At 56.0% G+C, this 56,283-nt stretch carries 56 protein-coding genes and 2 pseudogenes (2 of these 58 cut by a window edge); 21 read left to right on the forward strand and 37 right to left on the reverse strand.

Features of this window, described 5'->3' with window-relative positions:
* From ACR0M2_RS02815 to ACR0M2_RS02850, 8 genes are all read left to right on the forward strand, one after another.
* On the forward strand, positions 1 to 1,618 hold the 3' portion of the coding sequence (locus ACR0M2_RS02815) for an ABC transporter substrate-binding protein (RefSeq protein ID WP_170348231.1). The gene continues 122 nt to the left of window position 1, outside the view; only the last 1,618 of its 1,740 coding nucleotides appear in the window; its start codon lies beyond the left edge, outside the window; it ends in the stop codon at positions 1,616 to 1,618.
* Positions 1,619 to 1,702: 84 nt separating this feature from the next.
* A complete protein-coding gene (locus ACR0M2_RS02820; protein WP_170357763.1) occupies positions 1,703 to 2,752 on the forward strand; it encodes an ABC transporter ATP-binding protein in 1,050 nt (349 codons plus the stop codon).
* A gap of 1 nt (position 2,753) precedes the next feature.
* Positions 2,754 to 3,830 carry an ABC transporter ATP-binding protein gene (locus ACR0M2_RS02825; protein WP_480703984.1) on the forward strand — a complete coding sequence of 359 codons (1,077 nt, stop codon included), beginning with the start codon at positions 2,754 to 2,756 and terminating at the stop codon, positions 3,828 to 3,830.
* Positions 3,827 to 4,690, forward strand: a complete 864-nt coding sequence (locus tag ACR0M2_RS02830; RefSeq protein ID WP_170348228.1) for a carbohydrate ABC transporter permease — start codon at positions 3,827 to 3,829, stop codon at positions 4,688 to 4,690. The genes ACR0M2_RS02825 and ACR0M2_RS02830 overlap by 4 nt, the downstream gene beginning before the upstream one ends.
* A complete protein-coding gene (locus ACR0M2_RS02835; RefSeq protein ID WP_155139158.1) occupies positions 4,687 to 5,484 on the forward strand; it encodes a carbohydrate ABC transporter permease in 798 nt (265 codons plus the stop codon). Before ACR0M2_RS02830 ends, ACR0M2_RS02835 begins: the two co-directional genes overlap by 4 nt.
* Positions 5,485 to 5,492: 8 nt before the next feature.
* Positions 5,493 to 5,897: a DUF2160 domain-containing protein gene (locus tag ACR0M2_RS02840; protein WP_170348227.1), complete on the forward strand. Its 405-nt coding sequence runs from the start codon at positions 5,493 to 5,495 to the stop codon at positions 5,895 to 5,897.
* Positions 5,898 to 5,963: 66 nt separating this feature from the next.
* Positions 5,964 to 6,359 carry a BlaI/MecI/CopY family transcriptional regulator gene (locus ACR0M2_RS02845; protein WP_170348226.1) on the forward strand — a complete coding sequence of 132 codons (396 nt, stop codon included), beginning with the start codon at positions 5,964 to 5,966 and terminating at the stop codon, positions 6,357 to 6,359.
* Complete coding sequence (locus tag ACR0M2_RS02850) at positions 6,346 to 7,443, forward strand: M56 family metallopeptidase (RefSeq protein WP_226688631.1); 1,098 nt, start codon at positions 6,346 to 6,348, stop codon at positions 7,441 to 7,443. The genes ACR0M2_RS02845 and ACR0M2_RS02850 overlap by 14 nt, the downstream gene beginning before the upstream one ends.
* 5 nt (positions 7,444 to 7,448) lie before the next feature.
* Here ACR0M2_RS02850 and ACR0M2_RS02855 read toward each other — a convergent pair whose 3' ends face one another.
* A complete protein-coding gene (locus ACR0M2_RS02855) occupies positions 7,449 to 8,852 on the reverse strand; it encodes an MATE family efflux transporter (protein WP_480703985.1) in 1,404 nt (467 codons plus the stop codon).
* Positions 8,853 to 9,163: 311 nt separating this feature from the next.
* Here ACR0M2_RS02855 and ACR0M2_RS02860 point away from each other — a divergent pair, with 311 nt between their 5' ends.
* Complete coding sequence (locus tag ACR0M2_RS02860) at positions 9,164 to 9,628, forward strand: putative molybdenum carrier protein (protein ID WP_170409275.1); 465 nt, start codon at positions 9,164 to 9,166, stop codon at positions 9,626 to 9,628.
* A 29-nt stretch (positions 9,629 to 9,657) separates the two neighbouring features.
* On the opposite strand, the gene ACR0M2_RS02865 is transcribed toward ACR0M2_RS02860, so the two are convergent.
* Entirely contained in the window at positions 9,658 to 11,193 is a 1,536-nt protein-coding gene (locus ACR0M2_RS02865) for a trimethylamine methyltransferase family protein (RefSeq protein ID WP_480703986.1), read from the reverse strand.
* Positions 11,190 to 12,542 (reverse strand): MmgE/PrpD family protein, encoded by a 1,353-nt coding sequence (locus ACR0M2_RS02870; protein ID WP_170348222.1) that lies wholly within the window; start codon positions 12,540 to 12,542, stop codon positions 11,190 to 11,192. Before ACR0M2_RS02870 ends, ACR0M2_RS02865 begins: the two co-directional genes overlap by 4 nt.
* Positions 12,543 to 12,789: 247 nt before the next feature.
* On the opposite strand from ACR0M2_RS02870, the gene ACR0M2_RS02875 reads away from it, so the two are divergent.
* A complete protein-coding gene (locus ACR0M2_RS02875; protein ID WP_480703987.1) occupies positions 12,790 to 13,668 on the forward strand; it encodes a LysR substrate-binding domain-containing protein in 879 nt (292 codons plus the stop codon).
* 13 nt (positions 13,669 to 13,681) lie between these two features.
* Here the strand turns inward: ACR0M2_RS02875 and ACR0M2_RS02880 are convergent, their stop codons facing one another.
* From ACR0M2_RS02880 to ACR0M2_RS02905, 6 genes are all read right to left on the reverse strand, one after another.
* Positions 13,682 to 14,698, reverse strand: a complete 1,017-nt coding sequence (locus ACR0M2_RS02880; RefSeq protein ID WP_480703988.1) for a D-cysteine desulfhydrase family protein — start codon at positions 14,696 to 14,698, stop codon at positions 13,682 to 13,684.
* A gap of 10 nt (positions 14,699 to 14,708) precedes the next feature.
* Positions 14,709 to 15,443 (reverse strand): TSUP family transporter, encoded by a 735-nt coding sequence (locus ACR0M2_RS02885; RefSeq protein WP_170409264.1) that lies wholly within the window; start codon positions 15,441 to 15,443, stop codon positions 14,709 to 14,711.
* Positions 15,444 to 15,554: 111 nt separating this feature from the next.
* On the reverse strand, positions 15,555 to 16,295 hold the full coding sequence (locus ACR0M2_RS02890; protein ID WP_480703989.1) for an aspartate/glutamate racemase family protein: 741 nt from the start codon (positions 16,293 to 16,295) through the stop codon (positions 15,555 to 15,557).
* 37 nt (positions 16,296 to 16,332) lie between these two features.
* Positions 16,333 to 17,571: an NAD(P)/FAD-dependent oxidoreductase gene (locus ACR0M2_RS02895; protein WP_480703990.1), complete on the reverse strand. Its 1,239-nt coding sequence runs from the start codon at positions 17,569 to 17,571 to the stop codon at positions 16,333 to 16,335.
* Positions 17,572 to 17,575: 4 nt separating this feature from the next.
* A complete protein-coding gene (locus ACR0M2_RS02900; protein WP_480703991.1) occupies positions 17,576 to 19,789 on the reverse strand; it encodes a TRAP transporter permease in 2,214 nt (737 codons plus the stop codon).
* An 81-nt stretch (positions 19,790 to 19,870) separates the two neighbouring features.
* Complete coding sequence (locus ACR0M2_RS02905; protein ID WP_170348216.1) at positions 19,871 to 20,878, reverse strand: TAXI family TRAP transporter solute-binding subunit; 1,008 nt, start codon at positions 20,876 to 20,878, stop codon at positions 19,871 to 19,873.
* Between the two features lie 127 nt (positions 20,879 to 21,005).
* Between ACR0M2_RS02905 and ACR0M2_RS02910 the strand changes: the two genes are divergently transcribed.
* On the forward strand, positions 21,006 to 21,974 hold the full coding sequence (locus ACR0M2_RS02910) for a LysR family transcriptional regulator (RefSeq protein ID WP_170357743.1): 969 nt from the start codon (positions 21,006 to 21,008) through the stop codon (positions 21,972 to 21,974).
* A 110-nt stretch (positions 21,975 to 22,084) separates the two neighbouring features.
* Here the strand turns inward: ACR0M2_RS02910 and ACR0M2_RS02915 are convergent, their stop codons facing one another.
* The 10 genes from ACR0M2_RS02915 to ACR0M2_RS02960 all read right to left on the reverse strand — a co-directional run bounded on the left by ACR0M2_RS02915 (position 22,085) and on the right by ACR0M2_RS02960 (position 31,435).
* The gene (locus tag ACR0M2_RS02915) at positions 22,085 to 22,840 is read right to left on the reverse strand and encodes an ABC transporter ATP-binding protein (protein ID WP_170348214.1); all 756 of its coding nucleotides are present in this window, start codon (positions 22,838 to 22,840) and stop codon (positions 22,085 to 22,087) included.
* Between the two features lie 9 nt (positions 22,841 to 22,849).
* Positions 22,850 to 23,605 carry an ABC transporter ATP-binding protein gene (locus ACR0M2_RS02920; protein WP_170409253.1) on the reverse strand — a complete coding sequence of 252 codons (756 nt, stop codon included), beginning with the start codon at positions 23,603 to 23,605 and terminating at the stop codon, positions 22,850 to 22,852.
* Positions 23,606 to 23,615: 10 nt separating this feature from the next.
* Positions 23,616 to 24,821: a branched-chain amino acid ABC transporter permease gene (locus ACR0M2_RS02925; protein ID WP_170348212.1), complete on the reverse strand. Its 1,206-nt coding sequence runs from the start codon at positions 24,819 to 24,821 to the stop codon at positions 23,616 to 23,618.
* Between the two features lie 4 nt (positions 24,822 to 24,825).
* A complete protein-coding gene (locus tag ACR0M2_RS02930; RefSeq protein ID WP_425080889.1) occupies positions 24,826 to 25,857 on the reverse strand; it encodes a branched-chain amino acid ABC transporter permease in 1,032 nt (343 codons plus the stop codon).
* Between the two features lie 112 nt (positions 25,858 to 25,969).
* Complete coding sequence (locus ACR0M2_RS02935) at positions 25,970 to 27,316, reverse strand: substrate-binding protein (protein WP_170348210.1); 1,347 nt, start codon at positions 27,314 to 27,316, stop codon at positions 25,970 to 25,972.
* A gap of 512 nt (positions 27,317 to 27,828) precedes the next feature.
* The gene (locus ACR0M2_RS02940) at positions 27,829 to 28,203 is read right to left on the reverse strand and encodes a nuclear transport factor 2 family protein (protein ID WP_170532824.1); all 375 of its coding nucleotides are present in this window, start codon (positions 28,201 to 28,203) and stop codon (positions 27,829 to 27,831) included.
* Complete coding sequence (locus ACR0M2_RS02945) at positions 28,200 to 29,096, reverse strand: alpha/beta hydrolase (protein WP_170532822.1); 897 nt, start codon at positions 29,094 to 29,096, stop codon at positions 28,200 to 28,202. The genes ACR0M2_RS02940 and ACR0M2_RS02945 overlap by 4 nt, the downstream gene beginning before the upstream one ends.
* Positions 29,093 to 29,578, reverse strand: coding sequence for a flavin reductase family protein (locus ACR0M2_RS02950; RefSeq protein ID WP_170532819.1), 486 nt, complete (start codon positions 29,576 to 29,578; stop codon positions 29,093 to 29,095). The genes ACR0M2_RS02945 and ACR0M2_RS02950 overlap by 4 nt, the downstream gene beginning before the upstream one ends.
* Positions 29,575 to 30,252: a glutathione S-transferase family protein gene (locus ACR0M2_RS02955; RefSeq protein WP_170532815.1), complete on the reverse strand. Its 678-nt coding sequence runs from the start codon at positions 30,250 to 30,252 to the stop codon at positions 29,575 to 29,577. Before ACR0M2_RS02955 ends, ACR0M2_RS02950 begins: the two co-directional genes overlap by 4 nt.
* Positions 30,245 to 31,435 (reverse strand): LLM class flavin-dependent oxidoreductase, encoded by a 1,191-nt coding sequence (locus ACR0M2_RS02960; protein WP_480703992.1) that lies wholly within the window; start codon positions 31,433 to 31,435, stop codon positions 30,245 to 30,247. The genes ACR0M2_RS02955 and ACR0M2_RS02960 overlap by 8 nt, the downstream gene beginning before the upstream one ends.
* A gap of 114 nt (positions 31,436 to 31,549) precedes the next feature.
* On the opposite strand from ACR0M2_RS02960, the gene ACR0M2_RS02965 reads away from it, so the two are divergent.
* A complete protein-coding gene (locus tag ACR0M2_RS02965) occupies positions 31,550 to 32,155 on the forward strand; it encodes a helix-turn-helix domain-containing protein (protein WP_170393444.1) in 606 nt (201 codons plus the stop codon).
* Between the two features lie 166 nt (positions 32,156 to 32,321).
* Here the strand turns inward: ACR0M2_RS02965 and ACR0M2_RS02970 are convergent.
* Together ACR0M2_RS02970 and ACR0M2_RS02975 are read right to left on the reverse strand one after the other, a co-directional pair.
* Positions 32,322 to 33,029: pseudogene (locus ACR0M2_RS02970) on the reverse strand (IS6 family transposase).
* Positions 33,030 to 33,292: 263 nt separating this feature from the next.
* Entirely contained in the window at positions 33,293 to 33,880 is a 588-nt protein-coding gene (locus ACR0M2_RS02975) for a TetR/AcrR family transcriptional regulator (RefSeq protein WP_480703993.1), read from the reverse strand.
* An 87-nt stretch (positions 33,881 to 33,967) separates the two neighbouring features.
* Here ACR0M2_RS02975 and ACR0M2_RS02980 point away from each other — a divergent pair, with 87 nt between their 5' ends.
* Genes ACR0M2_RS02980 through ACR0M2_RS02990 form a run of 3 tightly spaced genes read left to right on the forward strand, consistent with a single transcriptional unit; the run spans position 33,968 to position 36,238 of the window.
* Positions 33,968 to 35,074: an NmrA family NAD(P)-binding protein gene (locus ACR0M2_RS02980; protein ID WP_480703994.1), complete on the forward strand. Its 1,107-nt coding sequence runs from the start codon at positions 33,968 to 33,970 to the stop codon at positions 35,072 to 35,074.
* Between the two features lie 47 nt (positions 35,075 to 35,121).
* The gene (locus tag ACR0M2_RS02985) at positions 35,122 to 35,694 is read left to right on the forward strand and encodes a carbonic anhydrase (RefSeq protein ID WP_480703995.1); all 573 of its coding nucleotides are present in this window, start codon (positions 35,122 to 35,124) and stop codon (positions 35,692 to 35,694) included.
* A gap of 55 nt (positions 35,695 to 35,749) precedes the next feature.
* Positions 35,750 to 36,238, forward strand: coding sequence for a hypothetical protein (locus tag ACR0M2_RS02990; RefSeq protein ID WP_170348200.1), 489 nt, complete (start codon positions 35,750 to 35,752; stop codon positions 36,236 to 36,238).
* Between the two features lie 248 nt (positions 36,239 to 36,486).
* On the opposite strand, the gene ACR0M2_RS02995 is transcribed toward ACR0M2_RS02990, so the two are convergent.
* From ACR0M2_RS02995 to ACR0M2_RS03005, 3 genes and pseudogenes are all read right to left on the reverse strand, one after another.
* Entirely contained in the window at positions 36,487 to 38,223 is a 1,737-nt protein-coding gene (locus ACR0M2_RS02995; protein ID WP_480703996.1) for a GMC family oxidoreductase, read from the reverse strand.
* A 101-nt stretch (positions 38,224 to 38,324) separates the two neighbouring features.
* Positions 38,325 to 38,969: pseudogene (locus tag ACR0M2_RS03000) on the reverse strand (IS6 family transposase).
* A gap of 135 nt (positions 38,970 to 39,104) precedes the next feature.
* Positions 39,105 to 39,776, reverse strand: coding sequence for a GntR family transcriptional regulator (locus ACR0M2_RS03005; RefSeq protein ID WP_480703997.1), 672 nt, complete (start codon positions 39,774 to 39,776; stop codon positions 39,105 to 39,107).
* A 117-nt stretch (positions 39,777 to 39,893) separates the two neighbouring features.
* On the opposite strand from ACR0M2_RS03005, the gene ACR0M2_RS03010 reads away from it, so the two are divergent.
* The 4 genes from ACR0M2_RS03010 to ACR0M2_RS03025 all read left to right on the forward strand — a co-directional run bounded on the left by ACR0M2_RS03010 (position 39,894) and on the right by ACR0M2_RS03025 (position 43,942).
* Complete coding sequence (locus ACR0M2_RS03010) at positions 39,894 to 40,892, forward strand: TRAP transporter substrate-binding protein (protein WP_480703998.1); 999 nt, start codon at positions 39,894 to 39,896, stop codon at positions 40,890 to 40,892.
* Positions 40,893 to 40,969: 77 nt separating this feature from the next.
* Entirely contained in the window at positions 40,970 to 41,455 is a 486-nt protein-coding gene (locus ACR0M2_RS03015; protein WP_170351622.1) for a TRAP transporter small permease, read from the forward strand.
* A 10-nt stretch (positions 41,456 to 41,465) separates the two neighbouring features.
* Positions 41,466 to 42,749, forward strand: a complete 1,284-nt coding sequence (locus ACR0M2_RS03020; protein WP_170357711.1) for a TRAP transporter large permease — start codon at positions 41,466 to 41,468, stop codon at positions 42,747 to 42,749.
* Positions 42,750 to 42,796: 47 nt separating this feature from the next.
* Positions 42,797 to 43,942, forward strand: coding sequence for an alpha-hydroxy acid oxidase (locus tag ACR0M2_RS03025; RefSeq protein WP_480703999.1), 1,146 nt, complete (start codon positions 42,797 to 42,799; stop codon positions 43,940 to 43,942).
* A gap of 24 nt (positions 43,943 to 43,966) precedes the next feature.
* Here ACR0M2_RS03025 and ACR0M2_RS03030 read toward each other — a convergent pair whose 3' ends face one another.
* The 13 genes from ACR0M2_RS03030 to ACR0M2_RS03090 form a co-directional block, all read right to left on the reverse strand.
* Positions 43,967 to 44,380: a methylglyoxal synthase gene (locus ACR0M2_RS03030; RefSeq protein WP_480704000.1), complete on the reverse strand. Its 414-nt coding sequence runs from the start codon at positions 44,378 to 44,380 to the stop codon at positions 43,967 to 43,969.
* Positions 44,361 to 44,879 (reverse strand): 2,4'-dihydroxyacetophenone dioxygenase family protein, encoded by a 519-nt coding sequence (locus ACR0M2_RS03035; RefSeq protein ID WP_170357704.1) that lies wholly within the window; start codon positions 44,877 to 44,879, stop codon positions 44,361 to 44,363. Before ACR0M2_RS03035 ends, ACR0M2_RS03030 begins: the two co-directional genes overlap by 20 nt.
* Positions 44,880 to 44,888: 9 nt before the next feature.
* Entirely contained in the window at positions 44,889 to 45,590 is a 702-nt protein-coding gene (locus ACR0M2_RS03040; protein ID WP_480704001.1) for an SDR family NAD(P)-dependent oxidoreductase, read from the reverse strand.
* Positions 45,587 to 46,213, reverse strand: coding sequence for a 2-dehydro-3-deoxy-6-phosphogalactonate aldolase (locus ACR0M2_RS03045; RefSeq protein ID WP_480704002.1), 627 nt, complete (start codon positions 46,211 to 46,213; stop codon positions 45,587 to 45,589). Before ACR0M2_RS03045 ends, ACR0M2_RS03040 begins: the two co-directional genes overlap by 4 nt.
* Complete coding sequence (locus ACR0M2_RS03050) at positions 46,210 to 47,130, reverse strand: 2-dehydro-3-deoxygalactonokinase (protein WP_480704003.1); 921 nt, start codon at positions 47,128 to 47,130, stop codon at positions 46,210 to 46,212. The genes ACR0M2_RS03045 and ACR0M2_RS03050 overlap by 4 nt, the downstream gene beginning before the upstream one ends.
* Positions 47,111 to 47,800, reverse strand: coding sequence for an RraA family protein (locus ACR0M2_RS03055; RefSeq protein ID WP_108861947.1), 690 nt, complete (start codon positions 47,798 to 47,800; stop codon positions 47,111 to 47,113). Before ACR0M2_RS03055 ends, ACR0M2_RS03050 begins: the two co-directional genes overlap by 20 nt.
* 12 nt (positions 47,801 to 47,812) lie before the next feature.
* On the reverse strand, positions 47,813 to 48,844 hold the full coding sequence (locus ACR0M2_RS03060) for a C-terminal binding protein (RefSeq protein ID WP_480704004.1): 1,032 nt from the start codon (positions 48,842 to 48,844) through the stop codon (positions 47,813 to 47,815).
* Positions 48,837 to 49,331 carry a lactoylglutathione lyase family protein gene (locus tag ACR0M2_RS03065; protein ID WP_108861949.1) on the reverse strand — a complete coding sequence of 165 codons (495 nt, stop codon included), beginning with the start codon at positions 49,329 to 49,331 and terminating at the stop codon, positions 48,837 to 48,839. Before ACR0M2_RS03065 ends, ACR0M2_RS03060 begins: the two co-directional genes overlap by 8 nt.
* Before the next feature lie 22 nt (positions 49,332 to 49,353).
* Complete coding sequence (locus tag ACR0M2_RS03070; protein WP_480704005.1) at positions 49,354 to 50,142, reverse strand: SDR family NAD(P)-dependent oxidoreductase; 789 nt, start codon at positions 50,140 to 50,142, stop codon at positions 49,354 to 49,356.
* Position 50,143: 1 nt separating this feature from the next.
* Positions 50,144 to 51,145, reverse strand: coding sequence for an ABC transporter permease (locus ACR0M2_RS03075; RefSeq protein ID WP_480704006.1), 1,002 nt, complete (start codon positions 51,143 to 51,145; stop codon positions 50,144 to 50,146).
* The gene (locus ACR0M2_RS03080; RefSeq protein ID WP_480704007.1) at positions 51,142 to 52,665 is read right to left on the reverse strand and encodes a sugar ABC transporter ATP-binding protein; all 1,524 of its coding nucleotides are present in this window, start codon (positions 52,663 to 52,665) and stop codon (positions 51,142 to 51,144) included. Before ACR0M2_RS03080 ends, ACR0M2_RS03075 begins: the two co-directional genes overlap by 4 nt.
* A gap of 84 nt (positions 52,666 to 52,749) precedes the next feature.
* Complete coding sequence (locus ACR0M2_RS03085; RefSeq protein WP_170351639.1) at positions 52,750 to 53,784, reverse strand: sugar ABC transporter substrate-binding protein; 1,035 nt, start codon at positions 53,782 to 53,784, stop codon at positions 52,750 to 52,752.
* Positions 53,785 to 53,810: 26 nt separating this feature from the next.
* On the reverse strand, positions 53,811 to 54,680 hold the full coding sequence (locus ACR0M2_RS03090; protein ID WP_480690269.1) for an SMP-30/gluconolactonase/LRE family protein: 870 nt from the start codon (positions 54,678 to 54,680) through the stop codon (positions 53,811 to 53,813).
* A 104-nt stretch (positions 54,681 to 54,784) separates the two neighbouring features.
* Here ACR0M2_RS03090 and ACR0M2_RS03095 point away from each other — a divergent pair, with 104 nt between their 5' ends.
* Both ACR0M2_RS03095 and ACR0M2_RS03100 read left to right on the forward strand, forming a co-directional pair.
* Positions 54,785 to 55,456, forward strand: coding sequence for a GntR family transcriptional regulator (locus ACR0M2_RS03095; RefSeq protein ID WP_010437239.1), 672 nt, complete (start codon positions 54,785 to 54,787; stop codon positions 55,454 to 55,456).
* 147 nt (positions 55,457 to 55,603) lie between these two features.
* On the forward strand, positions 55,604 to 56,283 hold the 5' portion of the coding sequence (locus tag ACR0M2_RS03100; protein ID WP_480704008.1) for a sugar ABC transporter ATP-binding protein. Its footprint extends 874 nt past the window's final position; only the first 680 of its 1,554 coding nucleotides appear in the window; its start codon is at positions 55,604 to 55,606; its stop codon lies beyond the right edge, outside the window.

Raw genomic sequence — 56,283 nt, forward strand, 5'->3', positions numbered from 1 at the left:
GTCGAAAGACGAACAGATGTCGGAAATGCAGTGGTTCATCGAAGCTGCACAGCCTTACGCTGGCATGGAAATCAACGTCCTGTCCGAAGGCATCCCGACACATTCTTACGAATCCGAGGTCCTGACCAAGGCGTTCGAGGAAATCACTGGCATCAAGGTCAACCACCAGATTCTCGGTGAAGGCGAAGTGGTTCAGGCGGTTCAAACCCAGCTGCAGACCGGCCGGAATCTGTATGACGGCTATGTCAACGACAGTGACCTGATCGGCACCCACTCGCGCCTGCAACTGGCCTATCCGCTGACCGATATGATGGCTGGCGATTGGGCGGCGACAACTTCGCCGACGCTGGATCTGGATGACTTCATGGGCATTCAGTTCACCACCGGTCCGGACGGCAAGCTGTACCAGCTGCCTGACCAGCAGTTCGCGAACCTTTACTGGTTCCGCAAGGACTGGTTCGACGACGAAGCCAACAAAGCCGCGTTCAAAGAAAAGTACGGCTATGACCTGGGTGTTCCGGTCAACTGGTCTGCTTACGAAGACATCGCCGAATTTTTCACCAATGACGTGAAGGAAGTCGACGGAGTGGCGATCTATGGCCACATGGACTACGGCAAACGCGCACCTGACCTTGGTTGGCGTATGACCGATGCGTGGCTGTCAATGGCCGGTGCCGGTGACGTGGGCGAGCCCAACGGCATTCCGGTTGATGAGTGGGGCATCCGCATGGAAGCGGGCACTTGTAACCCCGTTGGTGCGTCGGTATCACGCGGTGGAGCTGCAAACGGCCCGGCTGCGGTCTATGCGATCCGCAAATGGGATGAGTGGCTGCGGGCATATGCGCCTCCGGGTGCGGCGTCCTATGACTTCTACCAGTCGCTACCAGCGCTTAGCCAAGGCAACGTCGCCCAGCAGATCTTCTGGTACACCGCCTTTACTGCCGACATGGTGAAGCCGAAATCCGAAGGTAACAACACCGTGGATGACGAGGGTACGCCGCTGTGGCGGATGGCACCCAGCCCGCACGGCCCCTATTGGGAAGAAGGCCAGAAGGTTGGTTATCAGGACGTGGGGTCTTGGACCTTCCTGAAATCGACCCCTGCGGATCGTGCTCAGGCGGCTTGGCTCTATGCCCAGTTCGTGACCTCCAAGACTGTCGATGTGAAGAAGTCCCACGTGGGTCTGACCTTCATCCGCGACAGCTCGGTCAATCACGAGTCCTTCACCGAGCGCGCACCCAAGCTGGGTGGTCTGGTCGAGTTCTATCGCTCGCCTGACCGTGTGGCATGGTCGCCCACCGGCATCAACGTGCCGGACTATCCGAAGCTGGCCCAGATCTGGTGGCAGCAGATCGGTGACGTGAACTCGGGTGCGTTTACCCCGCAAGAGGCGATGGATCGTCTGGCTGAAGAGATGGACATCACCATGGCCCGTATGCAGGCCGCGGACGAAAGCGCCGGTGTCTACGGTGGTTGTGGTCCACGCCTGAACGACCCGCAGGATCCTGCCTTCTGGCTGGAAAAAGAGGGTTCGCCAAAGGCCAAGCTTGAGAACGAAAAACCGCAAGGCCAGACCGTCAACTATGACGAACTGGTTCAGCGCTGGCAGGCTCAATAGACCATTGAAACCCCGGGGGTGCCGGTTCAGGCATCCCCACCCCAAAGACCAGTGCGATGCACTGAAGGACCGGAACTCACGGACATGATCGAATTACAAGATGCCACCAAACGGGTTGGCAACGTCATCCATATCAAACCCACCAACCTGACGCTGCAAACGGGCCATTTCAACGTGCTGTTGGGCGCGACGGGCTCGGGCAAGACCTCTCTGATCAAGATGATGGCCGGGCTGGACCCGATCGCCTCGGGCAAGGTTCTGATGGATGGGCAGGATGTGACACGGCTGAACACGCAAAAGCGTCAGATCAGCTTGGTACACCAGTTCTTCGTGAACTACCCGCATATGAGTGTTTTCGACAATATCGCCTCGCCCCTGCGCGTGGCTGGTATGGCGCAATCCGAGATCGAGGGCCGCGTGGAAGAGGCCGCCGATCTGCTGCAATTGCGCCCGATGCTTAACCGTCGCCCGCATGAGCTGTCGGGCGGGCAACAACAACGTACCGCGCTGGCCCGTGCCATCGCGAAAGAAAGCCGCGCCGTGTTCCTGGATGAACCGTTGGCGAACCTTGACTACAAATTGCGCGAAGAGCTGCGCGAACAATTACCAGACCTGTTTGCAGGTCGAGGTGCCGTCGTGGTTTATGCCACCTCGGAACCAGAAGAGGCCTTGCTGTTAGGTGGGTACACCGCTCTGATGGAAGACGGCCACGTTACTCAGTTCGGCCCAACCGCTGATATCTATCGCAATCCCGAAAACATCGCCGCTGCGCGGGTGTTCTCGGACCCGCCAATCAATGTGGCTCGAGTCTCGGTCACTGGCGCTCAGGCGCAACTGGCGGGCGGGGGCGGCTGGACCGTTACGGATATGGCTGATGGAGAATACATGGTTGCTGTGCGTCCGCACCGAGTAACCCCGGTCCGCACCTCGGACGCAGATGTGGAACTGACCGGTCGTGTGATCGTCACTGAACTGTCCGGTTCCGATTCCAGCGCGCATTTCCAACATGGGGATGAAGCGTGGGTCTCGCTGGCTGCCGGTGTGCATCCCTATCAGGTCGGTGAGGATCACAGCTTTTACATGAACCCGGCGCATTGCCGGTATTTCGGCCAAGACGGCAAAAGGGTGGCCTGACATGGCACAGATCAAGCTTTCAAACCTGCGACACAGCTATATGCCAACGCCAAAAGGCCCGGAAGATTACGCGCTGAAGGAAATCGATGTGACCTGGCGCGATGGTGGGGCCTACGCGCTGCTCGGCCCGTCGGGCTGCGGCAAGTCCACTCTGCTGAACATCATCTCGGGTCTGTTGACGCCGTCCGAGGGGCAGATTCTGTTCGATGACCGCGACGTCACCTCCCTGCCCCCCGATCAACGCAACATTGCGCAGGTGTTCCAGTTCCCGGTGATCTACGACACGATGACGGTGGGTGAAAATCTTGCCTTCCCGCTGAAAAACCGCGGCGTGGACCCAGCGACAATCAAACGTCGCGTGGATGAGATTGCCGAAATGCTGGACGTCACGGATATGCTCAACACCCGCGCATCGGGCCTGAGCCCTGACAACAAACAGAAAATCTCGATGGGGCGCGGTCTTGTGCGCGATGATGTAAACGCGGTGATGTTTGACGAACCGCTGACGGTGATCGACCCGCATCTGAAATGGAAACTTCGGTCAAAGCTGAAAGAACTGCACCAGCGCGTGCAGGCCACGATGATCTATGTGACCCACGACCAGACCGAGGCGCTTACTTTCGCGGACGAAGTCGTCGTAATGCAGGAAGGCGAAGTGGTTCAGATCGGCACTCCAGTCGAACTGTTTGAACGCCCCCAGCACACATTTGTCGGACACTTTATAGGTTCACCCGGTATGAATGTCCTGCCCTGCGAGGCCAAAGGCGACCGCGCCGTGTTCGAAGGCCACGAGGTGATGCTGGAAGGTCCCACCCTTGGTGACGGAGGCCGTACACACCTGGGAATCCGCCCTGAGTATGTGGGTTTTGGGGACACCGGCATCCCGGCGCATGTGACCAAAGTGGCCGATATCGGCCGCCACTTTGTTGTCAGTGCGATGGTCGGGAACACGGCCCTTAAGGCTGTGACCGAACACAACGTGCCCGAGGCCGGATCACAAGTCTTTCTGCAATTTAAACCTGAACAATCCCGCGTCTATCGCGACGGCTGGATCGCAACCGAGGAGCGGGTGCAATGAGAACCGAAAACCAAAAGGCATGGTTCTTTGTCTTGCCCGTTCTGGCGCTGGTCGCGTTCAACGCGCTGGTGCCGATGATGACCGTGGTCAACTACTCGGTGCAGGAAACCTTCGGCAACAACCAGTTCTTCTGGGAAGGTCTTGGTTGGTTTGAACAAATCCTGCGATCTGACCGATTCCAGGCCGCACTAGGGCGGCAGTTTCTGTTCACCTTCCTGATCCTGATCATCGAGGTCCCGCTGGGTATCATCGTGGCCCTGTCAATGCCACGCAAAGGGTTCTGGGTGCCGGTTTGTCTGGTGCTTATGGCGCTACCGATGCTGATCCCGTGGAATGTGGTCGGCTCGATGTGGAATATCTTCACCCTGCCCCAGATCGGCCTGCTGGGTTACTTTCTGAATGACGTTTTGGGCATCAATTATGACATGACCCAACAGCCAATCTCGGCTTGGATCACTGTCGTTGTCATGGATGTCTGGCACTGGACCTCGCTGGTGGTCTTGCTGTGCTATGCGGGGCTCGTGTCGATCCCTGATGCGTACTACCAAGCGGCCAAGATCGACGGTGCCACCCCGTGGTCGGTGTTCCGCTATATCCAGTTGCCCAAGATGAAAACGGTTCTGACCATCGCAGTCTTGTTGCGGTTCATGGATAGTTTCAACATCTACACCGAGCCATTCGTTCTGACCGGCGGCGGCCCCGGCAACTCGACCACCTTGCTTTCGATCGACCTTGTGAAGATCGCGCTGGGGCAGTTTGACCTTGGTCCTGCGGCCGCGATGAGCCTGATCTATTTCGCCATCACGCTGCTTGTGTCGTGGCTATTCTACACTCTGATGACAAAGGATGACGCAGAATGAAAAAGCGTTCCATCATCCCGATCCTCTATATCGCGTTCCTGATGCTACCGATCTATTGGCTGGTGGCGATGTCCTTCAAGACCACGAATGAGATCCTGTCGGGTTTTTCCCTGTTTCCCCAGACCTTTACGTTGGAAAATTACATCACCATCTTCACTGATCCAACATGGTATTGGGGCTACATCAACTCGATCACCTATGTGACTCTGAACACGGTTCTTTCTGTCTGCGTGGCATTGCCTGCAGCCTATGCGTTCTCGCGCTATCGGTTTCTGGGTGACAAACAGCTGTTCTTCTGGCTGCTGACCAACCGTATGGCCCCAGCGGCGGTCTTCGCCCTGCCGTTCTTCCAGCTTTATTCGTCGATCCACCTGTTCGACACGTATCTGGCCGTGGCGCTGGCCCACACCCTTTTCAATGTGCCGCTGGCGGTTTGGATTCTGGAAGGCTTCATGCGTGGCATCCCGAAGGAACTGGATGAGACGGCTTATGTCGATGGCTATTCCTTCCCGCGTTTCTTCGTGACCATCTTCCTGCCTAACATCAAAGCGGGCGTGGGCGTCGCAGCGTTCTTTTGCTTCATGTTCTCATGGGTTGAGATGCTGCTGGCCAAAACCCTGACCGCGGTCGAGGCCAAACCTATCGCAGCCGTGATGACCCGCACCGCGTCCAGCGCGGGGTATGAGTTGGGCCTGCTGGCCGCCGCCGGAACGCTCACCATCATCCCCGGCGCCATCGTCATCTGGTTTGTCCGCAACTACATCGCGCGTGGTTTCGCGATGGGTCGTGTATGAGGTTCGAAATGCGAAAATTGCTACTCATCCTTCCCTTCCTGCCCTCGACGGCTTTTGCACAGGCTCAGGCCGGATGGGGCAATGTCGGCCAGCAAGAGGAAAAAGGCTTTTCCTGGACCGCACCCCTGTGGCCCGATTTCTGGATGGCCTGGACCCCGGCCACATTGGCCGTATTCGTAGGCATCTTTTCGGCCATTGCTCTGATCGGCGTTCTCGAAGGTTTCAAGTACCGCGACGGCATCGAACGACGAGGTGTTTTAGGCCTGACTACCACGCTGGGCGACCGGCTGTTCATCACCCTGCTGGGATCAGCCTATATCTTTCTGGCCTGGCTTGGTCTGGTGGGTCAGCCGGTCTGGACACCACTTTTTCTGTCCGTCGGCTGGGGCATCTTCGTCTTCTGGAAAGTTTAAGCTTTGCGAAACAGCGAAAGGATGCTTGTCTGTCAGGCATACTAAAAAATGCGACACGAAAGACCGATGCGAAAGAAAAAAACAACAAACCTGCTGACCGAAGTAGAACTTGAGTTCATGAACGAGCTCTGGGCGCTGGGTCAGGGCTCGGTCCGTGACGTGCTTGATCGCCTGCCAGCCGAACGCAATCTGGCCTATACATCTGGCGCCACCATCCTGCGTATTCTCGATGAAAAAGGATTTGTCGAAAGCCGCAAGGATGGAAAGACGCTGATCTATACGCCGCTGCTGGAGAAGGACAGATATCAGGCGCGGTCGCTGCAAAACCTGTCGCGGACCCTGTTCGACGACACGCCCGCCACACTGGTCGCGCGTTTGGTTGACGACGCAGGGCTCAGCGAAGCCGATCTGGAGGAAATTCGAGCACTGGTAGAGAGGAGACTGCAAAATGACAGCGGTTAAACCGGTTCTCGACGCGTATCTGGAATTGAATCTGGTCCTTGGGTTAGCCGCGCTTGTGTGGCTGGCAGCCCGAGGCATTCTGTCCAGAACATCCTTCAGCCACGGATTTGTGGCGCAACTGCGCGCGCTCAAGGCGCTTTGCCTGTGCGTCGTCCTCAGCCCCGTTCTGGCATTGGGTGTGTCCGTGCTGGCCACTCACACCCCGGCAAAAGGCACTGTAGCCATCGGTGACATCGCCGTGGCGGCTTATCTGCGTGGTGACATTGCCATGCCAGCCACCCAGTTCGAAGCTTTGCTGAACACACGCCAGCGTTGGGTCGATGTGTTGTTCAGCGGGGATCACCCCGTTGTTTTGGTGATCCTTGCGCTGCTGGCGCTGGCAGCGTTGATTTATACCCTGCGCGTCATCCGCGACGGGCTGTCGATCCGCGAGACAGTGAACACCAGCTTTCTGTGGCGACGCTCTGCCAAGGTGGACATTCGCCTGTCCGACCGTATCGCCGTTCCCTTTGCTGTGCGCGGCCTGCGTCGACGCCATGTAGTGCTGCCCAGCCATCTGCTGGATTCCCCGCACGAAATGCGCTTTGCCCTTGCGCATGAGCTGCAACACATCCGCGCCGGTGATGTAGAGTGGGAGCTGGGGTTCGAACTGCTGCGCCCCCTTCTGTTCTGGAACCCCGCCTATCTGGTCTTGAAATACCAGTTCGACCGCCTGCGTGAGTTGGCCTGTGATCAATCGGTCGTTGCCCGCAAAGGCATCGACACGCAGGATTACACCAGCTGTCTTTTGGACTATTGCGCCCGAACAGTTGTGCGCGGCAGCCCGCGTGTGCTGAATGTTGCTCTGGTTACGGGAGGCAAAGCTAAGCGGGTTCTGCGGCAACGCGTAATCGCACTGGCCGATGCGCCTTCGGTTAACTCATCTATGCCGTTCATGTTCCTAGGCCTGACCATCTTGTTTGCACTGGTGCTGGGCCTCGGTGCCGCTTCGATCCAACAGACCGAGGATTGGAGCCACGACCGGCTGATGCTGTCGACTGTCGTCAACCTAGAACGGCTAGAGGCGCGCAATCAGGGCAACTGATTGATCTACCAACCTCGCCGCCCAAACAGCGCCTGCAATCGGGTCTGCCCGGCAAACGGGTCCATCGGTTGCGGCGTAGCCAGTTTTGATACGACCCGGCGGACCAGAACCCAGCAGATCCCCGCAAAGATCACGCCACCCAAAGCCTGCCCCAGCAGGACCCCCGGTGCCCCTGCGATATAGGCACCGGCCACAGCAAAGGGCCATGTGCCCAAAGTATGCCGCCCCCAATTCACCCAAGTCGAATACACAGGGTGACCCAAATTGTTGAAACTGGCATTCGCAACAAAGATCACACCGTTAAAGAACGACGCCAAGGCCAGCGGCCCGCAAAACAGGTAGATCAGTGTGCGCGTTTCCCCCTGCGCCTGAAACAGATCGGCAATCGGCGCGCGCAATAAGAATAGGGTGACGGCCATCAGGCAGACATAAACAGCGGTGAATTTGACCCCGGCCAGAAAACTCTGCTTTACGCGGTCGAACTGCCCCGCCCCGAAATTCTGCCCGACAATAGGTCCGATGGCCCCGGACAGGGCAAAAATGACCGAAAATGCCACGGGCAATAGCCGCCCGATCACGGCCATGCCAGCCACCGCATCCGTTCCGAACTGTGCAATCTCGCGAATGACGATGGCATTACCAATGGGGGTGGCGATATTGGTCAGAACGGCAGGTACGGCAATTGCGCTGACCGGACGAATATCCGCCCCAAGCTGCTGCAAAGAGGGCCGACCAAACCCGCGGTGTACCCGCACCGCCGGTCTGACCGTCGCGATCAACATGCAAATACGCGCAATCACCGATGCGATGGCCGCCCCATCCAGCCCCAGCCCGACAGCAAAAATTAGGATCGGGTCCAGCACGGCGTTTGCCACACCACCATAAATCGTGGCCAACATCGAACGCCGGGCATCTCCGTAAGCGCGCAGAACCGCCATACCGGTCATCGCCACAGCCATCACCCACATGGTTGGCAAAATGATCGAGGTATAGCGGGCAGCCAACCGCAGCACCTCGCCTTCTGCGCCCAGAAGCGACAGAAAGAACGTCAGATTGAACAGGACGATTACAGACACGATTAACCCGACGACGGCGCCCAGAACGGCCACACTGGTGCCAAATTGGCGGGCTTGTTCGTGCCGCCCGGCGCCAAGTTCCCGAGCGACTAGGGCCCCTGCCGCAATCGAAAGGCCAACATTCACCGAATTGGTGAAGAACAAAAGCGTCCCGGCATAGCCAACAGCTGCGGCCAGCGCATCGTTTCCCAACATCGAGATGAAAATCATGTCGACGAAATCAACGGCGAAAATTGCCATAAGACCAATACTGGTGGTCAAGGACATCCGGGTCACGTGCCCCATCAGGCTGCCCGTCAGAAAGACCGCCTTGTTGTCAGATTGTATCGCCATGCCATATTAGCCTTTTTGAATGCGGGCACTTCTCTGGTTCTGTTGCGGGAACTGCCCGGTAAGCCCCCAGTTCCTCTTGCACTACCTGAGAGCCGTACAGGAACTGCAGGACAAATTCGGACCACTCTGACCGTACGGCATTTGCGTCCAAGGCGACAAACCGACCTTCAGGTGACAGTTTGACGATCCCATGAACCGCTCAAAATCCGTCTCGCGCAAGGGGTGAATACCTCCAGCCCTTTGAATTTCGCCGGTTTGCGGTACCCCGGCAACCTGACTAATCTAGACCACAACAAATAGGGGCGTGGGTCATGAAAATTGTCTCAGGTGGACAGACTGGCGTAGATATGGCTGCTTTGGAGTTCGCACGCCAAAACGGTTTTGCATACGGTGGCTGGGTCCCCAAAGGGCGCATGAACGAGGATGGAAGGATTCCGGCCCAATTCGACGGTCTGACCGAAACGCAATCCGAAGACGTTGTGGAACGCACTCGCTGCAATGTCTTATCGAGCGATGCTACCTTGATCTTTGTGGATGGCTCAATCAGCCCCGGCACGCAGCAAACTATTGTTTTCGCTGAAGAAGCTGGAAAGTTACATCTGACCGTCGATGTCAGAAAAGGAATAGCGACCAGTGCCGCGCATGTCAGTGAGTGGCTGCAGGCAAACCCGGTGTCGGTTCTGAACATCGCCGGCCCCCGTGCCTCGGAAGCACCACAAATCGGGGCGCAGGTCCGGGCGGTGCTGGATCGGATTTTGAGTAAACTTAAGAAGTGAAATCCAAGGGTTAGTTTCGTCGCTCATTCTCATGGAAAATACCTGCCAATCTCGGGAAATCGCTGCGCTATGTCGGTTGCTGTTTTTGCCCCGAACACGGGCGTTGAATCACCGGCAAGAATTGCGTCGGTCTGGGCGCGTGCGGCATCGATCAGGCTGGGTGATCCCGCATCCGACCACGCCTGTGGCGTCGTCCGATCCGCAAGTGCGGGATAGTAATAGTCGCTTTGCATACGGCCCAGGGTTTGACTCGCGCCCAGAAAATGCCCCGGACCTTTCAGGCACATGTCGCGGATCACATCGAAGGCGAGCGCATCCTCAGTGATCTCAAACCCGCGCGTCGCACGCATCACCGATCCAATCAGGTCGTTATCCAGGACAAAACTTTCCTTGCTCGCCGCCAGAAGTGAGCCGTACATGCCAGCGGCTTCGTAAATCAGATTGGCCCCCGCCAACGCGCTGAGCAATTCGGTGATGCCCTTTTCATACCCTGCCTGAAAGTCTGGCAGCTTGCTGTCCGTCATCCCCGCGCTCACCGCACAGGGAATGCCATAATATTGCGCCATCTGCGCACAGGCCGCCATCAGCACGCCCTGCTCGGCACTGCCACCGGACATCGCGCCGGTGCGTAGGTCGCTGACAAAGGGCAAGGCACCAAATAACGCCGGGTGCCCGGGATTCAGCAGGTTCAGATAGACCAACCCGGCTAGAACCTCGGCCGTTTGCTGAGCGACAGCGCCCGCCAAAGGCGCGGGGCTTGTCGCACCCGCCTGCCCTGCCGACACCAGTTTTAAAGGTGTCCCGGTCTCGGCTGCGCATTCGATTATTCCCAGTGCTTCGGCAGCAAAAGTCAGGGGCGGCACGACAAAACACGTGGAAACACAGCAGAACGGCCTTGCCCGCCAAGCCGCTTCGCCGCCCGCAATCATATGGAACATCTCAATCGCCTCACGCATTGTTTCGGCAGAACTGAAGGACGTTCCGATTGGCTTGGCGGTACCCGCTGCGCAGGCGAAGGCCATGCTCATCTCCATTGCATGCGGGTCAGGAATATCCCGGGCGACCACGGTGCGCTGAAACATGTGGATATTCGGCAGCGCTTCGGCCAACCGCGCCATGTCGTGCAGGTCCTTCAGCGTGCTGTCGCGCACCTCACCTGTCGCGCTGTCGACGATATGGACCGCCGCGCCCGAGGTACCAAGGTGGATGCGCGTACCGCTGGGATCAAGGTCGTATTCCGGCCGTTGACCGTACAACGTGAAACCTCGGCCAACCGTTGTTAACACTTGCTCCACCAACTTGGACGGAAACAAAAGCCGACCAGCATCCGAAACCAATCCCCCGGCAGCAACGACGGTGTCGACACAGCGGGGCGTCGCGTTGGCCATGCCAATCTCGGCCAGAATGCGAAGTGTGGTTTTGTGGATGGCCGCAATCCCCTCAGTTGAGATTGGGCGATATCGCCCACCTTCGATGCCCGGCCAGATCGCGGTGGTTGGGCCAGTTCCCGCCCCACCCTTTCGCTGAGCTTTGCGGGCGGCCCGTCCTGATCTTACGCGGCTCATGCGTATTCTCCCTGACGGCAGAACAACGAGGACACGGCAGGTAGCTCGGGCCAGATCCGCAACTTTTCGACCCAGCTTTCGGGCACTGGCCCGGTATTGGCCGCAAACTTCTCCCAAAGCTGTGATTGTGACATCGGCGACTGCGGCGCACCTGTGGGAAAGCTGCAGCTTTCCTCGATGATCTGCCCATCTTGGAACGTCACCACAAGCCGGTCTGGGTCCTTGGCCGAATAGTTTTGACCGGACTGATTGGGCGCAAAAGCATGCACGCGAGACTTGCCAATCAGGCGTTCAATCATCGGCTTCTTCCACGCCTGCTGCGTGAGATCGGCATGCGTCAAATTACCATTTACCAACCCCATGGCCGCTACAAATGGCAGGCTGAACAGAGCCTCTGGGATGGACCTGGGTTGCACGAATGGCAGCACGGCGGCGTGAAAATCGGGCACATAAAGGTCAATCGCGGTGATCTTCGTCGGATCAATCCGGCCATAAACGCGACGTGCGCAGGTCATGATCCGATGGGTATACCCGCAGCTTGGCCAGGGTTTCAGAACCAGCCCGTATTCGGCCAGAGCGTATCCCGTTCCCAGTTTGCCCAGCGCCGCCTGCAACCGATCAGGCACAAGCCCGCCCATCAAAACCGCCTGCCCCCGCTCATGATCCAGCACATGTGCTTGACCGGTGACACCGGCGCGAGCCAAACAGGCGGCCTCGACCCCTGCTCGTGCAGCGAACCCCGCCTGAACCGGCTTGGCATTAGAGCCGAACTGACAGGTATATCCACCAATCGCACTGATTGAGAGAGACATCGCATGGGTCGTTTCCGATGCGTCCAGCCCCATCAATCGCGCGCAAGCTGCAGCAGCGGCCGGAGCCCCAAAAGTCGCGGTAGAATGCCAGCCAGCGTCGTAATGTTCGAAATTCAACGCCTCACCCAGACGTGCGATGACTTCGAACCCCGCCAGATAGGCTTGCGCCAGATCACGACCCGTTGCCCTGGACCCCATGACGGCAAGCATCGCGGGAAATAAAACAACGGTCGGGTGCGTGTTGCCGGGCAGTTCCCAATCGTCAAAGTCCAGCGCGTGTCCCGCAACTGCATTCAGAAACGCGGCATGCGGGCGCGAGGTTGTCATTTTGGCACCCAACACCTCAGTTCTGCCTTCCACTGACATAGCTTGCACCGCTGCGCGTGTTTTGCAGGCCACTTCGGTTCTTACACCTGCCAGAATGCAGCCCAGCGTATCGATCACCCCATCGCGCAGCACGGCCAGGGTATCCGGGTCGGGCATAAGCGGATCGTCGACCACAAAGCGGGCCAACCGACAAAGGGCGGGTCGGGTCATGGCACACCTTTGTTTAACAGGATGACACCCGTGGTTTTCATTCAGAAAAACCTTCATCCGGCGTCTGGCACGGCGGATCCAATGCTTCGGCCTGCATCCGTGATTGCGGATCACTATGAACTGCTATCTGCACTTTCATGACGCACCTCATTCTTGGAATGCTGTTATTCTTCAAGAATGCTAATTCTGCTTGTTTTTTCCGGGAAGATCGAAAAACCTTATACTCGACATTCCATTGAGGAATGATATGGCCGCGCCAAATTGGAAACTACTTACTGCTTTTGAGGCAGCTGCACGACACCGCAGCTTTACGCGTGCCGCGCAAGAACTGAATGTTCAGCAACCGGCGATCAGCCGCCGCGTTGCCGCGCTTGAAACGGAACTTGGCGTCAGACTGTTAAATCGGACCCGCCCCAACGTCTCATTAACACGCGAAGGCGAAGTTCTGTTCCGCGCCGTTGCCAGCAGCATTCTACAGGTTAGCAGCGCGGCAGAACAGATTTGCCGCCGTCCGGACAAAGATGTTGTCACCGTCAACACCACCATCGGCTTCGCCAGCTGTTACTTGATGAAGCGCCTGCCCGCCTTTCGTACCGCGCATCCCGAAATCTCGGTCGAGTTGATTTCCCGGGACCAAAACAACGCATATGGGCCTGATGCCGACATCATCATTGCGTTTGACCAACCGGACAGGTTGCCGGGGGTCAGGCACCGCCTGATCTTTCAGGAAACCATGGTTGCAGTGGCGCATCCTGAAGTCGCGAACACCATCCTTGACACCCCGGCGGCCCTGGCGCAAAGCCCGCTTCTCCATCTTACAATGGGCAATCACACCGACGACTGGAATACGTTCTTCGCAGATACTGGCCTTACACCGCCCCCGCCAGTGTCCGAGCGGAAATTCACTAGCTTCATGGTCTACCTGCAGGCTGCTTTGAACGGGGATGGTGTGATCCTGGGATGGCAAACACTGTTGCAGGACCATTTTGACCTTGGGCAATTGACGCCGGTGACGTCACGGCGCCTAAATACTGAACGGGGGTACTTCGTGTGCCTGACAGAGCGCGCGCAAAGCAATGCGGCTGCTTTGAAAATTATGGATTGGCTTGCAGACGCCACCCCATAAGCAGCAGGCCGTCTTACTGCAGGCTGCCCAACAACTCGCTTTGGTAACCAAACAGCGCAGGCAATCCGCCGGTATGCAGCATGACAACCTTCTGTCCTTGTTGAATTTTCCCTGTTTCAACCAAATGCAACAGCCCCGCAAAAGTCTTTGCGGTATAAACGGGATCAAGGAATATTCCTTCTGTCCGGGCCATCTTTTGCAATGCGGCTTGTGTCTTGGCGCTCAACTTTCCGTAACCCGGGGGCAAGGCCTCGTCCATAACCTCAATTCTGTCTTTCAGAGGGTCCGCTTCGATGCCCAGCAAATCTGCCAGCTTTTGCAGGACAGTTTCCATGCGCGCATGCTGTTGGGTTTTGTCGCGACGCACGCAGACACCGAAGACCGGCGCGGACACCTCTGACAGCGCGACGCCGGTTAGCAAGCCACCATGTGTCGCCCCACTGCCCGACGGCACGACAACCGCATCAAAATCACGCATCTGCTGGCACAGTTCCTGACCCGCTGCGACATACCCCAAAGCACCCAACGGAGGGTGATGTAGCCCCAGATGAATGACGTAAGGCTTGCGCCCCTGTGCCTTTAACTCATCCGCGCGCGCATGCAGGGCTGCATCTGCGCCGGCTTCGTCCTCACCCAGAGGATAGCTCATGTGTTCCGCGCCGAGTATTTTGGCCAACAGAACATTCCCCGAGGTGTAATAGTCGGGGGCCATGTCTGGCACACGCTCTTCCAATTGCAGGACCGACTGCATGCCCAACCGTGCAGCTGCTGCGGCGGCGGAACGCACATAGTTGGATTGGACGGCACCTGTGATCAGAATAGTATCAGCGCCTTGCTGTATGGCGTCACCGAAATAGAATTCGAGCTGCCGTGTCTTGTTTCCCCCAAAACCAAGCCCCGTCAGGTCATCGCGTTTCAGCCACAGATCAATGCCCAGTTCGTTGGACATTTTGTTCAGGCGCTCCAGCGGCGTTGGACCGGACATGAGCTTAGCGCGTGGGAATTGGGCCAGTATATCAGTGCGTGTCATCATTTGCCCCTCAGAGATAAGCCATCGCATAGGCACGTTGAAAGAGAACACAGCAAGCAATCAGCGAAACCAGCCGAATTGCTGCAGTGATAAGTGGTTGCGGCAAGTACGGGCCGATGGCGCGGCCGATCAGGCTACCGACCAAAGTAACCGAAGCGAACGCCCACAACTGCGGCCCGAACGGGTTTGTCTGCACCGAAGACAAGCTATGCAGCAAGAACGCGATGCCATAGGCGACCAGAGCAATGGGTTGGACCAGCTTTGCGACTTCCTTGGCCTGATGACCTTTCGCAATCAGACCGAACACCATCAGGGGCCCGGGCGTCGCTGCCCAAACGGTTGCAAGCCCGGATAACCCTGACACGGCTGAGAAACCCGCCGTACCAATGGCGCGGTGAAACGGGATAAGGGTTGTAATCAACCCGGTCAGTAGCAAGCAGGCCGTCAGGGTCAGAACGAACACTTCGCTTAGAAACGGGTAGATTGCCAAGCCAGCGATCACACCGACAAGGCACCCGGCAATGCCGATGAGGATTGTCTTTCGTTCGATCGCAAGGATGCGCCGGTCAGTGGCGACCACGGACACAATGGTGTTCAACAGCAATAAAACGGGCACGGCTGTCGAGGTACCCAACATGATCATCATTGGCGGGCCTGCAATGATGCTGAACCCGATCCCTACCCCGACCTGAAGTACTGCGCCTAAGCAGATGGCGACCATCAGGATGGATAGTTCGACAGACACTTCCACACCCCCTTGGTCATTGTCACCCCTTGCAAGGATTGGCATATCCGTAATTGCAGACCGGGGTCCATGCCTTTCCGATATGGCACGAAGCGCCTGGCCTGCAGATTTTTACGTCCAGGGCATGATCCCGGAATACGCGCTGCGCGTGGCAACGGAATGCGCCATCTGAGCCAATGTCGTCAGATCAAATACTGGCAGCTGAAGTTCTTGCTGAATCCGCGCGGCGTAGGGCGGCAGATCGGTGCATTCCAGAACGATGGACCGGATGTCAGGCGACTGCCGTTTCAGGTTGCGCACTGCATCCATCAATTCGGCCTCGATCAGATCGGTGTCCATACGGGTTCTTGTGTTGCGCAGGATCACTTCGGCGAATTCACTGGTGTGCTCCAACCCTTGTACGACGACGGGAATACCAGCCGCTCCGACGCCTTCGAAATGCCGGTCCGTCAGTGCCGATGCATCTGCGGTCACCACGCCCACCGGCGCCTTGGCTCCGGTCATGTGAAAGGCCAGAGGCACCTGGATCAGGCTGGACGCAAATACAGGGACAGACACTGCAGCCGCCAATTCCATTTGAAACAGGGCCAGGAAACCACAGCTGCCCGTTATGGCCCGCACGCCCTCGGCCTCAAGCCGCTGCGCACCTTTGATGAATGGGTCAAGCAGCTCGGGTGTGGGGTTGTTCAGCAGGGTCGGGACAGTAACGCCGTCGATCATTTCATAAAGGACCGGAAACGGCAGGCTGGACGGATTCTTGATATGCCCCGGAGGTTTGGGGAAATAGCTCTCAAGACAAAGAACGCCTATTGAGGCCCCACAGATATTCTGACCGCCTTCATAAATCGGCATGGTATTCAAATCCTTTCAAGGTGAGTGTGCCGCAGGTTCAAAACCGGGTCGGTGAAAATGGCGCCAGATCGACGTTGGGCTTGCGTCCCGACACAAGATCGGCAACCAGTTCGCCGGTTTTAGGGGCCATCATCAGGCCATAATGGGAATGCCCGAACGCCGTATAAAGCCCGGCCTGCCCGTCAAGTTGCCCAATCGCAGGAAGGCTGTCTGGGAATGAAGGCCGCCGACCCATCCAGAACTGTACCTGGCTGGTATCAAGATCCGGCACCATCGCCTTGGCCTGCTCTGTCAGAATTTTTTCTTTGCGCGGATCGGCCGGTGCGTCGACCTTTGCAAACTCGGCCGTTCCGGCAACCCTAAGCCCATCGACCATCGAGCTGGCAACGACCTTTGCATCCACATCCATAACCGAATTGTTCAGGCTGGCAGCAGGGTTCTGAAACTGAACATGGTATCCCCGCTCGGCGACAAGCGGAACGGTTAGACCCAGCGGTTTCAAAAATTCAGCAGACCATACGCCAGCCGCCAGAATGATGTTGCGCGCGTGCAGCGTTTCTTGCGGTGTGGACAGATGCCATCCGCCACCTTGGGCAAAGGTCAGACCAGTGACCTCGGTCTTTACGATCTCTGCCCCCTGCGTGCGGGCTTTTTCCGCCAGAACCGCGCCAACGCGACCCGGCGAGGTTAAACGGGCCTGACCTTTGATCAGCACCGCCGCTTTGAATTCGGACGTCAGCGCAGGTTCAAGACGCCGCAGTTCGTGCCCGTCAACACGCTCAAGATCACCACCTTTTTCCTGACGGATAAGATAGTCGAGACCTTTCAAATCAGCCTGTTCGGGGCGACGGAACGCATGAACATAGTAGCTGTCCGTAATCAGATCTTCGCAGCCGGTGCCTTGCAGATGCCGACGGTACAGGTCAATTGACGGGCGACACAAAAGATCCATCGCATCCGACACTTCGCGAACGGTCTTTTCGCCGGAATTGCCCAGAAAACGTAAACCCCAGGGGATCATCTTTGGCCAGAAATTAGGCCGGACCGAAAGAGCGCTTTTCGGATCCAATAGCATTTGGGGAAGCTTCTTCCAGATCCCCGGCATCGCCTGCGGGATAATCGACCAGGGCGACACCACACCCGCATTCCCGAACGAGGTTTCCTGACCCGGCTCGCCCCTATCGACAAGCCGGACCGGAATGCCACGCTCTTGCAGCGACAAGGCGCAGCAGATGCCGACGATGCCGGCACCGATGATGGTGACTTGTTCTGTCATTTCATCAGGCCGCCGAATGACTGCGATTGCGGGCGATCAACTGCGTGATGATGACTGGCGAAGCCACGGCCAGCGCGACCAGGTCGGCAGTCAGGGTCGGCGCCACGAAAATGACCCCGGCGACCGCCATCAGGATACGCGACACCATGTTCAACGGGCTCAGCCAGTATCCCACGACGGCTGCGGACAGGGCGATAACCCCGGCGATACAGCTTGATGCCGTATAGGTGAATTCCCACAGGTCAAACCCGGTCGAAGACACAAACAGAAGAACCGGCGCATAGACAAAAGCCATCGGTGCAATCACCTTGCCCAACCCGAGCGTAAAGGCAGATAGCCCGGTACGGAACGGGTTCGAGTTCGCAATGGCCGCTGCCGCATAGGCTGAGGTACAGACTGGCGGCGTGATTTCCGAGACCACCCCATAGTACAGCACAAACAGGTGGCTAGCGATCGGCGGGACACCAAGCTGCGCCAGCGCAGGCTGGGCGACGGACACCAGCATGATGTACAGCGCCGTGGTGGGGATACCCGCGCCCATCAGGATGCAGACGATGGCGATGAAGACCAGCGAGATGAACAGTTGCAGGTCTTCCATCGCAAACAGTTGGAAGCTGCCAAACGAGATCATGTTGTACAGATCCGACGCCAGATTGCCTGCGCCCTGCGTCACCATAAACCCGATGCGGAACCCGATGCCGGTAGTGTTGATCACTCCGACCACGATGCCCACTGCTGCAGCAGCCGCACCCACGGCCAGCGAATATTTCACGCCCAACTCGACCGCCTGCAGCATTTCGGGCACTTCGATCCGTTTTTGCGGGTTGAGCGTTGCGACAACCGAAAGTCCGCACAGAATGGCCGTCATGGTCAGATCAAATCCGCCATCCGAGAATTTCCAAAGGACAAAGGCCAGGAAGGCGGCTGCGTAGATCAAAGTCGGAGGTTGCTTGATCCGCGACATGCCCGCAATCACCGCCAGCGAGATACCACAGAAAGCTGACATGAACGGCGTGTAACCGGTGAACAGAACCACCAGCAAACCGATCAGAGGCACAATATTAGCCCAGCCTTCGGCCCACACAGCCTTGAGCTGCGGCAACTGCTCTTTGGTCAGACCCTGCAGGTTCAGTTTACGCGCCATCAGATGCACAACGGCGAAGACGCCGACATAGTGCAGGATCGCTGGGAAGATCGCCGCAATCACGATGGTGGTGTACGGAACCTCAAGGAACTCGGCCATGATAAACGCCGCAGCGCCCATGATCGGCGGTGTAATTTGACCACCAGCCGATGACGCGGCCTCGACCCCGCCTGCAAAATGGCCGGGGTATCCTAGGCGCTTCATGTTTGGGATAGTCAGCGCGCCGGTTGATACGGTGTTGGCCACCGAAGAACCCGAGATCGTGCCGAAGAAGGCCGAGGATACCACCGACACTTTTGCCGGACCGCCAGTATAGCGGCCCGCCAAAATCGTGGCGTTATCGATGAAAAGCTGTCCCAGACCTGTACGCTGCGCAATCACGCCGAACAGGACAAAGTGAAACACGATTGTTGAGACAACCCACAGAGTGACGCCATAAATACCCTCTTGCGGGAAATACATCGACGACACGAAAGTTTTGAAGTTCACACCGGGATGTTGCAGCAGACCGGGGAAATACGGCCCCAGCAGCGCGTATGAAATGAATACACAGATGATCAGCGGCAGAACCCAACCCAGCGTGCGGCGCGCGATGTCCAGCACCAGCAGGATGATGACGACGCCCAGGAACACGTCATAGCCGTTTGGGTTGCCCATTCGGAACGTCTGCTCCTCGATCCCCAGAAAGGGAATGCCACGCCAGGCGAAGCCGACGTACAGCGCGGCAATGATACCCAGCGCCATGAAGACCAGATCGTAAAGGGGGATGTTGCCGATGCGGAACCGGCTGACTTTGAGCGCATACAGGCTTTGCGACCCGATAATCGGAATGGTCGCGTAAACCAGAATGAACAGCAGGGCCAGATAGATGCCCATATGCCAGTGGTCGGCAGGCAGGCCGAACCCGGCAGTAAAGAATTCATAGAAAGCAAAGATCAGGGCAACGACGCGCAGGACCTTACCGGTGGTTGGTGTGACCTGACGAACAGCGGCGCCTTCGTCGAACTGTTCTTCGATGGCCGCAAGTTCCTCGGCCGTCAGTTCGTGGTCATCAAGTTTCTGGGTCTCGGTCATGATGGCCCCCTGATTTCGCATAATTCAAGTGTGCGGTGCCCCGAAATGGGGCACCGGACGATAGGTTACGGTGGGATTTGATTACTGAAGAAGCCCAGCTTCTTTATAGAACTTCTCGGCACCCGGATGCAGCGGAACGCCCAGCGCTTCGACGCCGTCCAGCGCGGTATCTGGCGTGATCTGCTTGCCTTTGGCATGGCCATTGTCCAGCAGCTTGCGTGTGTTGTCGTTCCACATTGCCTTGGTCAGTTGATAGACCAGATCATCCGACAGGTCCGAGGACACAACCAGCATCGCGCTGACCGCCGGGGTCTTGGTTTCGCCATCGATACCTTCATAAACACCACCCGGAATGGCCGAGGGGATATAGGCCGGAATGATCTCGTTGATCTTGGCCAGATCTTCGTCGCTGAAGGAATGCAGGTTCATACCCTTGGTCGAGGACAGCTGTACCATCGCGGCAACCGGCCAGCCTGCGGCATAGAAGTAGGCGTCCAGCTGACCATCGGCCAAACGCTCGGCGCTTTGGCTGTTGTTCAGTTCGGCTTCGTCCATGTTGTCACGGTTAACACCCCAGGCGTCCAGCATCTGCAGCACGGCAACCTGCGTGCCGGAGCCAGCCTGCGCGATACCGACGCGCTTGCCTTCCAGATCACCCAGATCGTTGATCGTCGATCCGGCAGGCAGCACCAGGTGCAGGTCTTCGGGGAACAGATTGGCGACAATGCGCAGCTTGGGGTGCGGTTTGCCTTCGAACTTGCCCTCACCCAGATACATCGAGCGGGTGACATCCGCCGCCGCAAGGCCAGCTTCCAACTCACCGTTCTGAACAGCCGCGTTATTGAACACCGACGCGGTGGTCGATTGTGCAATCGCGATCAGACCAGGAACACCGCACTGGCCGCCTTCTTCACAGGGGCGCGAACCCGGAGGGGCCGAGATACCGTTTGCTATGGTGCCGCCGATGGGGAAGTAGGTTCCGCCAGCACCGCCGGTGCCGATGCGGAAAAAGGTCGGGTCCTGCGCCAACGCCGGTGCGGCCAGCGCGCCAGCCAAAGCCAGTCCAGTCAAGCATTTCACTAGTTTCATTGTCATCTCCCAAGTTGGAACGTCGGATTCGGTTCGCCCGACTTCGATCCTGCAAGCGTAAAGGCAATTCTCATAAATACAAATTTGTTATATTTCACAAAATTAAATTTTAACTTATATATTGAGCATGAACCTCACCCAACTCACCGTTTTTCGCGAGGTGATGGAGTCCGGCTCCATCTCTCAGACTGCCAAGAAATTGCATCGGACGCAGCCTGCTATCAGCCTTGCCCTCAAGAACCTCGAAAAATCTTTGGGCCTGACATTGTTTGAACGCAAAGGACGTCGGCTGGTTCCGGTCCCCGAGGCGCATTACCTTCTGGCCGAGACCGCGGGCATTCTGGATCGCCTGTCAACGATCTCAAACACCATGGAGGGTTTGATCAAAGGGCATTCCGGCAGCCTGAATATCGCAACGATGCCGGGCCCTTCGGCCTTTTTGTTCCCGCGGTTTATCAGTCAGTCGGTGGGTGAAAACCCGGACATTCAAATCACGTTGTCCTCGCGGAGTTCTCCGCAAATTATGGAACTTGCGGGAACGCAGAATATCGATTTCGGCTTTGCTGATTTCGAGCATTCAGCCGGACGAAAAGCACAATATTCGGTCGAACTGATTCAGGCAGACTGTTTCTGCGCGATAGATTGCGATCATCCGCTTGCGTCTCAGGACAGCATTACGATTTCCGATTTGGACGGAACGCCGATGGGCGGGCTATACGCAACCCATCCGTTTCAGCGCAAAGTCCGGCGAGAGTTTCAGGACATGTCAGCAAACTATAATCCGACCGTGACCTGTCAGTATTTCCTACCGCTCATTCCGTTTGTAAGTTCGGGCCAGTGCTGCACAATAGTTGATCCGCTGACCGTCGCAACGGAACGTGAGATGAACCTGTCCAACGACAAGGTTGTGTTCGTGCCTTTGGGAAATCCGCTCAGGTATGAATATGCGATCCTTGAACCCGCTCACCGCCCGCCGTCTCAGTTGGCCTTAAAGATCAAGGCTGGTTGGAAAGCAGAAGTTCTAAAAATGCTCGAGGAAGTGAAGGCCAACCCCCACACAGAATGGGTTGGTGACGTGCGTGGCCAGCAGGTTTGACTGTCTTTGAAAGACGGGCAATGGTTTATCCGAAACCGCCCAAATCAGCGAATTTCAAGCACCTGAAAAGCCTAATATCTTTAGACTTTTCATGCGGCTAAACAGGATACTTATATCGCCAGATACTCTTCCCGAAGATTGGTATCTTCCAGCACTTCGTTCGCAGTCCCGTCAAACACAATGCTCCCAGTATCCAGAATAATCGCCCGGTCCGCCAGTTCCAAAGCACGAACGGCGTTCTGTTCGACGATGATCGTAGTCATGCCCTGTTGCTTGACATGAATAAGCGTTTTTTCGATCTCGTCGACGATGACAGGGGCCAAACCTTCATAAGGCTCATCCAAAAGCAAGACCTTGATGTCTCTGGCCAGTGCTCTGGCGATTGACAGCATCTGTTGTTCGCCGCCGGACAACGTAATTCCCTCTTGTTTGCGGCGCTCGCCCAAGCGCGGGAACAACTCGTATAACCTTTCCAGCGACCATCCAATCGGCGGCGCGATTTGCGCAAGCTGCAGGTTTTCTTCGACAGTTAGGCCCGGAATAATTCGCCTATCTTCCGGGACAAGACCAAGACCCGCAGCAGCCGCTTCGTAGCTTGTCATATTGTGCAGCGGTTGGTGATCCAGCCAGATTTCGCCATGCCTTACTTCCGGCTCTCCGACCCTTGCGATGGAACGGAGCGTCGAGGTCTTGCCAGCGCCGTTTCGCCCAAGAAGAGCTAGAATCTCACCTTCGTGTACATTGAAGCTGACGCCCTGAACTATGTAACTTTCTCCGTAGTATGAATGCATATCCCACACCGAAAGAAACGCAGGTGCGGTACTGGCCCTGTTCGCGTTTTTCGAAAAGTCAGGTTTCTCGTTCATAGCTTTTCCTTACGCTGCTTCGCCCAAATAGGCCTCTCGGACCTTTGGGTTGCCACGAATGTTTTCAGGCGTGTCTTCAACCAAGGGAGTGCCTTGCGCCAAGACCGTGATGCGTTCGGCCAGGCTGAAGACCACGTGCATGTCATGTTCAATGATCGCGATGGTGATGTCGCGCTCGTCCTTGATTTGCTTCAGCAGATCAATGGTATTGTTGGTATCAGCCCGCGCCATGCCCGCCGTGGGTTCGTCCAACAGCAGCAAGCGCGGGTTCTGACTGAGGCACATGCCGATCTCTAGCCGCCGCTTGTCACCACGAGACAGCGAAGCGGCGTGCATTTCGCGTTTGTCAGCCATGTTCATCTCTTCCAGCATCGCCTCGGCCTGTTCCACAACCGCCTTTTCATTGGCGATGGTCTCATAGGCGTGCATCCGAAAAGCCCCATCCCGCATTGCGAAGATCGGGATCAACATGTTTTCCATCACCGTCAGCTCGCCAAATATCTCGGGCGTCTGAAACACGCGGCTGATGCCCATCTGGTTAATCTGGAACGGCTCCAACCCAAGTACCGAATTGTTGTTGAACAAAACGGACCCGGTGTCCGGCATCAGCTTGCCCACCAAACAATTCAACAGCGTCGACTTACCTGCACCGTTGGGGCCGATGATGGCGTGGACCGAGTTCTCTTCGACATTGAGGTTTACATCCGTCAGCGCCTTGAGACCACCGAAGCGCTTGCTGACTTCTTTGACTCTTAGAATTGCCATGGTTCGCCCCCTACTCGGCCGGTTCTGTTTTGCCCGACGTTGCATCGTCGGTATTAGATTTCTTGCGCTTAAAGCGGTTGAGCAATCGTTGGCCACCTTCGACAAGGCCGCCTGGCAGATAGATGACGACCAGCATAAACAGGATGCCCAGCGTCAAATGCCAACCTTTACCGATGAACGGATGGATCACGAAGACAACCGCATCCTCCAGCCCATCAGGCAGGAATGCGAACCAGCTGTGCAGGACGTTATCGTTGATTTTCGAGAAGATGTTCTCAAAATACTTGATAAATCCAGCACCCAGAACCGGACCGATCAGTGTTCCGGTGCCGCCAAGGATAGTCATCAGGACCACCTCTCCCGAGGCTGTCCATTGCATCCGTTCAGCACCAGCCAGCGGGTCCATCGCGGCCATCAGACCACCGGCCAGGCCGGCATACATGCCCGAGATTACAAAGGCCGCCAGCGTGTAAGGCTTCGAGTTCAAACCCGTGTAATTCATCCGCTGTTGGTTCGATTTCACCGCCCGCAACATCATGCCAAAGGGCGACCGGAAGATGCGGATAGATAGGTAGAACACCACCATCAGGACAACCGCGCACAGGTAATAGCCCGCGTTGAAATCAAAGCTCCACGCGCCCACGTCCATTGTGTAGGTCGCACGCATCGGCAAGCCGAACAGGTGCGGCAGGTCCGGCGCATTGGCGCCCTGCAGGATCTGCGGATCATCTGCATAGACTTGCAGGCCGGTTTCCCCGTTCGTCAGGTTAAACTTGGGGTTCGATAGCACCGAATAAGCCAGCGCAAAACTCATCTGCGCGAAGGCCAGTGTCAGGATTGAAAAGTAAATTCCTGACCGGCGCAGGCTGACAAAGCCGATCAGCAGCGAAAACAATCCGGCGACGACCACACTTAGCGCAATGGCCGGAAGGATGTTGTAGCTGAGTAGCTTGAACATCCAAACGGCGGAATAAGACCCCACCCCCAGAAAGGCCGCGTGACCGAAAGACAGGTATCCCGTCAAGCCGAACAGGATGTTGAAGCCGATGGCGAAGATGCCGAAGATCACGAAACGCTGCATCAGATCCGGATACCCAGCATTGAATTGCGCCATAGCGCTGCCTTCAGGGAATGGGTTCAGGATGAAGGGGGCCAGCAATGTCAGGATCGCAACGATGATCAGCAGGCCGGTGTCTTTTTTGTTTAGTCCCAACATGGGCTTATTCCTCCATCACGCCCTTGCGGCCCATTAGACCGCGTGGACGTGTCAGCAGCACGATGATGGCGACAAGGTAGATGATGATCTGATTGATGCCCGGGATCGTAGTGGTTGCCCAGGTTGTCGAGGCAAAGCTCTCCAAAATACCCAGCAAGAACCCGGCCAACACCGCGCCTGGCAATGAACCCATGCCGCCCACAACGACCACAACAAAGCTGAGAACCAGAAAATCCATGCCCATATGGTAATTTGGCGGATTAAGCGGGCCGTACATCACCCCGGCAAGGCCGGCCACGGCAGCGGCAATGCCGAACATGATGGTGAACCGGCGGTCGATGTTGATACCCAGCAGACCGACAGTTTCGCGATCCGCCATCCCGGCACGCACGACCATACCAAACGTGGTGAATTGCAGGAATGAGAACACCGCACCGATGATGCCCACCGCAAATCCGAAATAGACCAAACGCCAGATCGGATAGATGATCGCGTTGGGGTCGAACCCAACCATGATGCCCAAATCGACCGACCCGCTCAGCGCATCTGGCGGCGGGGTCTGGATCGGATTAGCGCCGAAGAAATACTTGACGATTTCCTGCAGCACGATAGCCAGTCCAAAGGTCACAAGGATCTGATCCGCATGAGGGCGCTTGTAGAAATGCTTGATCAGCCCACGCTCCATTACATAGCCAACCAGCAACATGATGGGGATCGCAAAAAGGATCGCCAGCGGAACGGACCAGTCAATGATGGTGGCTCCGACCTCGGGGCCGAACCAGGCCTCGACATAAGGCGTTTCAACTTTCAGCGGGTTGCCCAGAAAGTCCTTCTGGGTTTCGTCAAGCGTTTCGAAACTCAGGTTAAGAAGCTTCTGTAAGGTCACCGCACAGAACGCTCCGATCATGAACAGCGCCCCGTGGGCAAAGTTCACAACACCCAGCGTTCCGAAAATCAGCGTCAGGCCCAGCGCGATCAGCGCATAGGCCGAGCCCTTGTCCAGCCCGTTGAGAATTTGCAGTAGGATGGCGTCCATCGGCCCCACCTCAAGATTGGTCAGTGTAATTGAGTGGTCGTGACCGGGTTTTAGCGCCCGGCCACAAGGGGTCTGGCCGCCGAGACCGGCGGTCAGACATCAGCCAAAGGCCTTAAGCGCCCGGGTTGCACTTACCCAGTTCACCACCGGCGAACATCGGGTGTTCCGGATCGTACTCGACCTGCGCACGCGGCGTGATCTCGACGATTTCCAGCGTGTCGTACTCGTTGGTCGGGTTCTCGTTGCCCCGCACGACAAGCACGTCCTTGAAACACTGGTGATCCGCACCGCGATACCAAGTCGGACCATTGCCCAGCCCGTCGAACTCAAAGTCTTCCAGAGCTTCGACAATACCGCATGGATTGAAGGTTCCTGCCCGCTCACACGCATCCGCATAAAGCAGAACTTGCGCATAGCAGGTCTGGGCCGAGTTGGACGGAGGCTTGCCGTACTTCTCGCCAAAGGATTTTACGAAGGCTTTGGTGCCCTCATCCTGCAGCTGCCAGTTCCAGTTCATCGACCCCAAGACGCCTTTGATGTTTTCACCCGCACCAGCGGCCATCAACTCAGAGTACAGTGGCACGACGATCTTGAAGTCCTTGCCATTGGCGACCTTGTCCAGCAGGCCGAATTGAATTGCGTTGGTCAGCGAATTCACCATGTTCCCGCCGTAATGGTTCAGAACCAGAACATCCGCCCCCGAGTTCAGAACCGGGGCGATATAGGACGAGAAGTCTGTTGACGCGAGTGGTGTCTTAACCGTGTTGACCGTTTCCCATCCCAAGGCTTCGGTCGAGGCGACGATCGACTCTTCCTGGGTCCAACCCCAGTTATAGTCGGCCGTTAGGTGATACGCGCGACGTTCCTTGCCCATCTCAGCTGCCAACACCGGTGCAAGCGCTGCACCCGACATGTAAGCGTTGAAGAAATGACGGAACCCGTTGGCTTTTTTATCCTTGCCCGTGGTGTCGTTCGCGTGGGTCAGACCCGCCATAAAGATCACGCCGGCCTCTTGGCACAGGCCCTGAACCGCGACAGCCACGCCTGAAGACGAGCCACCGTTGATCATGATCGCGCCGTCTTTTTCAATCATCGATTTGGCAGAGGCACGCGCGGCGTCCGATTTGGTCTGCGTGTCACCCGTAACAAATTCGACTTTCTTGCCAAGGATGCCGTTCCCCTGAAGCGCCTTGGATGTGAAGGTATTAAGGCAACCCCCGTCCCCTTCGCCGTTCAGATGTTCGACCGCCAGTTGCTGAGCAAGAAGTTCGTCATTGCCTTCTTCGGCGTAAGGTCCGGTTTGCGGAACATTGAAACCCAAAGTGACAGATGCCCCTGTCGGCTCGTTGGTGAAAGCAGCAGCCGACGAAGCCGTAAAGATTGTAGGCAGGGCCAGACCGGTACCTGCAACGGCACCAGACTTCAGCACGCCGCGGCGTGTGACAGATTTGTTGGTCATTCATTCCTCCCATTTTCGTTCTTTCGCCCTCTGGCTCCTCTTCCAGCGGACAAAAGCGCACTTTTGTGCATCTCAATAATGGAAAGCGGAATGAAAATTCCTCAATAAATTCCTATTTTTGAAACATAATTTTGTAAAAAAATTCACGAATAATAATATTTTTTGTAAATAATATGGTGCGCCACCATTTAGCATTGCCGATTTTCATATGCTTAGGTGTGAATTTCAGTGGCAACAATTTTCGGCCTTCACCACCCGATAGATCCGCAATCATACATCGCGGCTGAACGTCCAAACCGGCCTCGCCCTAAGATTGCATCCAGTGGACACATGACGTTCAAAGATCGGGATTTCAACACCTGAATTTCTACGCCAGAAGCGCTTAGCCCCAATCCGGAAATGAAACCTGGCTTTAGAAGTCACAGCCGCTCGGGCCAGCAACCCCAGCGACACCAAACTGGGAAAGGTTCGGTACAACGACTGTGTGTCTGGCTGCGTCCGAGACTGTCGGATCAGCTTGTGCGTTGCTTATAATACGTGTCTTTGTGAACGATCAGCCCATCGCGGTAGGTCAAGATGTCGACGCTTAGATACTCTTCCTTGGTGCCATCCTTGTGCGTGGCCGTGCGGCGATATTCACAACAGGCTTTGTTTCCAGAAATGGTGCAGTCAAGTGTTTCCCAGTGCACGTTCGCAACCTTTTCAAACAGGGATGAAAAGGCGTTGCGAATGGCCTCGGCACCTTCCAGACGTATGCCATGTTCTTCGGGGCCAACGGCATGGTCAAATGTCGCGTCGTCTGCAAAATGCTTCATCACAGCGTCAATGTCGTTCGCGTTAAAAGCGTCGCCGACCGAGTCGACAAGGTCACGGGTCAAAGCGGTCATGATTGCAGTCCTTTTCCTTGAAGCATGTCGCAAGTGTGTTTGAAGAAGGGGCTTGCCGGGTCGACAAGCACATTCAGTTCGTCAAAGTGATCCACGCCCGGCACGAAATAGAGACCCACCTTGCGATCTGCTGTTTCGTATTTTTCGACATACATGCGTGCCTGTCGGTGGAATTCCTCGGTTTCCGCACCGCCGACCACAACCAGTTGAGGCGCATTGGTGACCGGGGGGTGGTTGGTCATCGGGCTTTCAGCCTCGGCTTCTGTTGGATCCATGCGGATGCCCGCATTCAGCGCTTCGGTCAGACGGACCGGTTCGAGATAGCTGAGCGGTGACACCGGGATACCGGAATTTATCAGGTCCGCGGGAAGATCATCACCAAACGCAGGCCAATCAGTCGCCATCATCATCTGGGTGATATGTCCGCCAGCGGAATGACCCATCACGGTGATGCGGTCTGGATTGATGCCCAGATCGCGCGCGTTGCGCCAGATATAGGCCATGGCCTCACGCGCTTCTTCTGAAATACGCGCAATGGTCACGGATGGGCAAAGATCGTAGCCGACGACAACAACATTGAACCCCGCGGCAACAAAGGGTGGCGCTATGAAACTGTAAATCGATTTGTCACCACGCTGCCAATAACCGCCGTGGAAATATACCAATGTCGGCGCAGCCGCGTCCAAGCAGCGGAAGACATCCAACCTTTGCTTCTCGCCTTCCCCATAGCGGAGGTCCAGGCTGCAATCGCAGGTGGCGCGCGCTGTCTCGCTATCGCTGCTCCAACCGGGAATGACGGTCTCTTCATAGTCCGGTCGCCCTGCCCTTAGATTATATTGAGCGTCGAATTCATCAGGGCCGAAGCGTGTGTGAAAGGTCAGATGATCGCTCATGATGAAGCCTCGGGTTGGGGCGCGGAGAAGAACGCGCCGCGGCAAAAGACAAGGGGCGGAGCGGGTGCGTGGGCGTAGTTGATGACGCGGCCCAAGAGGATCTCGTGATCGTCTGCGTCGACCCTGCTGTGAACCGTACACTCCAAATGCGTCGAGGCACCGGGGATCAAGGGGGTCGCGGTTCCGGGGATCCAATCGGTGTCGGTAAATCGGTTTTCGACATCGCTTGCAAAGTGCATAGCAAGGTCTTTCTGCTCGGCCGACAGGATATTGACCGCAAAATGATCCGATTGCGACAGCGTTGGGAAGACCCGGCCTGACTTTGCAACACAGACCGAGATCACCGGCGGCTGCAATGAGACCGAAGTGAATGAGTTGGCGGTCAGACCCCACGGTTCTCTGTCCTCGTCATAGGTGGCTACAATGGTAACACCCGTCGGAAAGGCGCCAAGTGCGCGGCGATATTCTCGGACGTCCATCATAGCACCCCTTCGCTGGCACAGGCTTTTTCCAAGGCAGCCCATTCATCGGGGTTGGTCCCGAACGGGCGCATGACGTGATCCTGATAGGCGGGGCGTTCCGCCAGCCGCTGATACCAGGCCTCGACATTCTGCAAGGACGGGCGGTCGACCTCGACGTTAAAATAACGATAGGCCACACATCCCAAGGGAATATCCGCCATGGTGAAGTTGTCGCCGCAGACATAGGTGCGCTCCGCAAGGTGCCGGTCCAGAAGGGTCAGGGCCTCGTGCGCCTCATCGCGCAGCTTGGCGATCTTTTCGGGGTCACGCTTGCCCGGTTGCGTGCGCACCGTTGCGAAGAACAGATAGATCACCGGCCCAAAGGCGCGGCTTGCCGACCACTCCATCCATTGATCCGCAATCGCGCGGGTCTGAATATCGGATGGGCTCAGCGTTCCTGCCCCGTATCGATCACAGAGGTATCGTACGATGGCAAGGCTTTCCCACAGCGCAAAATCCCCGTCGCGGATCGCCGGGATCATCTTGTTGGGATTGATCTGCGCATACATCTCGGTGTCGAGCTTGCCAAAGCTGCCCCCGGCAAGTTGCAGCGCGTAGTCCAACCCCAGTTCATTCGCTGTCCAGATCACCGGAATGACGTTCGACGAATAGGGTCGCCCCCAAATCTCAAGCATGTTCCAGCATCCTTTTTTGCGCGATGGACTGCGTGCCGAACCTGGGAACGACATGCTCAAACAGACGATGCCAGCTGGCCAGAATTTTCTCGTAGGGTACGCCGGTATATTGCTGCATCAGCATGAGGTGATCGAGGCCGATGGTTTCCTGCCGTTCTGCAAAACGATCCGCAACATATTCGGCATCACCCACCACAATGATCCCGCGTTTGTTGAGGAAATCGAACCAGTCCATGTCCTCATCTTCGGGGGTCATCTCTTCGCCGACATCCAGATAGCCGTGTTTGGTCCATTCCCCCTTGGGACGCGACCCGCCGAGAAATTCGTAATAGGCATTGATCGGACCACGGATTGTGTTCACCGCTTCTTCCATGCTTTCACCGACATAAAACGCTGTGCAGACACCAACGCCCTCGCCAAGACTTACCTCGCGCCCTTCGCGTTGCGACAGGGCCTGGCGGTAGGGCTCCCAACAGGCCAGCGTCGCCTTGGGGCCAGCCGCCATCGAGATCACGCCCCAACCGCGTTCCCCGGCCAGTTTGAATGTGGGCGGTGCATTTGACATCAGCCAGACCGGAGGGTGAGGGTTGGAATAGGGGCGCGGATGCACATACATCGCTTTGTATTCGCCATCTTCATCGTGATAACGCGGATCCAGAGGGTCAAAGAACCGGTTGCTCTCTTTCCAGCCGGGAACAGGGAATTGATAGAACTCACCATGATGGGTGAACGCTTCGTTGGTCCAGGCTTTCAGGATAATCTCAAGGCTCTCCTGATACAGCCGCATAACCTTGGCATTATCGCGCCGGTCGGCATCTTTATTGAACTGGAGGGTCGAGCGTTCATTGATGCCCTTGGCGACGCCGAAATCAAAACGGCCCAGCGTCATATTATCCAGCATCGCGGCATCTTCAGCCACGCGCAAAGGATGCCAGTCAGGCAAAATGATGGGCGCTGTTCCAACCCGCAGCGTCTTGCAATGCGCGGCAACGTGGGTCCCCATCTGGATCGGGTTGGGCGGCGCATTCATGTAACCGTTATGGGCAAAATGATGCTCGGTGAACCATGCGGTCGTGAACCCTGCCTGTTCGGCCAGCAAACACTGTTCGAGGATCATCTCCAGCGTGCGCGTCCATGGAATCGTCTCACCGGGGCTAAAATTGGCAATCAAATCAAAGCGCATAACTTTCTCCCAGCCGATGGAAAATCAGTTGATTTTCCCCCTTCTTTTCAACTAAGTTGATTTGAGCTCGAAAAGTCAACTAAAATCATTTATTCTGAAGTCATGAAAAGTGACGTGTCTCAGACCGACGCCCAAAGGCTCGGCAGTGAAATTCGCGAAGTGCGCAAAGCGCGTGGATTGACCCTACAACACCTGTCCGAGGTGGTGTCGTGCTCCAAAGCCTATCTCAGCCGAATTGAACTTGGGGCGGCCAATGTGTCGGACGACCTGCTTGGTGAAATCAGCGATGCGCTTGCAGTTGACCCCAATTGGTTCTTTCCCAAACAGGAAGGCAACGGGCCTCTTGAGCGAAAGCACGTCGTGCGACGCGAAAACCGTAGGGCGCTGTCCGCTATGTACACGCGATCAACTGATGAATTAGGTTTTGAGGACGAGTTGCTTTCAAGCACATTGTCCGGCCATTGTTACTTGATCCTATCACGGTTCCGCCCCGGCGCAGGAGAACCACCCGAGCCACTCGAAGGCTATTCTTTTGAAGGTGAGCAACACGCCATAGTTCTTAGCGGTGAAGTTGAGCTACGTCTCGGGGACGAGATCATTTCATTGCGCGAAGGAGACAGCTTTTCCTACCCATCCATGATCGCGCATCGCTTTCGCAACAAGACGGAGAAAGAGGCAACAATGGTTTGGGCGATGTCACCGATACGCATCACGTGGTGACTGTTGGCCAGAGGTTACCAAAGCCAGAAATTTTCAATTGCATTGTGAAAAGTCGGCACACTGGCCGGTTCAAAAGGCAGTCAGAAGGTGGTCGATTTCGCCTTTAATATGGCGGTGCTGTCAGACGAATTCGAACTAGTCTCAGTTTGCCTCGGTAACCGCGAACCTATCCGGAACAAAGTTGACGCCACTCGCTAAGAGCGGCGGCGCGGGTCAGCTTGAAGGTATCTCTGGTTGCGAGCGATCTTTCCTGGTTGAAGTGGTTGTAGACGGAGGAATGGACGGAGGCGAATTTCTGCAAACTTCGCATTTGCCTGAAACGTTGCATGGCGCGTTCGCGTCGTCGAAACGGCAGGTGCGAATTCTCAACACGGTTGTTGAGCCACCTTCCCGTCTGTTGTTTTTCGAGCGCGCCCAATTCTCTGAGCGCTGCTTTGTAGGATGCGAAACGGTCGGTCACGATCTCATCGGCACAAACATGGCGCTTCATCAATTTCCTGAGGAATTTCAATGCCGCCTGCTTGTTTCGGCGTTTGGTGACGATTGCTTCCAGCACTTCACCCTCATGATCGACAGCCCGTCAGAGGTAGTGTCTCTTGCCATTCACCTTCACGAAAACCTCGTCCACGTGCCACTTCCATTTGGAGAACGCGCGCAGTTGCTGAGCACGCTTTCTTCGGATCTCAGCAGCAAACATTGGGCCAAACCTGTTCCACCAATACCGGACAGTTTCGTGCCTCACGTCGATGCCTCGCTCGTGCAACAGATCTTCGACATTCCGAAGCGAGAGCGGGAAACGGATGTACAGCATCACCGCAAGATGGATGACCTCTGGGCTGGTTTTGAAGTATTTGAAAGAGGCAGGATTGGTCATGGGCAAAAGCTACGCAACCGCCCTGCCCCGCTCAACCCAAGTTCTTCTGACAAGACCTTACTTTGGTCTCCTTCGCAGTCATTGGCAGACCTTCAGCATTACGCCAGCCGACGTCGGCCCAGAGCCGACCTTGACCACAGGTTCTGATTGCGGCTGTGCGGCCCGTCGAAGCTGCCATTCGCTGCCGCTGCATGATCGACGACAGAACGAATTCACACAACGCACAACATAGCCGCCAATCTCGCGGAATACCCTGCCGCAGTTTAAGACCTGCCTTTCGGCCAATGATCCTGCAGCAAAACTACGGCAGTGCGTCCGGCCTCCAGAGCTCGGTCCGCCTCGTCTTCAGTTCCTGCCAAACGAGCCAGAGTGATCGTACCCATCAGGAGTGCCATCGCAGCCAGGCCCTGGTCCGAGCCGGTTTCCGGCGTGTCCCGCAAAAGGGCCGCCATGCGATCCGAAGCTTGAGCGCCCGCGTGCCGAGATGCGCCCTTGGTGCGGGCAAGCTCGGTTCCCATCGCCGCCAACGGGCATCCATGTCGACTGTCTTGAACATGAGCTTGGGACAGGTACTTGGCTATGTAGTCCTGACGTTCCTTCCCTCGCCCTTCGCTGGATTCCTCGCGTTCCATGCCTGAAACAACATCGTCGATCGCGTGCCGGAAGGCTGTCGCGATCAAATCCTCTTTCGACTCGAAGTGCCGGTAGAAACCACCATGTGTCATTCCGGCTGCCTTCATGACGTCAGCGACGCTTGTCGCTTCGACCCCGCGTTCGCGGAACAACTGTGCTGCAGCATCCAGTATCCTGTTGTGACTGCGCCTTTTTTCCGCTTCCGACATTCTCGGCATTTTCGCGCTCCTAGGCGGGGTTGACAATTAAGATTACATGTATCATCTAAATTATAGATTGCAAGCATCATCTAAAGGAGTGTGCCCGTGCCTGCCAAGCCTAAGATCCTCGTCACCAGCGCAAGCGGCAAGACCGGGCTGCAAGTCGCGCTTCAACTCAGAGCCAAAGCCTATCCTGTCCGCGCTTTCATACGGCAGAAGGATTATCGCTCTGATATTCTCGAACGCGCGGGTGCTGAACTATTCGTGGGTGACCAGTATTCCCTGAGCGACATGCGCTCGGCGATGAAAGGCGTGCAGCGGGCGTATCAATGCGCTCCGACAGCACCCAATGGGCTGCACTTCAGTGCGGTCTTCACCGCTGCGACTTACGAAGCAAAGGTCGAACACGTCGTTACACTTAGCCAATGGCTTTCGAGCGTAGATCACCCATCACTGTTTACACGTGAAGTATACCTGGGCGATATCCTGATCGGCATGCGTCCCGAGATGTCTGTGACCACGGTGAATGTCGGCTGGTTTGCCGAAAACTACCTGATGGTACTGGGCATGGCGGCCCATCTTGGGAAGTTCACGATGCCGCTCGGCGACGGCGACGTGAAGAAGAATGCCGCCCCCTCAAACGAAGACATTGCCCGCGTGGTTGTCGGTGCCTTGACGGATCCGGCACACCATGCAGGCAAGACTTATCGTCCCACGGGTCCAACGCTGCTGTCGCCCAACGAGATCGCCGAAGCAATGGGCCGCGCGCTGGGGCGGCGGGTACGCTATGTCGATATTTCCGAACGAATGATGGTCAAGGCGCTGAAAGCCCTTCGCCCAGCAAACTATTCGGAAGCGGCAGTCACCCAGCTTGCAATCTATTCAGAAGAGTACCGGCGAGGCGCCTTCGCGGTGAATGCCCCAACCGAAGATGTGTTCCAAGTCAGCGGACACGAACCTGAAGCCTTCGAAAGCATTGTACGGCGCAAGGTCGCTGAACAACCCGACCTGGTGCGCAGCCTGTCCCGCAGCATAGGCGCGATCGGCATCTTCCTGAAGATTCTCACGACGCGCCCGTTCGATCTTGATCACGCTCAGAAGCAGCGAGACTACGTGCAGCTCTCATCCGCTTCGTACTGTCAGGACAATGCGGCCTGGACAGAAAAGCACCAACCCAAGGACGTACAAACCGAACCGAAGCGTGTTGCCTGAGACCGCAAACGACGAAGGATTGTTCCCCAAGACGAAAGGACCTCTAAATGAACATTCAGGACGAACTTATCACTCGAAACCAAGAATTCTCTGCGGGCTTTGACAGTGCTAACCTGCCGATCCTGCCAAAGTTGCGAACGGTTGTTCTGACCTGCGGTGATGCCCGGGTCGATCCCGCGCACATCCTCGGACTGGAGCTTGGCGACGCGGTTGTGATCCGAAACAATGGCGGACGGGTTACGCGCGCCGCAATCGAAGAAATCGCCACCCTCGCCTTTCTGGTGAGCGCTATGACGGAGAGCCGCGAACAGGGGTTCAACGTCATCCTGATGCAGCACACACAATGTGGAGCCGAGCGGCTGTCCAATCCGGACCTTCAGGACGCGCTGTTGAAAAAGCTTGGGATTGACGTATCCGAATACGCGATCACGGATCAGGAAAGCGACCTTTCGGCAGACATCAAGCGTCTAGCGGCAGCACCGGAGGTACCGGACGCGATCACCGTCTCGGCCTTGCTTTACGATGTTGCCACTGGAAAAGCCCAAGAGATTACTCCTGCCGCTTCACTGGGGACGATCCGGGCCGAGGTGAGCGTATCGCAAACTGCGGCTCGAGCATGAAGGTCTGCCCACCCCCTATTCACGTAAACAGACGCATATCGAAAGGATCGATCAGATGACCCCCACAGTGATATTCCTTCTTCAATTCGCGATGAGTCTCTTTGTCTTTGCTCTGATCGCGGCATGGTACGTTGCACCTTGGCTTGCACGGCTGTCGGTGGCTGCGGCGCTCTCAATGCTGCTGCTGCCGCATGCTTTCCGACACATCGGAATGAGCTTCATGGTACCAAATCTCAACAACGGAGGTTTGCCCGAGGTGTTCGCAACCAGCGCCAGCTATGGCGATCTACTCTCGGCGTTTCTAGCAATCGCCGCGCTTATCGCTTTGCGATGGAGATCAGTGGTTGCCCTTCCGTTGGTGTGGGGTTTCAACATCCTTGGTACTGTCGATCTGGTGAACGCCTTGCGCCAGGCCGAGGCAATTAACTACTTTGGCCCCACTTGGTTCATTCCAACATTCTTTGTGCCGGTACTTTTGGTCACGCATGTGATGATCTTTGCACGGCTGTTGAAGGCAGATGGCCCCAAGACAGCCTCGGCATGAGAGGACAGGTATTGTTCCAGGGCAGGCAGCGCTGCTGCCCGCCCCAACTGAGTCTCACGGCCCTTTCCGGACCTTCGTCCCACCCTCACGATGCTGCAGCCGCAATCCGCTTACCGGTCTTTCGCTGCGATTGTGCGCTATGGTGCTGTCCGAACTCACAGTTTGGGGGACGAAGCGTAAATTCGCTACAGTTGACGCAAAAGTCAGCTTAGATGCCCATTGTGCTGTCAGCGACCAGAAAGCCTGAGTCAACATTCAACAGAATTGTATCGCGCGGGCTTCTTACCTGTGCGGACCGCCTCTTCGTGCATCGGTTTCAACTGTGGTGCACTGCGCATGAAATCCACAGCCCTGGCCGCGATCATCATCGTAGGTGCATTGAGATTGGCGCTTGTAATCTCTGGCAAAACCGAAGCATCCACTACGCGCAAGGCTTCAATTCCGTGCACACGAAATTTGTTGTCAACCACCGCCAGTCCATCATGGCCCATCCGACAGGTGCACGACGGATGAAAAGCGGTTTCCACTCTCTCGCGCAGCATGGCCTCGATATCCTCACTTGTTCGACAATCGGCACCCGGAGTCATTTCCGCGCCGCGAAATTCGTCAAAGGCCGGTTGCGCCACAAGCTCGCGCGCGCGGAGCACACCTTCTCCCATTTCGCGCAGGTCGTCGGGGTCGGCAAGATAATTGAAATGCAACCTTGGTGGCCCCCGAGGCGTGGTGCGGTTAAGTTCGATGTAGCCTTTCGTTCGTGGTCTTGCATGATCTACGTTGACTGAGAACGCCTGATTGATCGTGATACGATCCCCTTGAACCGTAAATCCCAAGGGGCCGAAATGGTACTGAAGATTGGGATGGGAAACATCATCATTGCTGCGTATGAGGCCACCCGCTTCCCATATATTGGATGTAGCGATGCCCTGGCCGGTCAGGACCCATTGCACCCCTGCGGTCGCCCTGACCAAAGGATTACCGATGCGGTGAAATGCAAGCCGTTTGCGGCAGGCAAACTGCAGCTTTATCTTGGCATGATCCCGAAGATTTTGGCCAACGCCAGGCAAATCAGCAAGAACTTGGATGCCGCAATCACGCAAATGATCCGCCGGACCTATACCGGACAACATGAGCAATTGAGGCGAGTTGATCGCTCCGCCACACAAGACAACTTCTCGTTTCGCCCTTACAGTCTTATGCTCCCCAGCCAGCTGGAACGTCACACCCTCAACGCGGTGACAGCGAATTTCCAGTTTTTCGACATGGGCTCCAGTTTGCATTTTGAGGTTCGGGCGCCGTAATGCCGGGGTCAGGTAAGCTGTTGCGGCGCTGCACCTGCGATTGCGGCTTTTCGTAGCGTCATAGCGCGCCACGCCCTCAGGATGCTGACCGTTCAGATCATCACTTGCTCCCTGTCCGGCTTGTGCGCCAGCCTCAAGAAAAACGTCGTATAGTGGGTCAGTGTTATCTGTGCGCGTTACTTTTAGAAGGCCCGAGTTTCCTCGCCAATCATTGGCTCCTTGATCATAGCTTTCGGCTGCCTTGAAATAAGGAAGGCAGTCGGCATACCCCCAACCCGCAAGTCCATGATCGCGCTCCCAGCGGTTAAAATCGTCTGGATGGCCACGCATATAGACCATTGAATTGATCGAAGAAGACCCTCCCACAACTCGCCCTCGCGGGGTTGGTATCCGGCGGCCATTCAACCCGGCTTCGGGTTCCGATACGTAATTCCAATTGATCCGTTTGTTTCGGAAGGCCCGATAAACTCCGGCGGGAATTTGTATCATGACGTTACGGTCAATTGGCCCGGCTTCGAGAACTAAGACAGAAACTGACGGATCGCGACTCAATCCTTCGGCAACGACACAGCCGGCCGAACCGGCGCCAACAATGACAAAATCGTATTCGTCTATCTTCATGCAATCCCCGAAACATGCACATGCACAATGCATTAACTCTGTCAGAGAAGAAAGAAGACTATACACAGCCTGAAGTTTAGACCAGTGTCTGCTTTAGGTCAGATTGCAGCAGTTGGTGCTGTCAGACTAATTCGAACTAGTCTCAGTTTGCCTCGGGAACCGCGAACCTATCCGGAACAAAGTTGACGCCACTCGCTAAGAGCGGCGGCGCGGGTCAGCTTGAAGGTATCTCGGCTTGCGAGCGATCCTTCCTGGTTTAAGTGGTTGTAGACAGAGGAGTGGACCGAGACGAATTTCTGCAAATTTCGCATGCGCCTGAACCGTTGCATCGCGCGTTCGCGTCGTCGGAAAGGAAGGTGTGAATTCTCGACGCGGTTGTTGAGCCACCTTCCCGTCTTTTGTGTTTCGAGCGTGCCCAGCTCTCTGAGCGCGGCTCTGTATGAGGCGAAGCGATCCGTGACGACGTTTTTCGCTTTACCGTGTCGCTTCATCAATTTCCTGAGGAATTTCAACGCGGCCTGCTTGTTTCGGCGTTTGGTAACGATTGCTTCCAGCACTTCGCCCTCATGATCGACAGCCCATCAGAGGTAGTGTCTCTTGCCATTCACCTTCACGAAAACCTCGTCCACGTGCCACTTCCATTTGGAGAACGCGCGCAGTTGCTGAACACGCTTCCTTCTGATCTCAGCAGCAAACATCGGGCCAAACCTGTTCCACCAATATCGGACAGTTTCGTGGCTCACGTCGATGCCTCGCTCGTGCAACAGATCTTCGACATTCCGAAGCGAGAGCGGGAAACGGATGTACAGCATCACCGCCAAACGGATGATCTAAGGACTAGTTTTGAAGTACTTGAAGAAGGCAGGTCTGGTCATGGGCAAAAGCTACGCAACCGCCCTGCCCCGCTCAAGCAAAGTTCTTCTGACAAGACCCAGATGGCAGAACAACTATGCTTGCTTCAGACCAACCAAATCGGAATAAGAACGCTCACCGCGAGTGATTTGACGTTTGAGGGTGTTCGTTGCTGCTTTTACTTTACCCTCGCCCAAAAGCGATGTGATCGCTTGATGTTCCTTGAAAGATTTCTTCGTTCGATTGGAACGCTTGGACAGGTGTGTCCGCATAGTTTGGACGATATCTCTGACTTTTTGATATCCATCCCGCAGGTAACTGTTTCCGCAGGACCTGAAAAACGCGTCGTGAAACTCGGCGTCAAGTTCCAAGTACTGCTCGAATTCATCCGCTTCCTGCGCTTTCGACATCTTCGAAACAATTGTAGACAGCTCATTGATCAGAACCGAAGGGTTCTTACTAAGCGCCTGCTCCAAAGCTGCAGATTCTAGGATGAGCCGATACTGGCAAAGCTGCACCACGTCCTCTTGAGAAAGAGAGAATACAAAGGCTCCTCGATGAGGAAAGATCTGAACGAGCCCCTGAAGATTCAAAGCCGATAGCGCTTCGCGAATCGGAGTTTTGCTGATGCCCATGGCATTTGACAGCTTCACTTCCGGCAACGATTCACCCAATTGAAACGTGCCATTGATTATGCCTTTTCGGATATGCTCTTCAGCAGTTTTACTCAACGAATCCGGGCGCTTAATCTGCAAAATCTCGGTCATTTTCACTTCGTCCTATTTCGTCTCTCCAACACAATAGCACATGTAAGCTTGATTTCTATATTATATCTGATATCTCAGATAATAGATCGAAAATGACTAAATCCGTGGGAGGATACCTTGTTCAAGAAATCAACATTGGCGCTTGGCGTCGTCATGTCAGCCGGGCTTGCTTTTGCAGCATCCGCTGAAACAGTCATTAAGGTTGGGCATGGCGCAGCAGAAGCGTTTCACATGCATCGCGCGCTACTGAAATTTGAAGAACTGGTCGAAACTGGCTCGAATGGTGAGATCGACGTACAGATATTCCCTTCGTCGCAGATGGGCCCTGATCGCGAGATGATCGAAGGTGTTCAAACCGGCGTTCTGGAAATGGCCATTCCTCCTTCCTCTTTCTTCGCGGGCTGGGATCCGGCATTTGCAGTAATTGAACTGCCTTACATGTATTCCTCCAAGGACATCGCCTTTGATGTTCTTGATGGCGATGCTGGTGATGACATGCTTGCACGGGTCGAAAACCAGGGATTGGTCGGTCTTGGCTGGCTTGAATTGGGTGTACGCAATGTGACCAACAATGTCCGTCCGGTTGCAACCCCCGCAGATCTCGAGGGTGTCAAGCTGCGCACCATGAAGGTTCCGGCACATGTGGCGACATTCGAAACGCTCGGGGCCAACCCGACGCCAATGAACTTTGGTGAGGTCTATTCTGCTCTCCAGCAAGGCGTGATCGACGGTCAGGAAAACCCACTGGCGATCATTACCTCACAGCGTTTCTACGAGGTGCAGAAATACCTTTCGACCACGGGCCATGTCTTTGCGGTCTATATGCCTGTCATCTCCAAACCGTTCTTTGACTCGCTGTCCGCAGAGCATCAGCAATTGGTCCGGGACTCAATGGCCGCCGCACGTGACTATCAGGCGGAACTGGTCGCAAGCGAAGATGCGGAACAGCTGGAACAGATCCGTGCTGCCGGTGTCGAGGTTCTGGAACTGACTGCAGAACAGCGACAGGCCTTTGCCGACAAAACCGAAAGCGTCCGTCTGCAGTATCGCGACGAGGTTGGCGCCGAAGCCTATGACGACTGGGTAGCAGCGGTTTCCGCAGCGAGCGGAAGCTGACCCTCGGACTACTCAGCCAATACGGGCACCCGTGCCATGAAGGTTCGGGTGCCCCTTTCGTTCAGGGGAGGTGAACGGTGTCGGTTATCAAATGGATCGATATGAATGCCGAAAAGGTCTTAGCCAGCGCACTTCTGGCCGCGATTGTCTTGTTGATCTTTGGCAATGTGTTCATGCGCTACATTCTGAATGCCTCTCTTTCATGGGGCGAAGAGCTAACGCTTTGGCTGTTTGTATGGTTTGTCTGGCTTGGCGTCAGCTATGCATTCCACACAGGCGATCATGTGCGTATCACAGTCCTGCGTGATGTCCTAAGCGAGCGCGCAAGGCTTTACGCGGATGTTGTGATCGCGCTTCTTGTCCTTGGATTTCTGGTCGTTCTGACAATTGAATGCATCAAGCTTATCCGACAGCCTTTTGTGGCCAGCCAGACGTCAGTCGTTTTGGGACTACCGATCCCAATCCTTTATGCTTCGGCGCCGATTGGCGCAGGCCTGTCCGCGATCCGCGTCACTCAGCATCTGATCCGAACCCTGCGCCTGATCGCAGGGACCAAAGCGTGAGGAACCCGGCATGCTTGCAACTACGCTCTTCCTGACGCTTTTCGCCCTTCTGCTCTTCAGCGTGCCAATTGGCATCTGTCTGGGCCTAGCCACCATGATCGTGATGGTCTTTGTGGATGGCACCCCACCCATGGTTCTTTTGGCACGGTCCGTGGTAACAGGCGCGGACTCATTTCCCCTGATTGCTGTTCCCTTGTTCATCCTCGCTGGCGACCTGATGCAGCACGGCGGAATGTCTCGTCGACTGGTTGGGTTCGCTAACGCACTGATCGGGCATATCCGGGGTGGACTTGCTTATGTGAACGTACTCGCCTGTGTGTTTTTTGCCGCCATATCCGGTTCGTCTCCTGCGACCGTAGCCGCCATCGGGTCGAACATGATCCCTGAGATGGAGAAGGTCGGCTATACGCGCAAATTCAGCGGCGCATTGACGGCATCCTCGGGAATGATCGGCGTTATGATACCGCCAAGTATTCCATTCATCATATATGGGGTAACTGCCGAGGTTTCGATCGGCAAACTGTTTCTTGCAGGTGTTGTTCCTGGCATCCTCTTTGCCCTCATGTTCATGTTGGTGGCTCGCGTTCTGCTGAGAAAGGACGAGGTTGTTCAGCAATCGACAACCACGTTCTCAGGCCCTGGCGTCTGGCAGAGCTTCCGCTCTTCCATCTGGGCGCTACTGGTGCCTGTAATCATCCTTGGCGGCATCTATAGCGGGATCTTCACCCCTACTGAAGCCGGAGCCGTGGCCGTTGTTTATGCCGCTTTCATCGGCATCTTCGTTTATGGAGACATCACCCTCAAGGACCTGCCAGAGGTTTTGGCGGGCAGTGCGAAGACCAGCGGGACCATTCTGATATTGGTAATCATGGCGACCGCCTTTGGCAGGTTGATCACGCTCGCAAGAATCCCTACAGAGCTCGCAACAACAATCACCAGCCTGTCCGACAATCCGATCATCATTCTGTTGCTGATCAATCTGCTGTTGCTGGTGATCGGCATGTTCATGGAGACGATTTCTTCGATCATCATCATGACGCCGATCCTGCTGCCGGTTGCAACCGCACTGGGTGTCGATCCGATCGTTTTTGGTGTCATCTTGACGGTCAACCTGGCCATTGGGTTCTGCACACCGCCATTGGGTGTAAACCTGTTCGTGGCCAGCAGCATTTCCAAGGTTTCCATCGAAAGCCTCAGCCGGGCAATCCTGCCATTCTTTGCCGGCATGCTGATCTTGTTGATGTTCATCACTTATGTGCCCGCAATTTCCTTAGCCTTGCCATCCCTTTGGTGACCGGCTGAAGCCCTTCTAACGTTAGACAACAACACCAGAGGACCCGGATGGATCTGGACCTTTCTCACCCGTCGATAGAAGACCTTCGGCGAACCGCACAGAAGCGCATTCCGAAGTTTGCTTTCGAATACCTCGACAGCGCGACCGGCCGGGAGCTGGGATTGAAGGTCAACCGTGACGCTCTCGATGCCATAGGATTCATGCCGCGTGTGCTATGTGGCCGAACAAAGGCCGAACTGCAGACTACATTGATGGGTCAAAAATACGACCTGCCTTTCGGGATAGCACCGGTAGGCATGTCCGGCCTGATGTGGGCGGGAGCTGAGCGGATGCTTGCCAAGGCAGCAGTTGCTCACAACATTCCGTTCTCGTTGTCCAGCGTGGCTGTTGCTTCGCCTGAAGATGTGGCGCCTCATATTGGCAAGAACGGATGGTTTCAGCATTACCCGGTGAACTCCGGCGATCTGCGCCGCGCTATGCTGCCGAGGATTAAGGCAGCGGGATTTCATACGCTGATTATCACGGTGGACGTTCCAGAAGAGAGCCGGCGCGAACGACAGCGCCGTGCCAATCTGACGGTGCCTCCAAAAGCTGACCTGCGCACGCTGACTGAAATGGCATCACGACCCGCCTGGTGCCTTGCACATCTGCGCGAGGGCATCATGCCACGTATGCGGTTCTTTGACGATTACGTCCCGACCCGCGGGCGAGAAAGCTTTACCCATGCAGGCGCTCTGATCCGTGGGATTCCAGATTGGGACTACCTGCGCGAACTGCGGCGGGAATGGGAGGGTCACCTGATCGTCAAGGGTGTCCTGCGGCCGGAGGACGCGCAAAAAATGGTGGCCGAAGGCGTGGATTGCATCTGGGTCTCAAACCACTCCGGGCGTCAATTCGAAGCCGGGCCCGCCGTGATTGACCAACTCCCGAACATCCGCGAGGCGGTCGGAATAGATGTGCCACTGATCTACGACTCTGGCGTTGCCTGGGGATTGGACATCATGCGTGCCCTGGCGAAAGGTGCAGATTTCGTCATGGTCGGGCGCGCCTTTCAATATGCTGTTGCAGCGTTCGGAGCACGAGGGATCGACCATCTCGTTCACATCCTGAAAGCTGACATTGAGGCCAACATGAGCCAGCTTGGTAGCGAAAACCTCGGCAGTTTGGCAGAGCACCTTCTGAGAACAGGCTGATCGGCGCTTGCGGCGCGTGGCGTATCACCCAGGCGCGTTGTCATCCTCGTCAATCAGCCCCTTGACGATCAGATCCGCAGTTGAGCGCGAACATGCCATTGGCAGATTATATACCGTTGCGAGACGGGTCAGAGCCTTAACGTCGACGTCATGTGGCATGGGTGAGAGAGGGTCGACAAAGAAAATCAATGCATCCAGTTTCTCTTCGCAGATCATGGCGCCGATCTGTTGGTCGCCTCCGAGTGGTCCGCTTTTTAGGCAGGTCACATCCAGTTCTGGATAGGCTTGCTTAATGCGACTACCGGTAGTCCCAGTCGAAAAGATTTGTACTCTGGACAGGCGGGCCAATTGCAAACCCACCCATTCAACGATTTCATCCTTTCGCGCATCATGCGCTACAAGCGCGAAACGCAGCGCATCACCGGATGAATTGTTCAACGTAATCTTCTCCAAGACCGACTTCCGCGAAATGTTTCCGGCACAGATCAATCTTGGTAAAGACATCTTCGTAGCCAGTGACCTTGCCCCACGGATCAACATAGCACATCACGCCATTGACCTGGAAATAGGTAACCATCTCTTCGACATCGTCGGGAACGACCAAGGTATGAGTCTCACCCGGCGGCTCAAAGACATATCCCCCCTCTTCCGCAACCCAGTCATGTTCCAGATAATGCCAGCGCCCTTTCAGGACGAAGCCGTGGACGGGCTGGGGATGGCGGTGCCGCGAAAGAACACCAGCTTTGCGCACTTTGAGAAGGTTCATCCAATAACCTTGCGAGCGGTTCAGGCAGAGCGGTCGGAACCAGACGTTCTCTGCCTGCGGAACCCACAGTCTATCGTCCTCGCTCATGGCATTCGGGATCACGATTTCGTCTTGCGCATCCTTGGGGAATGGCAACTGATAGGGCATTCGGGCGGTGTCATGGTCATTCATTGATTTTCCTCACATAGCGAGATAGCCGCCATCGACCGGATAGATCGATCCGGTCACAAAGCTGGCATTTTCACTCAAAAGCCATTGCACAAGCGCACCGACTTCTTCGGGTTTCCCCCAGCGCTTCATTGGCGTACGCGCGATGATCCCCGCTGTTCGTTCAGGGTCTTCCCGAAGGCCCTGGGTCATCTCTGTCTCAATCCAACCCGGCGCGATGGCATTGACCCGGATACCGTCTTCGGCCCAGCGACCTGCGAGCGCCTTGGTCAACTGTGCCACGCCGCCCTTAGAAGCGGAATACGCCGGAACCAAAGGCCCACCAAAGGTACTGAGCATAGAGGCGGTGTTGACGATGGCCCCACTCGCTTCAGCCAACAATGGATGCGCGGCAAGACAGCAGCGCATGGTGCCTGTCAGATTCACATCAAGCACCTTGGCGAAGACGTCGATGTCGTATTCTTCGCCACGCCGAAGAATACCTGCGCAGTTCACCAAGGCATTCAGACCCGTGAGCCCACTGAACACATCACTAATTGACGCCTGGTCGGTGACATCCAAGAGCTGCACGTTGATCCCGTCCTGAGGCTCGAATGCATCCATTTCGGATTGGGAGGCGGAAGCGGCAATGACGGACCAACCTGCGTCTGCCAACGACCGTGCAACACCCGCACCGATCCCTCGCGTACCGCCCGTAACAAGGGCCTGTTTCATCCAAGTTCCTCCAATACACTGGTGAAGGCGCGCGCGCGCCTGCCGATATCATCCAATGTATAGCTCGGTTTGAACAGCGCGGAGCCCAGCCCATATCCATCTGCACCCGCGGCATGATACGACGCCATCGTTTCCGGCGTTATGCCCCCTACCGCAGCGATGACTGCGTCTGCAGGCAATACGGCGCGCATGGCAGCAATGGCAGCTGGCGGCACCATTTCCGCCGGAAAAAATTTGAGGACCGATGCTCCGATATCCAACGCCGTAAAAGCCTCGGAGGGGGTCATGACTCCTGGACACCAATAAAGATCCCGAGCGACAGCCGCGCGCCCGACGTCCGGGTTCATATTGGGCGACACGATGATCCGCCCGCCTGCATCTGCAACCGCCGCGACCTGATCCGTAGTCAACACTGTGCCAGCGCCGACTATGGCTTGAGCGCCATGTTTCGCAGCGATCTGCGTAATCGATTCCAGCGGGTCTGGTGAGTTGAGCGGCACTTCGATCATCCGAAACCCGGCATCGAAAAGTGCATCAGACACCGGGCGCGCATTTTCTCGTGCCAGCCCCCGCAAAATCGCAATCAGCGGATTCTCAGCAAGAGCTGCGGAGAGGTCAATCATCCGACCAACCCCGCAGCGCGAGCAATCAAAAAATGCCCTTTCGCAACGATATCATCTGGCGCGCGGCGGCTGTCGAAATCAGCAGTTCGAAGCGCTATTTCGTATCGGTCGGACAAGTCGCTGCGTCCAACAACAGTGATCGTGCCGACGTCTTTTACTTCGCCGGTCGCGGCAGCAACCTCGGTCCCGATCAACAAGCCCGACAAGTAGTCGGCCGTGGCAACCTTTGGGATTTTGCCCATGAGAGGAAGCGTCCGAACATGAAACAGGCTGTGCAGCAGGTTCGACTCACCACTGAGGCCCGCCTTGACGCCCATCACGAATGCGTCTTCGCTGAAGGCGTCCTCCTTCATCAAGGTGCCAAGGATCGTGTGTTCTTTCAGCGCCGAAAAGATCTCACCTGTCATGTAGGTCGAGAAATCCACGATCTTCCCGTCGGCAACCTGAACCCATTTGCTGTGCGTTCCCGGCATCACGAACATACCTTCGCTCAAACCTAGCGAAGATGCCCCAATGATCTGGGTCTCCTCGCCGCGCATTACGTCCGGTCCTCCGGCATGTTCCGTCGAGGCACCGGTCACGAAATGAATACGCGCACCGTTGGCCGCTTCGTGGGGGACCAGCGCCCGCGCAAGACCGCCAGCACCCAGCGGCATTTCAGCATATTGCGTTTCTACCCAGCCATTGCGGCTGGTGATCATGCCAGATGCCAGGATCGGCAGGTTAGCCTTGGCGACCCAAGGGCCGATTAGACGATCAAGGACCGCCTCAAAGGTTTGTCCCGCAACCTGCATGATACCTTCAGGCGACGAGACCCCATCGATCACGTCGCCCTCCGCACCAATTAGAAATGCACGAAACGATGAAGTGCCCCAATCTACGCCGATCAGCGCTGGTTCAGATGCGACCGAATTCATTTAGCAGATCCTCAACGGTTTTGCCTTGGGCCACCCATTTACGGGTTTCCTCCTCACGGTCAGCTTGCTCTTGAGCAAGGCGCACGGTTTCTTCGGCAATTTCCTGTGGAACCACGACGACGCCCATAAGATCAGCTACAATGAAATCTCCGGGGTTTACCACGACGCCCCCACAGGCGATTGGCACATTGATCGAAAGTTCTTCTTTACGTTCCGAGAACATCGTGTGCGTTCCGCGCGGCGTGATCGCGCGCGTCCAGATTGGCCAGTTAATGTCTTCCAACTCGTCTGTGTCACGCCCAGTGCCATCTACGATCATACCCCGAATGCCACGGTTCTTGGCCAGGCCACCCATTAAACCGCCGCAGACTGACGTTTGACGATCACCACCCGCGTCCACAACGATCACGTCCCCGGGTTGTCCCATTTCAAGCGCTCGCAATGGGTCGACCAGATCACCTTTTGAAAGCTGGACCGTCACGGCCTGGCCTGTCACCTTGGCGCGGAAAGCGGGCTTGATGGCGCTGTCCATCACGCCTGTTCGGTACTGCACATCCGCAAAAATGGCAGCAGCAGAGTACGCCTCCAACACCTTGTCGAATTTTTTGAGAAGTTCCGGGTTTCTTTCAAAATCATTAAAAACCCTAAGGTCCGTGCTGACGTCTGGCATTCTTGTCTCCTGTTATGCGGTAGATACGGCCAATGCGTCGGCATTGACTGTGTAGTCGGGGTTTTGTCCTGTCAGGACCTTGGCCACTTGCGTAGCCGCGGTAACCCGCGCTGCGTGTATCGATTCCTCGGAATAGTAGGCGGCATGTGGTGTTACGAGGACGTTGGGCAGTGTGAACAACGGGTTGTCATCAGGCGTCCAGTTGGCGCGCTTTGCCGGCTCTTCTTCGGGATCGTCGAGCCCTGCAGCGGCCAAATGGCCTTCGGTCAGCGCCCGGAACAGGGCTTTGTTGTCGACCGTTGGTCCGCGCCCAGTGTTCACGAGTATCGCACCGGGTTTCATGACCGAGAATTCGGCATCCGACAAAAAGTGATGCGTGTTCGGCGTCATCGGCGCCTGCATCAGGATATAGTCGGACCTTGCCAGCAATTCGGGCTTGCTCACCAGCTCGACCCCAATATTCGCGGCGACTTCTCTTGGCAAATACGGATCATAAGCGATGACCCTAACTCCGAAAGATTGCGCCCGAGCCACGATGGCTTGCCCGATTTTACCCAGCGAGACGACACCCATCGTCCGCCCGCGCAACCGATAGACCGGCTGCCCGCTTTGCCACTGCCAGACCCCTGCATGAGTGGCCCGATCATAGTCGGGCAACTTGCGCGCCAGGGTCAGCCATAGGGCAATCGCGTGATCGGCGACTTCCTCGGTGCAATAGTTTTGCACGTTGGTAACGAGGATGCCTTTTTCCGTTGCCGTGCCGACATCCACGATATCTACGCCTACGCCATAACGCGCGATGACCTCGCAGTTCCGCATCCGCGTAATCGTTTCTTTCCCGATCCGGGCATATTGGTTCATCATCGCTGCGCAATGCGGCGCGACATCGAACAGGTCTTCCTGGCGCTTGGCCTGAAGCGCAATCACCTCGGCTCCTGCGGCTTCCAGGATTTCCGTCTCAACGGCAACATCACCAAAGTCGTAATCGGTTATCACGACCTTGGGTTTGTCCGTTCTGGGGGAAAAGTCGGCGCGATCAGTCATAAGCGCCCGCCGAATAGGTCAATTCGTACGAGTGGCTGTAGAGCTCGAAAATATTGCCAAACGGGTCTTCCATATAAACCATGCGATAAGGCTTTTCACCTGGGTAGTACTTGCGCACTTGGCTCATGCGCTGGCGTCCACCCAGGTCTTCGATAACCTTGATGCGGCCTTCCAGATCCTCGTCCTGTACGCAGAAATGAAACAAGCCACGCCGCCAATATTCAAACGGGCGTTCTTCTTCGACGGTCTTCGGGAACTCAAACAATTCAATGCCAACACCGTCGCCCATTGACAAGTGCGCGATGCGGAAGCTTCCCCAACCTTCCCCAAACACATCGTCGCACATCTGACCGATGGCGCTTTCGTCATGCAGGATTTCAGTTGGTTCCATCAGCACGTACAGGCCGAACGCCTTGGAATAGAACTCCACGGCTTTTTCCAGGTCGGGAACTGTGATGCCGATGTGAGAGAAAGTGAGAGCGGCCATGTAGGGCTCCTCCAGTTAGAAGTTAAAGAATGTTGCGAACGATGCCGCCTTCGATCCGGTGCGCAGAACCATTGGAGGCTGTGCTTGCTGAGATCGTGACGATCATGCGGGCGACTTCGTCTGGTTGGACAAAGCGCTGTATGAGCGATGTGGGCTCATCTGATTTAAAGTAATTGTCGACGATGGTGTCGAGCGGCTCACCCTTCTGATCGGCGAGGCCGTCAAAATAGGCCTCGACACCTTCTGTCCAGGTCGGACCAGGCAGGATCGAGTTAACCCGGACTTTTGTACCCTTTGTCAATTCTGCCATGCCACGTGTCAGACCTAACATGGCAGTTTTAGTGACAGAATAATGCACCATCTGAGGTAGTGGTTTCACTGCCGCTTCGCTAGCCATGTTGATGATAGATCCCTTATCCCGGCCAAGCATGTCTGGCAGGAAAATTCGGCTCATCCGAACGGCAGACAGGACATTGATGTTGAAATAGTGCATCCAGTCGTCATCCGTGAGATCCTCGAACGGCTTAACCGAAAAGATGCCGACATTATTCACAAGAACATCCACCGCACCGCGTGAGCGGGCAAACTCCGCCAGAGTTTCCGCATCAGACGTCTTGGTTAGGTCGGCCGCAATGCCTTCGACGTCGCCCAGAGATGACAGGTCGTCGACGCAGTCGGACACTTCCGCTGCGGTCAGACCATGCACGATGACCCGCGCGCCCTCTTCCAGGTAGACCCGGGCAGTGGCTTTGCCGATGCCGGAACCTGAACCAGTCACCAGGACCAGTTTATTTTTGAGCCCCAGATCCATCTCAGGCCTCCTTCTTAACGTTAGATGACTGCTGCGATGAAGGGCGGCCGAACATTCGACCCATCAAGGCCGAAATCTCCGCGCGCCACATGTCTATGCCGACGGCCAACAGAATGATCAGGCCCAGCACGATATTCTGAACCGAAGATGGCGCAGCGTTTAGGTTCAAACCATTCTGGACGATAACGATTGTCATCGCCCCCATCAGCGTGGCGAGGATGTTGCCACGGCCACCTGCAAGGCTGGCTCCGCCGACAACAGCGGCGGCAATGGCCTGAAGTTCCAGCGTCTGGCCATAGTTGGGCGAACCAGAGTTGAGGCGCGCTGACATCAGGATCGCACCAACCGCAGTCATAAAGCCCGCGATGACAAATGTCGTCGTCTGAACTTTACGTACGTTAATACCCGTCAGAACGGCAGCGGCTGGGTTACCACCCACGGCATAGATCTCACGGCCGAGTTTCGTGAAGTTCATAGTGAACGCGGCAAGGACGTAGAAGAACACAAGATAGAAGAAAGGCATCGGAACACCGAACAACTTGCCGTAAAAGATTGGCTCCAGCGCCGGATCCAGCGAGAAGATCGGTGACCCATTGTTGAAGGTCAGCGCAAGGCCCCTGAAGGCAATCAACGCCGCCAATGTTGTGATGAAAGACGGGATACGCCCGTAGGCTGTTATCAGCCCAATGAACAGACCAAGCAATCCGCCCATGAAGAGTATGAGGGGCAGCGCCAGAACCAGTGGAATGCCGACAAATTTCAACATTTGCGCAAGGATCATGGTCAGCAAAGCCACCATAGACCCGGAACTCAGATCGATGCCCGCAGCGAAGATCACGATAGTAGACCCGATTGCGATCAAGGCCACGATGCTTACCTGTAGCGAAAGGTTAGAAAGGTTGCCCGGGTTCAGGAAGCGTTCGGTCGTAAGTGCCACGATCAGTGCGACGATCACCATTGCTGCAAATGGTCCGATCAACTGGGTGTCAAAGATCCGCTTCATGCGAAAGCCTCCTTAGGCTTGGATTGGGGGGTGTCGGCGGACGCGCGCACAAGGTCGTCATGAGTAAGGTCGGATGCATCGACCGTGCGAACTATCGTTCCGTGCTGCACGACGGCAATCCGATCGCTCATCGCAAGCAACTCATCATGGTCTGAACTGATCAGAATGATCGATTTTCCCGCCCGCGTGAGCCTGTTAATCAGCTTGTAAACAGCGATCTTGGCGCCGATATCGATCCCTTGCGTCGGTTCATCAAGGATCAGGATGTCAGAGGCTGAGAACAGCCAACGTGCAATCACGATCTTCTGCTGATTACCACCAGACAAGAAGTTGACCGTCTTTTCCTCGGCCTGGGTCGAGATTTCCAGATCGCGGATCAGGTCATGGGTGGCTTGCTCTTCCGCCTTGAGATTCAAAACACCGAACCGGCTTAGCCCGCCGAGGGACGCTGCAGTGACGTTCCCGCTTGCGCGGAAATTGAAGAACAACCCGTCAAACTTACGGTTCTCCGGAACAAGGGCTAATCCAGCACGGATCGCATCGATTTCCCGACGGAAGCGAACTGGTTTGCCGTGTAGTGTTATCTGTCCGCCCGTCAGCTCGTCTGTCCCGAACAGGGCGCGAGCGATCTCTGTGCGGCCGCTGCCCAATACGCCACCCAAGCCCAGAACTTCGCCCCGATGCAACGAAAACGATACATCTTTCACGCCCGAATTGGTGGCCAGACCCGCCGCCTCCAGCACAATATCCTTGGTCGCGTTCTGCTCCTTAGGATAATGTTCACCAATGTCCTCTCCGACCATTGCGTTGACAATCTCAGAGACGTTGATCTTGGTCTCGCCACTTGCACGCGCAACACAGCCGTTGCGCAAGATCGTCACTTCATCAACGATCCGTTCAACCTCATCCAGCCTGTGCGACACATAGAGAATAGCGGTACCGCGCTCACGCATATTGCGCAGTAGCTGGTGCAGGCGCTCAATTTCGTCTTCACCCAATGCCGCCGTCGGTTCATCCAGGATGATCATGCGAGCGTCCATCGCGACGGCTTTCGCGATCTCGACCAGTTGTTGCTCGCCTACCGATAGCGAGCCGGTGATGGTCTCGGGTGAAACATCGACATCCATTTCCGCCAAAACGCGAGCGGCTTCGTTGTGGACCTTGGCCCAATCGATCACGCCAAAGCGGGACCGAGGCATATTGCCAAGGAAGATGTTCTCGCCAACCGACAAGGTGGGCACGATAGAGAATTCCTGAAAAACTGTTGCGACGCCCAGTTCACGTGCCGCCTGCGGGTCGCTGATCGTGACCGGCTTGCCATTGTGCAGGATTTGACCGCTATCGGGTTGCTGCACGCCGGACAGAGTCTTGATCATAGTCGACTTGCCACAGCCATTTTCACCCAGCAGCCCATGAATGGAACCGGGCATAAGCCGGATGCAAACCTTGTCATTCGCCAATACCCCAGGATAGGCCTTGGTGATATCGACAAACTCCCAAAGGGGCGTTGCGGGTGTCATTGCGATTGCCTCGACAAAAGGGGAACTCGGTTGAATTGCGACCCGGCAGCACGCGCACGCGCCACCGGGAAGCGGGGAGATAGCTCAGTACTCTTTGGACGGCTGCGGGAAGAGCTTTTCTGGCTCTTGCAGCACGCTGATCGCACCATCTTTGTCTTCAATTGATGTGGGCGTTTCGATCCAGCCGCCGGGATAGGACCCGTTGAGCGCATCAATGGTAGCATGCATGGCCGCCTTACCCATCAGGAATGGTGAGGTGTTGACGGTTGCCGTGATGTTACCAGCCGCGATTTCTTCGAGGCCAGACGTGTCGCCATCGTTGCCTAAAAGAACGATGTCATTGCGACCGAGTGCTTTCGCAGCAAAGGATGCCCCAATGATCATGTAGTCGTTCGCCGCGAAGATCATGTCGAGATCGGGATTCGACTGCAGGATATCCATACCAGCAGTGTTGCCGCCTTCAACGTTCCATTTACCGTCAATTGAGACCACAACGTCGAAGTTATCGTTGCCCTCGATACCGTCGAGGAAGCCCCCCACACGCTCGGTCGAGTGATAGCCAGGCTGCCCTTCGATGATTCCGACCTTCAACGGTTGATCGCCATAGGTTTCAATGGCCCAGTCAGCGATGGCATGTGTGCCATTGCGCTGAGAGTACCCGACCACGCCATGAATTGGCGTTGGGAAGTTCGGGATGTCCGAATTGATCATCAGAACTGCCATGCCCTTGTCTACTGCCTGCTTTAGCAGTGGTGCGGCAGCAAATTCATCGTGTGTCCCAAAGATGATTGCATCCACATCCTGCGTCAGCACATCCTGGATCATTCCCATTTGGCCGTTGATGTCCGCACCGGACTGGGGCGCAAGCATGAAGACTTCGACCCCGGCCTCAGCAGCAACCGCTTTGATGCCTTCACCGATGGCGATGTAATAGTTGAACTCGGTCGCCGGCGGCATATACGCGATCCGGAACGTATCGTTCTTGGGTTCTATCGCATCGATTGGCGCTTGTGCCCCGTCCTCAAGTGGAACCGGTGTTGGATAATTTTCCGCCAGAGCGACCGTTGCCAGCGTGGCGAACCCCGCGACAAGCGTAGTGGTCATAAGCGTTTTCAACATAGTTTTCTCCTCCAGAAATTCGTCGGTTATCCTTTGAATGGCGCGTCGATCACGCCACGAACGCCGGGTTTCGCAGCAAAGAGGCCGCCGGATTCCGGTTCTTTTGTTAAAGCTGCGTCGTCACTCATCAGCCTTGAGGTCGTGATGAACAGCGTGTCGAGATCAGGGCCACCGAAAGCGCAACAGGTGGGCTTCCAGACCGGCACCTCGATCACGTGATCTATCGTGCCGTCAGGTGCGACGCGAACAACGCGATGGCCTTCCCATTCGGCGTTCCAGACGCCCCCTTCGGCATCGACACAGGACCCATCAGGCAAGCCAGGCTCATCATTGAAAGAAGCGTGCCGCCGACGGTTCGAAACGGTTCCACTGCGGGTGTCGTAATCAAATGCGACGATTTCCCGATCCGGGGTATCCGCGAAGTACATCGTCTCACCGTCGGACGTAAAGCAAGTCGAATTGGCGCAAGACACTCCTTCGATAATCGCCCGTACACTCAAATCCTTATCGACGCAGATGACTGACGAATCGGCCTTACCAGAAACTTCATTCATGCCTCCAACAATCAATCGCCCCTGGCGATCGGTTCGCCCGTCGTTAAGCCGTGTCTCCGGATTGTTCGGCTCGAATCGCGTCACGAGGGTTTCCTCGCTATTGGGCGAATCGAACAAGACAACTCGATCAGCATAAGCAACTATCAGACCGCCAGACGCGCGCGGCGCGAAGCAACACACGCGCTCCGGCATCTCATGAGAAGCGGATTCTGACGTTGCAGGATCAAATGACCAAAGCGCGCAGCCCTCAATGTCGGTCCACCAGATAAGGCCATCGGCGGGATTCCAGAAAATCCCTTCCCCGTGCTGGTTCTTACAATCGACGACCAACTCTGCGCGCACTTTTTTCTCCTAAGTACATTCTGATATCTGATATACCAGCTTGCCTAATCTGGTGTATCAGATATCTTGCATCTGGCAACACCTTTTTTTGGAGATATCCTCAGATGGCGCTTGAGAGACCCAAGTCTTTGCGTGAACTCGCACTGGAACATTTGCGGAATAGTATTATCGATGGCTCCCTGAAAATGGGTCAGGTTTTGTCGGAGCGAAAAATCTCCGAAGAGCTGGGCGTATCGAAATCGCCAGTCCGCGAAGCACTCGCTCAACTACGTGACGAAGGGTTGGTCAGTATCGAGCCTCAAAAAGGCGCACGCGTTTTTTCGCTGTCTGAGCCGGAAGTGACTCAGATCTGCGATTTCAGACAGGCTATCGAAACTGCCGCCTTTGAACTTGCGTTGTTGCGGAACCCGGAAGGTCTTGCCGACGACATGCAGCGTGTCGTGAAGGACATGGAGAAAGAACGCAGGCGAGGCAATGAAAAGGGCTACCTTTCACTGGATACCACATTTCATCAGTTGATTTTTGAACATGCCGGTAACGATTATCTGACGGCCAGCTATACACGCTACATCGGTAAGATTGCCGCATTGCGAACCCATTTGGCGAAGCTGCCACAGCATACTGAGCTCTCCTTCGATGAGCATTCGAAAATCGCTATTGCCGTTCGCGAAGGTGACATGGCCAAAATCAAATCTCTTCTCACAGCGCATATTGACCGCACCAGACAAGCCTACAAAAGCGCCGCCATCGTCCTCGAAGGAGCGACCGCATCCTAGCAAAAACGTAGCTTCGTTGTGACGGGGGCGGGCCAGAACGGCGCCGCCCCTTTCTTTTGGGCACCTCACCGTCGTTTCTTTTTCAGTTGACATCTGAGATATCAGATGCCAATCAAGAAGCGGGAGGAAGCTTATATGACGCCAGCAATGAAACCTGACTCACTGGGGCTACAGCCACTGATCCAACTGGATCGGGTTGGCAAAAGCTTCGGCACGAACATTGTTTTGGATGGCGTCAACTTTGAATTGAGACCCGGCGAAGTTCACGCGCTATGCGGGGAAAACGGCGCCGGAAAATCCACCTGTCTCGGCCTGTTTTATGGACTTCACCAACCTTCTGCTGGGCGTATCCTGTGCGACGGCAAGGAACAGCGGGTCGAAAGCCCGTCGCATGCGCAATCCCTGGGCATCGGCTGTGTTTTCCAAGAGCTCAGCCTCGCTGGCGCGCTCTCTGTTGCGGAAAACATCTACGCGGGCCGCGTGCCCACCCGGTTTGGCGTAGTTGACTGGCCTGAACTGCGCCGCCGTGCGGAGGCGTTGCTGGCGGAATTCGGTCTGGATATCGACGTCTCAACACCCGTGGAAAACTTGCCGATCAGCTCCCGCCAGATTGTTGAAATCGCAAAGGCTCTGTCGTTGAATTCCCGCGTCCTTTTGCTGGATGAACCGACATCGGCATTGGCACCCGACGAAGTAGACGCACTATTTGAAGTCCTAAAGTCCCTGACAAAGAAAGGGATTGGCATCGTCTATGTCAGCCACCATATGGCCGAGATTTTCCAAATCTCGGATCGCATTACCGTTTTGCGAGATGGGCGCCACATCAG

Source organism: Ruegeria sp. BE10 (assembly GCF_056538905.1).

Excerpts from the sequence above, each read along its gene's own strand:
- ACR0M2_RS02840 (WP_170348227.1), top strand. The coding sequence starts at position 5,493 with ATGCGAAAATTGCTACTCATCCTTCCCTTCCTGCCCTCGACGGCTTTT.
- ACR0M2_RS02865 (WP_480703986.1), bottom strand. The coding sequence starts at position 11,193 with ATGAGCCGCGTAAGATCAGGACGGGCCGCCCGCAAAGCTCAGCGAAAG.
- ACR0M2_RS02820 (WP_170357763.1), top strand. The coding sequence starts at position 1,703 with ATGATCGAATTACAAGATGCCACCAAACGGGTTGGCAACGTCATCCAT.
- ACR0M2_RS03005 (WP_480703997.1), bottom strand. The coding sequence starts at position 39,776 with ATGACCGAGATTTTGCAGATTAAGCGCCCGGATTCGTTGAGTAAAACT.
- ACR0M2_RS02830 (WP_170348228.1), top strand. The coding sequence starts at position 3,827 with ATGAGAACCGAAAACCAAAAGGCATGGTTCTTTGTCTTGCCCGTTCTG.
- ACR0M2_RS02825 (WP_480703984.1), top strand. The coding sequence starts at position 2,754 with ATGGCACAGATCAAGCTTTCAAACCTGCGACACAGCTATATGCCAACG.
- ACR0M2_RS02850 (WP_226688631.1), top strand. The coding sequence starts at position 6,346 with ATGACAGCGGTTAAACCGGTTCTCGACGCGTATCTGGAATTGAATCTG.
- ACR0M2_RS02985 (WP_480703995.1), top strand. The coding sequence starts at position 35,122 with ATGAACATTCAGGACGAACTTATCACTCGAAACCAAGAATTCTCTGCG.
- ACR0M2_RS02990 (WP_170348200.1), top strand. The coding sequence starts at position 35,750 with ATGACCCCCACAGTGATATTCCTTCTTCAATTCGCGATGAGTCTCTTT.
- ACR0M2_RS03035 (WP_170357704.1), bottom strand. The coding sequence starts at position 44,879 with ATGAATGACCATGACACCGCCCGAATGCCCTATCAGTTGCCATTCCCC.
- ACR0M2_RS02950 (WP_170532819.1), bottom strand. The coding sequence starts at position 29,578 with ATGATGGACGTCCGAGAATATCGCCGCGCACTTGGCGCCTTTCCGACG.
- ACR0M2_RS02940 (WP_170532824.1), bottom strand. The coding sequence starts at position 28,203 with ATGACCGCTTTGACCCGTGACCTTGTCGACTCGGTCGGCGACGCTTTT.
- ACR0M2_RS03055 (WP_108861947.1), bottom strand. The coding sequence starts at position 47,800 with ATGCCAGACGTCAGCACGGACCTTAGGGTTTTTAATGATTTTGAAAGA.
- ACR0M2_RS02920 (WP_170409253.1), bottom strand. The coding sequence starts at position 23,605 with ATGGCAATTCTAAGAGTCAAAGAAGTCAGCAAGCGCTTCGGTGGTCTC.
- ACR0M2_RS02935 (WP_170348210.1), bottom strand. The coding sequence starts at position 27,316 with ATGACCAACAAATCTGTCACACGCCGCGGCGTGCTGAAGTCTGGTGCC.
- ACR0M2_RS03095 (WP_010437239.1), top strand. The coding sequence starts at position 54,785 with ATGGCGCTTGAGAGACCCAAGTCTTTGCGTGAACTCGCACTGGAACAT.
- ACR0M2_RS02890 (WP_480703989.1), bottom strand. The coding sequence starts at position 16,295 with ATGCCGATTTATGAAGGCGGTCAGAATATCTGTGGGGCCTCAATAGGC.
- ACR0M2_RS02895 (WP_480703990.1), bottom strand. The coding sequence starts at position 17,571 with ATGACAGAACAAGTCACCATCATCGGTGCCGGCATCGTCGGCATCTGC.
- ACR0M2_RS02910 (WP_170357743.1), top strand. The coding sequence starts at position 21,006 with ATGAACCTCACCCAACTCACCGTTTTTCGCGAGGTGATGGAGTCCGGC.
- ACR0M2_RS03060 (WP_480704004.1), bottom strand. The coding sequence starts at position 48,844 with ATGACTGATCGCGCCGACTTTTCCCCCAGAACGGACAAACCCAAGGTC.
- ACR0M2_RS03045 (WP_480704002.1), bottom strand. The coding sequence starts at position 46,213 with ATGATTGACCTCTCCGCAGCTCTTGCTGAGAATCCGCTGATTGCGATT.
- ACR0M2_RS02880 (WP_480703988.1), bottom strand. The coding sequence starts at position 14,698 with ATGACACGCACTGATATACTGGCCCAATTCCCACGCGCTAAGCTCATG.
- ACR0M2_RS03070 (WP_480704005.1), bottom strand. The coding sequence starts at position 50,142 with ATGGATCTGGGGCTCAAAAATAAACTGGTCCTGGTGACTGGTTCAGGT.
- ACR0M2_RS02900 (WP_480703991.1), bottom strand. The coding sequence starts at position 19,789 with ATGACCGAGACCCAGAAACTTGATGACCACGAACTGACGGCCGAGGAA.
- ACR0M2_RS02860 (WP_170409275.1), top strand. The coding sequence starts at position 9,164 with ATGAAAATTGTCTCAGGTGGACAGACTGGCGTAGATATGGCTGCTTTG.
- ACR0M2_RS02930 (WP_425080889.1), bottom strand. The coding sequence starts at position 25,857 with ATGGACGCCATCCTACTGCAAATTCTCAACGGGCTGGACAAGGGCTCG.
- ACR0M2_RS02915 (WP_170348214.1), bottom strand. The coding sequence starts at position 22,840 with ATGAACGAGAAACCTGACTTTTCGAAAAACGCGAACAGGGCCAGTACC.
- ACR0M2_RS02845 (WP_170348226.1), top strand. The coding sequence starts at position 5,964 with ATGCGAAAGAAAAAAACAACAAACCTGCTGACCGAAGTAGAACTTGAG.
- ACR0M2_RS02925 (WP_170348212.1), bottom strand. The coding sequence starts at position 24,821 with ATGTTGGGACTAAACAAAAAAGACACCGGCCTGCTGATCATCGTTGCG.
- ACR0M2_RS03080 (WP_480704007.1), bottom strand. The coding sequence starts at position 52,665 with ATGACACCCGCAACGCCCCTTTGGGAGTTTGTCGATATCACCAAGGCC.
- ACR0M2_RS03050 (WP_480704003.1), bottom strand. The coding sequence starts at position 47,130 with ATGAATTCGGTCGCATCTGAACCAGCGCTGATCGGCGTAGATTGGGGC.
- ACR0M2_RS02870 (WP_170348222.1), bottom strand. The coding sequence starts at position 12,542 with ATGACCCGACCCGCCCTTTGTCGGTTGGCCCGCTTTGTGGTCGACGAT.
- ACR0M2_RS02855 (WP_480703985.1), bottom strand. The coding sequence starts at position 8,852 with ATGGCGATACAATCTGACAACAAGGCGGTCTTTCTGACGGGCAGCCTG.
- ACR0M2_RS03075 (WP_480704006.1), bottom strand. The coding sequence starts at position 51,145 with ATGAAGCGGATCTTTGACACCCAGTTGATCGGACCATTTGCAGCAATG.
- ACR0M2_RS02975 (WP_480703993.1), bottom strand. The coding sequence starts at position 33,880 with ATGCCGAGAATGTCGGAAGCGGAAAAAAGGCGCAGTCACAACAGGATA.
- ACR0M2_RS03085 (WP_170351639.1), bottom strand. The coding sequence starts at position 53,784 with ATGTTGAAAACGCTTATGACCACTACGCTTGTCGCGGGGTTCGCCACG.
- ACR0M2_RS03025 (WP_480703999.1), top strand. The coding sequence starts at position 42,797 with ATGGATCTGGACCTTTCTCACCCGTCGATAGAAGACCTTCGGCGAACC.
- ACR0M2_RS03065 (WP_108861949.1), bottom strand. The coding sequence starts at position 49,331 with ATGGCCGCTCTCACTTTCTCTCACATCGGCATCACAGTTCCCGACCTG.
- ACR0M2_RS02835 (WP_155139158.1), top strand. The coding sequence starts at position 4,687 with ATGAAAAAGCGTTCCATCATCCCGATCCTCTATATCGCGTTCCTGATG.
- ACR0M2_RS02945 (WP_170532822.1), bottom strand. The coding sequence starts at position 29,096 with ATGAGCGATCATCTGACCTTTCACACACGCTTCGGCCCTGATGAATTC.
- ACR0M2_RS02905 (WP_170348216.1), bottom strand. The coding sequence starts at position 20,878 with ATGAAACTAGTGAAATGCTTGACTGGACTGGCTTTGGCTGGCGCGCTG.
- ACR0M2_RS02960 (WP_480703992.1), bottom strand. The coding sequence starts at position 31,435 with ATGCGCTTTGATTTGATTGCCAATTTTAGCCCCGGTGAGACGATTCCA.
- ACR0M2_RS03020 (WP_170357711.1), top strand. The coding sequence starts at position 41,466 with ATGCTTGCAACTACGCTCTTCCTGACGCTTTTCGCCCTTCTGCTCTTC.
- ACR0M2_RS02955 (WP_170532815.1), bottom strand. The coding sequence starts at position 30,252 with ATGCTTGAGATTTGGGGGCGACCCTATTCGTCGAACGTCATTCCGGTG.
- ACR0M2_RS03040 (WP_480704001.1), bottom strand. The coding sequence starts at position 45,590 with ATGAAACAGGCCCTTGTTACGGGCGGTACGCGAGGGATCGGTGCGGGT.
- ACR0M2_RS02875 (WP_480703987.1), top strand. The coding sequence starts at position 12,790 with ATGGCCGCGCCAAATTGGAAACTACTTACTGCTTTTGAGGCAGCTGCA.